The sequence below is a fragment of the Ruegeria sp. CDSA089 genome (genome assembly GCF_059612205.1).
In genome coordinates, this window is the sequence record NZ_JBXWQD010000003.1 from 223,004 (window position 1) to 279,312 (window position 56,309).

The 56,309-nt window shown below is 60.2% G+C and carries 53 protein-coding genes and 1 tRNA gene (2 of these 54 running past the window's edge); 20 read left to right on the forward strand and 34 right to left on the reverse strand.

From position 1 onward, the window contains the following. Together AC2FJ6_RS09985 and AC2FJ6_RS09990 are read left to right on the forward strand one after the other, a co-directional pair. Window positions 1-1,167: the 3' portion of an OmpA family protein gene (locus AC2FJ6_RS09985; protein ID WP_170772711.1), read on the forward strand. The gene continues 732 nt to the left of window position 1, outside the view; the window shows 1,167 of its 1,899 coding nt (coding positions 733-1,899); its start codon lies off the left edge, out of view; the stop codon is at window positions 1,165-1,167. A gap of 1 nt (window position 1,168) precedes the next feature. Continuing rightward, on the forward strand, window positions 1,169-1,489 hold the full coding sequence (locus AC2FJ6_RS09990) for a hypothetical protein (RefSeq protein ID WP_170772712.1): 321 nt from the start codon (window positions 1,169-1,171) through the stop codon (window positions 1,487-1,489). 1 nt (window position 1,490) lies between these two features. Here the strand turns inward: AC2FJ6_RS09990 and AC2FJ6_RS09995 are convergent, their stop codons facing one another. From AC2FJ6_RS09995 to pgsA, 3 genes are read right to left on the reverse strand one after another with little or no spacing between them, the layout of a single operon-like run. After that, complete coding sequence (locus AC2FJ6_RS09995) at window positions 1,491-1,937, reverse strand: molybdenum cofactor biosynthesis protein MoaE (RefSeq protein ID WP_170772713.1); 447 nt, start codon at window positions 1,935-1,937, stop codon at window positions 1,491-1,493. 1 nt (window position 1,938) lies between these two features. Continuing rightward, on the reverse strand, window positions 1,939-2,184 hold the full coding sequence (gene moaD, locus AC2FJ6_RS10000) for a molybdopterin converting factor subunit 1 (RefSeq protein WP_170772714.1): 246 nt from the start codon (window positions 2,182-2,184) through the stop codon (window positions 1,939-1,941). Between the two features lie 3 nt (window positions 2,185-2,187). Further along, a complete protein-coding gene (gene pgsA, locus AC2FJ6_RS10005) occupies window positions 2,188-2,856 on the reverse strand; it encodes a CDP-diacylglycerol--glycerol-3-phosphate 3-phosphatidyltransferase (protein WP_496668913.1) in 669 nt (222 codons plus the stop codon). 171 nt (window positions 2,857-3,027) lie between these two features. Between pgsA and AC2FJ6_RS10010 the strand changes: the two genes are divergently transcribed. Next, window positions 3,028-3,912, forward strand: a complete 885-nt coding sequence (locus AC2FJ6_RS10010) for a DMT family transporter (RefSeq protein ID WP_496668915.1) — start codon at window positions 3,028-3,030, stop codon at window positions 3,910-3,912. Here AC2FJ6_RS10010 and uvrC read toward each other — a convergent pair. From uvrC to AC2FJ6_RS10040, 6 genes are all read right to left on the reverse strand, one after another. Next, on the reverse strand, window positions 3,909-5,783 hold the full coding sequence (uvrC, locus tag AC2FJ6_RS10015; protein WP_170772718.1) for an excinuclease ABC subunit UvrC: 1,875 nt from the start codon (window positions 5,781-5,783) through the stop codon (window positions 3,909-3,911). The genes AC2FJ6_RS10010 and uvrC overlap by 4 nt on opposite strands. A gap of 290 nt (window positions 5,784-6,073) precedes the next feature. Then, window positions 6,074-6,853: an SDR family oxidoreductase gene (locus AC2FJ6_RS10020; RefSeq protein WP_170772720.1), complete on the reverse strand. Its 780-nt coding sequence runs from the start codon at window positions 6,851-6,853 to the stop codon at window positions 6,074-6,076. Window positions 6,854-6,871: 18 nt separating this feature from the next. Further along, entirely contained in the window at window positions 6,872-7,834 is a 963-nt protein-coding gene (locus AC2FJ6_RS10025) for a calcium/sodium antiporter (RefSeq protein WP_170772722.1), read from the reverse strand. 168 nt (window positions 7,835-8,002) lie between these two features. Next, window positions 8,003-8,800, reverse strand: coding sequence for a S49 family peptidase (locus tag AC2FJ6_RS10030; protein ID WP_170772724.1), 798 nt, complete (start codon window positions 8,798-8,800; stop codon window positions 8,003-8,005). 113 nt (window positions 8,801-8,913) lie between these two features. After that, complete coding sequence (locus AC2FJ6_RS10035) at window positions 8,914-9,675, reverse strand: ABC transporter permease (protein WP_170772727.1); 762 nt, start codon at window positions 9,673-9,675, stop codon at window positions 8,914-8,916. Continuing rightward, entirely contained in the window at window positions 9,672-10,601 is a 930-nt protein-coding gene (locus AC2FJ6_RS10040; protein WP_170772729.1) for an ABC transporter ATP-binding protein, read from the reverse strand. The genes AC2FJ6_RS10035 and AC2FJ6_RS10040 overlap by 4 nt, the downstream gene beginning before the upstream one ends. Window positions 10,602-10,749: 148 nt before the next feature. Here AC2FJ6_RS10040 and AC2FJ6_RS10045 point away from each other — a divergent pair, with 148 nt between their 5' ends. Continuing rightward, complete coding sequence (locus AC2FJ6_RS10045; RefSeq protein ID WP_170772731.1) at window positions 10,750-11,859, forward strand: CaiB/BaiF CoA transferase family protein; 1,110 nt, start codon at window positions 10,750-10,752, stop codon at window positions 11,857-11,859. A gap of 62 nt (window positions 11,860-11,921) precedes the next feature. Here the strand turns inward: AC2FJ6_RS10045 and hemE are convergent, their stop codons facing one another. Then, the gene (gene hemE, locus AC2FJ6_RS10050) at window positions 11,922-12,956 is read right to left on the reverse strand and encodes a uroporphyrinogen decarboxylase (protein ID WP_170789633.1); all 1,035 of its coding nucleotides are present in this window, start codon (window positions 12,954-12,956) and stop codon (window positions 11,922-11,924) included. Window positions 12,957-13,062: 106 nt separating this feature from the next. On the opposite strand from hemE, the gene hemC reads away from it, so the two are divergent. Further along, the gene (hemC, locus tag AC2FJ6_RS10055; protein ID WP_170772735.1) at window positions 13,063-14,022 is read left to right on the forward strand and encodes a hydroxymethylbilane synthase; all 960 of its coding nucleotides are present in this window, start codon (window positions 13,063-13,065) and stop codon (window positions 14,020-14,022) included. 216 nt (window positions 14,023-14,238) lie between these two features. On the opposite strand, the gene AC2FJ6_RS10060 is transcribed toward hemC, so the two are convergent. The 7 genes from AC2FJ6_RS10060 to AC2FJ6_RS10090 all read right to left on the reverse strand — a co-directional run bounded on the left by AC2FJ6_RS10060 (window position 14,239) and on the right by AC2FJ6_RS10090 (window position 23,056). Then, a complete protein-coding gene (locus AC2FJ6_RS10060) occupies window positions 14,239-15,519 on the reverse strand; it encodes an aspartate aminotransferase family protein (RefSeq protein WP_170772738.1) in 1,281 nt (426 codons plus the stop codon). Between the two features lies 1 nt (window position 15,520). Then, window positions 15,521-16,624 carry a mandelate racemase/muconate lactonizing enzyme family protein gene (locus tag AC2FJ6_RS10065; protein WP_170772740.1) on the reverse strand — a complete coding sequence of 368 codons (1,104 nt, stop codon included), beginning with the start codon at window positions 16,622-16,624 and terminating at the stop codon, window positions 15,521-15,523. A gap of 109 nt (window positions 16,625-16,733) precedes the next feature. Further along, entirely contained in the window at window positions 16,734-17,849 is a 1,116-nt protein-coding gene (locus AC2FJ6_RS10070) for a mandelate racemase/muconate lactonizing enzyme family protein (RefSeq protein WP_170772742.1), read from the reverse strand. Continuing rightward, window positions 17,846-18,952: a mandelate racemase/muconate lactonizing enzyme family protein gene (locus AC2FJ6_RS10075; RefSeq protein ID WP_170772744.1), complete on the reverse strand. Its 1,107-nt coding sequence runs from the start codon at window positions 18,950-18,952 to the stop codon at window positions 17,846-17,848. Before AC2FJ6_RS10075 ends, AC2FJ6_RS10070 begins: the two co-directional genes overlap by 4 nt. Continuing rightward, entirely contained in the window at window positions 18,949-19,524 is a 576-nt protein-coding gene (locus AC2FJ6_RS10080; RefSeq protein WP_170772745.1) for a dimethylsulfonioproprionate lyase family protein, read from the reverse strand. Before AC2FJ6_RS10080 ends, AC2FJ6_RS10075 begins: the two co-directional genes overlap by 4 nt. Beyond that, window positions 19,521-20,603 carry an alcohol dehydrogenase family protein gene (locus tag AC2FJ6_RS10085; RefSeq protein WP_237217404.1) on the reverse strand — a complete coding sequence of 361 codons (1,083 nt, stop codon included), beginning with the start codon at window positions 20,601-20,603 and terminating at the stop codon, window positions 19,521-19,523. Before AC2FJ6_RS10085 ends, AC2FJ6_RS10080 begins: the two co-directional genes overlap by 4 nt. Further along, entirely contained in the window at window positions 20,600-23,056 is a 2,457-nt protein-coding gene (locus AC2FJ6_RS10090) for an FAD-dependent oxidoreductase (protein WP_496668917.1), read from the reverse strand. The genes AC2FJ6_RS10085 and AC2FJ6_RS10090 overlap by 4 nt, the downstream gene beginning before the upstream one ends. A gap of 68 nt (window positions 23,057-23,124) precedes the next feature. On the opposite strand from AC2FJ6_RS10090, the gene AC2FJ6_RS10095 reads away from it, so the two are divergent. The 4 genes from AC2FJ6_RS10095 (at window position 23,125) to AC2FJ6_RS10110 (ending at window position 26,383) form a co-directional block, all read left to right on the forward strand. Further along, window positions 23,125-24,012 (forward strand): MurR/RpiR family transcriptional regulator, encoded by an 888-nt coding sequence (locus tag AC2FJ6_RS10095; RefSeq protein ID WP_170772749.1) that lies wholly within the window; start codon window positions 23,125-23,127, stop codon window positions 24,010-24,012. Continuing rightward, window positions 24,009-25,100, forward strand: a complete 1,092-nt coding sequence (locus tag AC2FJ6_RS10100) for an aromatic ring-hydroxylating oxygenase subunit alpha (protein ID WP_170772751.1) — start codon at window positions 24,009-24,011, stop codon at window positions 25,098-25,100. Before AC2FJ6_RS10095 ends, AC2FJ6_RS10100 begins: the two co-directional genes overlap by 4 nt. A gap of 78 nt (window positions 25,101-25,178) precedes the next feature. Further along, window positions 25,179-25,562 carry a carboxymuconolactone decarboxylase family protein gene (locus AC2FJ6_RS10105; protein WP_170789624.1) on the forward strand — a complete coding sequence of 128 codons (384 nt, stop codon included), beginning with the start codon at window positions 25,179-25,181 and terminating at the stop codon, window positions 25,560-25,562. Between the two features lie 35 nt (window positions 25,563-25,597). Further along, on the forward strand, window positions 25,598-26,383 hold the full coding sequence (locus AC2FJ6_RS10110; RefSeq protein ID WP_170772755.1) for an alpha/beta hydrolase: 786 nt from the start codon (window positions 25,598-25,600) through the stop codon (window positions 26,381-26,383). A 117-nt stretch (window positions 26,384-26,500) separates the two neighbouring features. Here AC2FJ6_RS10110 and AC2FJ6_RS10115 read toward each other — a convergent pair. Next, window positions 26,501-26,590: transfer RNA gene (locus AC2FJ6_RS10115), tRNA-Ser, on the reverse strand. 347 nt (window positions 26,591-26,937) lie between these two features. Here AC2FJ6_RS10115 and AC2FJ6_RS10120 point away from each other — a divergent pair. Next, complete coding sequence (locus AC2FJ6_RS10120) at window positions 26,938-27,867, forward strand: FecR family protein (RefSeq protein WP_170772759.1); 930 nt, start codon at window positions 26,938-26,940, stop codon at window positions 27,865-27,867. Between the two features lie 34 nt (window positions 27,868-27,901). Beyond that, on the forward strand, window positions 27,902-30,136 hold the full coding sequence (locus tag AC2FJ6_RS10125; protein WP_170772761.1) for an adenylate/guanylate cyclase domain-containing protein: 2,235 nt from the start codon (window positions 27,902-27,904) through the stop codon (window positions 30,134-30,136). A gap of 11 nt (window positions 30,137-30,147) precedes the next feature. Here AC2FJ6_RS10125 and AC2FJ6_RS10130 read toward each other — a convergent pair whose 3' ends face one another. Continuing rightward, entirely contained in the window at window positions 30,148-30,465 is a 318-nt protein-coding gene (locus tag AC2FJ6_RS10130) for a DUF3775 domain-containing protein (protein ID WP_170408475.1), read from the reverse strand. A 342-nt stretch (window positions 30,466-30,807) separates the two neighbouring features. Then, window positions 30,808-31,581 carry a DUF1365 domain-containing protein gene (locus tag AC2FJ6_RS10135; RefSeq protein WP_170772763.1) on the reverse strand — a complete coding sequence of 258 codons (774 nt, stop codon included), beginning with the start codon at window positions 31,579-31,581 and terminating at the stop codon, window positions 30,808-30,810. 146 nt (window positions 31,582-31,727) lie between these two features. Here AC2FJ6_RS10135 and AC2FJ6_RS10140 point away from each other — a divergent pair, with 146 nt between their 5' ends. The 3 genes from AC2FJ6_RS10140 to AC2FJ6_RS10150 are packed head-to-tail and all read left to right on the forward strand — an operon-like array spanning window position 31,728 to window position 33,501. Further along, window positions 31,728-32,384: a sigma-70 family RNA polymerase sigma factor gene (locus AC2FJ6_RS10140; RefSeq protein WP_170773067.1), complete on the forward strand. Its 657-nt coding sequence runs from the start codon at window positions 31,728-31,730 to the stop codon at window positions 32,382-32,384. A 10-nt stretch (window positions 32,385-32,394) separates the two neighbouring features. Continuing rightward, a complete protein-coding gene (locus AC2FJ6_RS10145) occupies window positions 32,395-33,045 on the forward strand; it encodes a ChrR family anti-sigma-E factor (protein ID WP_170772765.1) in 651 nt (216 codons plus the stop codon). 51 nt (window positions 33,046-33,096) lie between these two features. Beyond that, window positions 33,097-33,501 (forward strand): hypothetical protein, encoded by a 405-nt coding sequence (locus AC2FJ6_RS10150; RefSeq protein ID WP_496668919.1) that lies wholly within the window; start codon window positions 33,097-33,099, stop codon window positions 33,499-33,501. 3 nt (window positions 33,502-33,504) lie between these two features. On the opposite strand, the gene AC2FJ6_RS10155 is transcribed toward AC2FJ6_RS10150, so the two are convergent. From AC2FJ6_RS10155 to AC2FJ6_RS10180, 6 genes are all read right to left on the reverse strand, one after another. After that, window positions 33,505-34,734, reverse strand: a complete 1,230-nt coding sequence (locus AC2FJ6_RS10155) for a DNA recombination protein RmuC (RefSeq protein WP_170772767.1) — start codon at window positions 34,732-34,734, stop codon at window positions 33,505-33,507. Window positions 34,735-34,786: 52 nt separating this feature from the next. Further along, on the reverse strand, window positions 34,787-36,646 hold the full coding sequence (gene mutL, locus AC2FJ6_RS10160) for a DNA mismatch repair endonuclease MutL (RefSeq protein WP_170772768.1): 1,860 nt from the start codon (window positions 36,644-36,646) through the stop codon (window positions 34,787-34,789). Window positions 36,647-36,900: 254 nt separating this feature from the next. Continuing rightward, window positions 36,901-37,830 carry a metal ABC transporter permease gene (locus AC2FJ6_RS10165; RefSeq protein WP_170772769.1) on the reverse strand — a complete coding sequence of 310 codons (930 nt, stop codon included), beginning with the start codon at window positions 37,828-37,830 and terminating at the stop codon, window positions 36,901-36,903. Next, a complete protein-coding gene (locus AC2FJ6_RS10170) occupies window positions 37,827-39,032 on the reverse strand; it encodes a metal ABC transporter permease (RefSeq protein WP_170772770.1) in 1,206 nt (401 codons plus the stop codon). The genes AC2FJ6_RS10165 and AC2FJ6_RS10170 overlap by 4 nt, the downstream gene beginning before the upstream one ends. Window positions 39,033-39,035: 3 nt before the next feature. Continuing rightward, on the reverse strand, window positions 39,036-39,839 hold the full coding sequence (locus tag AC2FJ6_RS10175; protein ID WP_170772772.1) for a metal ABC transporter ATP-binding protein: 804 nt from the start codon (window positions 39,837-39,839) through the stop codon (window positions 39,036-39,038). A 3-nt stretch (window positions 39,840-39,842) separates the two neighbouring features. Further along, on the reverse strand, window positions 39,843-40,796 hold the full coding sequence (locus AC2FJ6_RS10180; protein ID WP_170772774.1) for a metal ABC transporter solute-binding protein, Zn/Mn family: 954 nt from the start codon (window positions 40,794-40,796) through the stop codon (window positions 39,843-39,845). A gap of 200 nt (window positions 40,797-40,996) precedes the next feature. On the opposite strand from AC2FJ6_RS10180, the gene deoC reads away from it, so the two are divergent. The 3 genes from deoC (at window position 40,997) to AC2FJ6_RS10195 (ending at window position 45,262) form a co-directional block, all read left to right on the forward strand. After that, the gene (gene deoC, locus AC2FJ6_RS10185) at window positions 40,997-41,986 is read left to right on the forward strand and encodes a deoxyribose-phosphate aldolase (RefSeq protein WP_170772776.1); all 990 of its coding nucleotides are present in this window, start codon (window positions 40,997-40,999) and stop codon (window positions 41,984-41,986) included. A gap of 74 nt (window positions 41,987-42,060) precedes the next feature. Further along, window positions 42,061-44,394 (forward strand): aldehyde dehydrogenase family protein, encoded by a 2,334-nt coding sequence (locus AC2FJ6_RS10190; protein WP_170772778.1) that lies wholly within the window; start codon window positions 42,061-42,063, stop codon window positions 44,392-44,394. A gap of 91 nt (window positions 44,395-44,485) precedes the next feature. Further along, the gene (locus AC2FJ6_RS10195; protein ID WP_496668921.1) at window positions 44,486-45,262 is read left to right on the forward strand and encodes a cyclic nucleotide-binding domain-containing protein; all 777 of its coding nucleotides are present in this window, start codon (window positions 44,486-44,488) and stop codon (window positions 45,260-45,262) included. A gap of 3 nt (window positions 45,263-45,265) precedes the next feature. Here AC2FJ6_RS10195 and AC2FJ6_RS10200 read toward each other — a convergent pair whose 3' ends face one another. The 7 genes from AC2FJ6_RS10200 to AC2FJ6_RS10230 all read right to left on the reverse strand — a co-directional run bounded on the left by AC2FJ6_RS10200 (window position 45,266) and on the right by AC2FJ6_RS10230 (window position 53,726). After that, window positions 45,266-46,570 (reverse strand): M16 family metallopeptidase, encoded by a 1,305-nt coding sequence (locus AC2FJ6_RS10200; RefSeq protein WP_170772782.1) that lies wholly within the window; start codon window positions 46,568-46,570, stop codon window positions 45,266-45,268. Continuing rightward, window positions 46,567-47,907, reverse strand: a complete 1,341-nt coding sequence (locus tag AC2FJ6_RS10205; RefSeq protein ID WP_480876059.1) for a M16 family metallopeptidase — start codon at window positions 47,905-47,907, stop codon at window positions 46,567-46,569. The genes AC2FJ6_RS10200 and AC2FJ6_RS10205 overlap by 4 nt, the downstream gene beginning before the upstream one ends. An 81-nt stretch (window positions 47,908-47,988) precedes the next feature. Continuing rightward, the gene (locus AC2FJ6_RS10210) at window positions 47,989-48,507 is read right to left on the reverse strand and encodes a DUF3035 domain-containing protein (protein WP_170772786.1); all 519 of its coding nucleotides are present in this window, start codon (window positions 48,505-48,507) and stop codon (window positions 47,989-47,991) included. 50 nt (window positions 48,508-48,557) lie between these two features. After that, window positions 48,558-49,028 (reverse strand): signal peptidase II, encoded by a 471-nt coding sequence (lspA, locus tag AC2FJ6_RS10215; RefSeq protein WP_170772787.1) that lies wholly within the window; start codon window positions 49,026-49,028, stop codon window positions 48,558-48,560. Further along, window positions 49,028-50,617 (reverse strand): bifunctional phosphoribosylaminoimidazolecarboxamide formyltransferase/IMP cyclohydrolase, encoded by a 1,590-nt coding sequence (gene purH / locus AC2FJ6_RS10220; protein ID WP_170772788.1) that lies wholly within the window; start codon window positions 50,615-50,617, stop codon window positions 49,028-49,030. The genes lspA and purH overlap by 1 nt, the downstream gene beginning before the upstream one ends. Window positions 50,618-50,639: 22 nt before the next feature. Next, complete coding sequence (locus AC2FJ6_RS10225) at window positions 50,640-52,379, reverse strand: heparinase II/III family protein (protein ID WP_170772789.1); 1,740 nt, start codon at window positions 52,377-52,379, stop codon at window positions 50,640-50,642. 90 nt (window positions 52,380-52,469) lie between these two features. Then, window positions 52,470-53,726, reverse strand: a complete 1,257-nt coding sequence (locus AC2FJ6_RS10230; RefSeq protein WP_170772790.1) for an RsmB/NOP family class I SAM-dependent RNA methyltransferase — start codon at window positions 53,724-53,726, stop codon at window positions 52,470-52,472. A gap of 89 nt (window positions 53,727-53,815) precedes the next feature. On the opposite strand from AC2FJ6_RS10230, the gene AC2FJ6_RS10235 reads away from it, so the two are divergent. After that, entirely contained in the window at window positions 53,816-53,998 is a 183-nt protein-coding gene (locus tag AC2FJ6_RS10235) for a DUF1674 domain-containing protein (protein ID WP_170772791.1), read from the forward strand. 4 nt (window positions 53,999-54,002) lie between these two features. Here the strand turns inward: AC2FJ6_RS10235 and AC2FJ6_RS10240 are convergent, their stop codons facing one another. Next, window positions 54,003-54,857: a LysR substrate-binding domain-containing protein gene (locus AC2FJ6_RS10240; protein ID WP_170772792.1), complete on the reverse strand. Its 855-nt coding sequence runs from the start codon at window positions 54,855-54,857 to the stop codon at window positions 54,003-54,005. A 99-nt stretch (window positions 54,858-54,956) separates the two neighbouring features. Between AC2FJ6_RS10240 and tmpA the strand changes: the two genes are divergently transcribed. Beyond that, entirely contained in the window at window positions 54,957-56,093 is a 1,137-nt protein-coding gene (tmpA, locus tag AC2FJ6_RS10245; RefSeq protein WP_170772793.1) for a 2-trimethylaminoethylphosphonate dioxygenase, read from the forward strand. Further along, window positions 56,090-56,309: the 5' end (the start) of a (R)-1-hydroxy-2-trimethylaminoethylphosphonate oxygenase gene (tmpB, locus tag AC2FJ6_RS10250; RefSeq protein WP_170772794.1), read on the forward strand. It continues 371 nt past the right edge of the window; the window shows 220 of its 591 coding nt (coding positions 1-220); the start codon lies at window positions 56,090-56,092; the stop codon falls past the right edge of the window. Before tmpA ends, tmpB begins: the two co-directional genes overlap by 4 nt.

A 56,309-nucleotide genomic window follows, 5' to 3' on the forward strand; every position in this document is an offset into this window, starting at 1 on the left:
GCCCAGGATGCGGACGCCCGCACCGCCATCATCGCCGCCGCGCAGGAAGCTGGCATGGCCGGACCGTATAGCTGCACGATCGGTTTGGGCGAACCCTCGCCCCGCTGGGCCGAGGCCGCGATCCTCAGCATTCGGGCACTGGCGCAGATTGGGCAGGGGTCCGTCACCATGTCTGACGCCGATATCACGATGGTTGCTGCGATGGGCACCGATACAAGCACCTTTGACCGCGTGGTAGGTGAACTGGAAACCGCGCTTCCCGACGTCTTTGCTCTGCACGCCGTGCTGCCTGAACCGGAGGCCGATGCGCCTGCTGGTCCGTCAGAGTTCTCGGCCACGCGCAGCCCCGAAGGTCTGGTGCAAATTCGCGGACGTCTTGGCGATGAAACCCTGCGCGACATGGTCGACAGTTTCGCCCGCGCAGCCTTTGGCTCGGAACAAGTTTATACCGCCACAAGAATCGCTCCGGACCTGCCCGCCGACTGGCCCGTGCGCGTGCTGGCCGGGCTTGAGGCACTGGCGCAGTTGCACAATGGCGTTCTGACGGTAACGCCGGATGACGTGGCTCTGAGCGGTGTCAGCCACGACCCCGACACCAAAGCACGTGTCACCAGCCTGCTGTCAGACAAGCTGGGCGAGGCACAGGAATTCACACTGTCGATCACCTATCAGGCCCCGCCTGAACCCGAAGACGCCTTGCCCGATCCCGAACAATGCGAGGCGCAGATCGCCGAGGTTCAATCCACCAGCAAGATCGCCTTCGAACCCGGATCAGCCACCGTCGCCGCCGAGTCGCGCGATACGGTCAATCAGATCGCCGAAATCCTGCGGGACTGCGGCCCAATCCGGATGGAGATTCAGGGCCATACCGACAGCCAGGGCCGTGAGGAAATGAACCAGCAGCTCAGCCAGGCGCGGGCGCAATCCATCCTGAACGAGTTGCGCGGCCGCCGGGTGCCGACTTCAAGCTATACCGCCGTGGGGTATGGCGAGACGCTACCCATCGCCGATAACGATTCAGAAGAAGGCCGCGAGGAAAACCGCCGGATCGAGTTTCGCCTGATCCGTCCTGAACCCGTCGCTGCGACGGAAACCGGGCTTGAGGCAATGGAAACGGACGCCGAACCGACAGAAGACGCCGTAGATACCGGCGCGGGGGACCAATAAGTTGAACAGACTGGAATTCATCATCGCCACGGCCATCATCCTGTTCGGCGCGTTCTGTATGGGATGGTTCGCCAATTGGCTGGCCCACCGTCTGTCCCGCGTGCGCCAAAGCGACGTGGCCGATCTGGACCGCATGAGCCAAGAGCTGCACGAGGCCGAGGAAACCCGCGATCAGGCCATAACCTATCTGCAGCAACGCGAGGCCGAGTTGACCAATCAACTGACCCAGACCGAGGCCGAGCTGTCCGCCGCAATGGAAGGCCTACGCGCCGCCCGGCAAGAGGCCGAGGAACTGCGCGGACGCATCAACAACGCGGATTAAGTCACCACCGGCTCAGCGCGTCTTCGTCTTCGTCCTTGGCGGCGACCCAATCGGCGCCTGCGTTGGTGATCTCTTTCTTCCAGAACGGCGCGCGGGATTTGAGGTAGTCCATCAGGTACTCGGCCGCCTCGAACGCATCTTTGCGGTGGGGCGAGGCGGTGGCCACCATCATGATCCGATCCCCCGGAGCCAACCGTCCGTGGCGGTGGATCACCAGCACATCGCCCAGCGACCAGCGCGATTGCGCCTCGGTCGCGATCTTGGTCAGGGCGCGTTCGGTCATGCCGGGGTAGTGTTCGATCTCCATCACGTCCAGATCACCCGTGGCCAGGTCGCGCACAACGCCGGTAAAGGTCACGATGGCCCCGTTGGCAGCATCATCCCCAGCAGCAAAGGCGTTGGCTTCTGCCCCCATGTCAAACGGGGCTTCCTGTACGACGATCCGCATCTCAGCCGCCTGTCATGGGCGGAAAGAACGCAACCTCGCGCACGCCCGACAGCGGGGCGTCAAAGTCCGACAGTTCCTGATCCAGCGCCACGCGCAGGGCCGACAGATCAGCGAAGGCAGCAGCATAGCGGTCTTCGCGCGCGCTGAGTTCAGCGACCAGATCGCTGACCGTCGCGGCCTGCGTTTCGACCTTTTCCTTGGGCAGGCCGATGCGTTCGCGCACCCAGGCGAAATACAGCACGTCCATCGCTTAGCTCTCCTTCAGATGGGGCATGGCTTTACGTAGGTAGTCATAGCCCGTGATCAATGTCAGCGTCGCAGCAATCCACAGCAGCCACAGCCCAATACGGCCCGACCAGAACATGCCTTCCAAATGCCAGCGGAGGTGGTTGTGGTCCTCGACCTCGCCAGTCAGGACCTGATCTATGATCGTGGGGTCCATGCCGAAAGTGGCCATGACGAAATAGTGCTCGAATATCCCCTGCGAGAACAGGATGGCAATCGCCACCATCTGCGCCGTGGTCTTCCACTTGGCCAACTTGGTCACTTTCAAAGTTCCGGATACATCGCCCAGATACTCCCGCAGGCCCGAGACAAAAACCTCGCGGAACAGGATCACGGTAGCGGGCAAAACCAGCCAAGGCGTCCAGTGTTCTGTCGAATAGCCCACAAGGATCATCAGCGCGATCACCACCATCGCTTTGTCGGCAATCGGATCCAGCATCGCGCCAATCTTTGTTTCCTGCTTCCACGCGCGGGCCAAGTAGCCATCGAACCAGTCGGTGATGGCCGCTGACATGAACAGGATCAGGGCAAACCAATCGGCATAGGGCCGCGTGAAATACAAAAACATCACGGCCAGACCGGGCGCTGCCAACAGGCGAAGCACGGTCAGGATATTGGGCAGGTTCCACTTCATGGTTAAAACTTTACATCGCCGGTTCGGGACATGAAAGATGGCCCGTTGAAAATCTGCCTCGATCACAGGCGGTTGCAGTGATTGCGGTCAAAGGGTCGCAACTTCGGTTCCGCGACTTGGCGCGCACAGTGTTTGCGGCCAGATTGGCGACTGGTGCAAACAGAGCGAAACATGACAACCCACATTCAAACCGACCCCCGATCGAACCTGATCGGCAGCGCATGGATGATCGCCGCAATGGCACTTTTCGCGCTTGAGGATGCGCTGATCAAGGCCGCCTCGGCAGCAATTCCGATCTGGCAGGTGCTGGTGCTGTTCGGCGCAGGCGGTGCAGTGATCTATGCGGTGGTGGCCATGTTACGCAGTACACGGCTGTTTCAGCCGGATGTGCTGTCGCGCCCAATGAAAGTGCGCGCGGTTTTCGAAATCCTCGGACGGTTGTTCTATGTGCTGGCCATCGCGTTAACGCCACTATCCTCGGCCACTGTGATCTTACAGGCCACGCCTCTGGTCGTTGTTGCGGGCGCTGCTCTGGTCTTTGGCGAAACCGTCGGCTGGCGCAGGTGGAGCGCCATTCTGATTGGCCTTGTCGGCGTCGTCATCATCATCCGACCAACCGGAGACAGCTTCTCGGCCCTGTCCATCCTTGCGGTGCTGGGAATGTTGGGGTTCGCAGGCCGCGATCTGGCCAGCCGCGCCGCGCCCGCGTCACTGGGGACCGAGGTGCTGGGGTTCTACGGTTTCCTTTGCATCATAATCGCCGGTCTGGCCTATCGGTTCTGGGAAGGCACACCGATGCAGCCCCTGACCGCGCAAGTCAGCCTGCATATGACCGGCGCAATCATCATGGGTGTCATGGCCTATGCCTCGCTGATGAAGGCAATGCGCACGGGCGAGGTCTCATCCGTCACGCCTTTCCGCTATTCGCGACTGCTGTTCGGGATCGGGTTGGGCGTGGTCATGTTTGGTGAGCGGCTGGACCAGACCATGTGGATCGGGTCGGCGCTGATCGTCGCCTCGGGGCTGTATATTCTGGCGCGGGGGCGGCGGGCCTAACCCTTGTCGTGGAAGAAATCATAGACCTTCTGCGCCAACCCGGCTGAGATCCCGTCCACCGCCTTGAGATCCGCCAGATTGGCTCGGCTGACCGCCTTGGCGCTACCGAAATGGGCCAAAAGGGCGCGTTTGCGTGCCGCACCCACGCCGGGGATTTCGTCCAGAGGCGTCGCCCCAACGGCCTTAGCCCGTTTGGCGCGATGGGTACCGATGGCGAAGCGGTGCGCCTCATCCCGCAGGCGTTGAATGAAATACAGCACCGGATCGTTGCGCTTCAGCGCAAAGGCGCGCTGGCCGATGCGGTGGAATTCCTCTTTGCCGTGGTCGCGGTCCACACCCTTGGCGACGCCGACCATCGGGATGTCTTCGACCCCGTGTTCCACCATGATCTCATGCACCACGCTGACCTGCCCTGCTCCACCATCGATCAACAGCAGGTCGGGCCAATGGCCCTTGTCTCGGTCTGGGTCTTCTTTTTGCAAGCGGGTGAAACGGCGGGTCAGAACCTCTTTCATCATGCCAAAATCGTCGCCGGGGGTCAGATCATCGCCCCGGATGTTGAACTTGCGATAGGCGTTTTTCATGAACCCCTCGGGGCCCGCCACGATCATGCCGCCCACCGCGTTGGTGCCCTGAATATGGCTGTTATCGTAGACCTCGATCCGCTCGGGTGGCGTGTCTAGTTCAAACGCCTCGGCCACACCACGTAACAGTTTGGCCTGCGTGGCGCTTTCCGACATGCGCCGTGCCAGTGACTCGCGTGCGTTGCGCAGGGCTCCGGCGACCAGTTCTTGTTTCTCGCCCCGTTGAGGGACAAGAATTTCAACCTTGCGTCCGGCTTTTTCCGACAGCGCGTCCTGCATCAGATCGGCATTCTCGATCGCATCTGACAGGATCAACTGACGGGGCGGTTCCTTGTTGTCGTAGAACTGACCGAGAAACGCCTCCATCACCTCGGCAGGTGACACATCCGCCCCGACCCGAGGGTAAAAGTCCTTGTTGCCCCAGTTCTGGTTGGCCCGGATAAAGAACACCTGCACACAGGCCTGCCCACTATCCATATAGAGGCCGATCACATCCGCCTCGGCCACGCCGCGCGGGTTGATGCCTTGGCTTGTCTGCACCTGCGTCAGCGCGCGAATACGGTCGCGCAGGCTGGCGGCGCGTTCGAACTCCATCGCCTCGGACGCGGCCATCATCTGTTCGGCCAGTTCTTCCTGCACCTTGGTCGACCGGCCCGACAAGAACCGTTCCGCATCCTTGACGCTTTCGCCGTAATGGCTTTCCGAGATCAACCCCACACACGGTCCAGAACAGCGCTTAATCTGATACAGCAGACAGGGCCGCGTCCGGCTGTCGAACATGGAATCCGAGCAGTTACGCAGCAGGAACGCTTTTTGCAGCTGGTTCAGCGTCCGGTTCACCGCTCCGGCGCTGGCGAATGGGCCAAAATAGGCGCCCTTTTCTTTCTTCGCCCCACGATGTTTCTTGATCTGCGGAAACCCATGATCCTTGGCGACCAGAATGTTCGGAAAACTCTTATCGTCGCGCAGCAGCACATTGTACTTGGGCTTGAGCTGCTTGATCAGGTTCTGCTCCAGCAGCAGCGCCTCGGTCTCGGTCCGCGTTGTCAGAAACATCATCGAAGCCGTCGCGGCGATCATCTTCTCGATCCGCCCCGAATGTCCAGGCCGCGTATAGTTCGATACCCGCGCCTTCAGGTTTCGCGCCTTGCCCACGTACAGAACCCGGCTGTCGGCATCCAACATCCGGTACACACCGGGCGAGCTGTCCAGCGTTTTCACATATCGCTGTATACATTCGTATCCAACGCTTTGGGTTTCGGAGTTCGATTCGTTTTGGACGGTCATGTGCCTGAAATATGATTCCCTCACCATGGCTGCAATCTTGCGCGCCTCAGATCAAGAGAAAACAAATCCACGGTTTCTGTGGATAAGTATGAAGATAAGTTTCCGGGTATCGCGATTTTCCCTTAATTCATTAAGGATTCCTTGATTTGCACAAAAATTAGGCAGTAGTTTAACTATTTGTTTTTAAATGATATTTTTTCATACACAGGACAAGTGCATGAAAAACAATACATTTTTGTAACGCGTTGGTAACAGAAATGAGAGCGGTGCAAAACTTATCTGAGAATTACCTATTCAACGCCCAAAACATCCGGTGTTTGCCAACCAAGATGCTGCCCGCCATCCACGCATAAAAGCTGTCCGGTGACGGCGTGGGCATCCAGAAAATAGCCCAGCGCAGCGGTGATATCAGACGGGTTTGCGCCGCGTTCCAACACTGTGTTTCTTCGCTGCGCGCTAAAGTGATCGGCGCTTTGACGATGTCCCTGCATCGTCGGGCCGGGACCAATCGCATTGACGCGGATCGCCGGGGTCAGCGCCTGCGCAGCGGTACGAGTCAGCGCCCAGAGACCCATCTTGGCGATAGTGTAGGACATAAATTCGGGCGTCAGCTTACGCACGCGCATATCCACCATGTTGACGATCAGGCCGGTCGCCACCGGTTCTCCTGCATCGTCTTTTTCAGGTTCCAACCCTTGTTCAGCCATGGCCTGCGTCAGAACGAAGGGCGCGCGAAGGTTGCTGTCCATGTGGCGGTCCCAGCTTGTTCGAGTGGCCGTCTGAATGTTGTCATATTCAAAGATCGAAGCATTGTTGACCAGACAGGTGATCGGTCCACCCAGCGCCTCAGCCGCGCGGGGCAACAAGGTCTGAACCTGCGCCTCATCCAGAAGATCGGCCTGTAGGGCGATCGCGCTGCGGCCCATAGCCTGAGCCTCGGCCACGACATCCAGCGCCGGTTGTTCCGAGGTCGCATAGTGGATGGCCACATCATACCCGCGCTGTGCCAAATACAGGGCCATAGCCCGGCCAAGGCGAATGCCTGCTCCGGTTACGAGGGCACGGGTCATGATTGGGTCTCCGTAAGGTTAGGCCAGCAATGTGACGATGTAGACCACATACAGCAGGGTCAACAACAGGCCCCACCCGCGGGTGATATCTTTCTTGAAAAAGACGAAGGGGATCAGCAGCAGCGAGGCCGCCAGCATCACCCACAAATCGAAGTGCAAGAATTCGGGATCGACCGGGATGCGCCCGACAAGCGTGGCAATCCCCACAATGGCCAGCAGGTTGAACATGTTCGACCCGATGACGTTCCCCAAAGCAACATCCGCCTGACGGCGCAGCGCCGCCATCACGGTCGTCGCCAGTTCGGGCAGAGACGTCCCAACCGCCACCAGCGTCAACCCGATCACTGTTTCGCTGACCCCATAGGTGCGGGCAATGACCGTCGCGTTGTCGACCAGCAGATGCGCGCCCATCGGTAGTCCGATCAGACCCAGCACAAGATAGATCGAGATTTTCCAATAGGGCATATTCGGATCAGCCTCTTCCAGGCCGTCCAGATCATCATCGTCTGCGCAGGCGTCACCACAGGCTTTGCGGTGTGCATGCGCCTCGCGGAACGCGTTCCACAAGACTAAAGCCAGCGCCGTCAACAGGATGGCCCCGCTGAGCAAGTTGAACACGCCGCAAAAGGCCAACCCGATGAACAGCACCGTTGCCATGATCATGAAGACATAGTTCTTGCGGCTATCACATTCGCTGGTGTGCAACGTGGCCAGCAGCGCAGGCAGGCCCAGCACCAACAGGATATTGGCTGTGTTTGACCCGACCACATTGCCAAGCGCGATCCCCGGTGCGTTTTCCTGAATCGCGCTGATCGCAATCAACAATTCAGGCGCCGAAGTGCCAAAGGCCACAATGGTCAGGCTGACGATCAGAGCAGGCACGCCCAAGCGCAGGCTGAGGTTCACGGCCCCACGGACAAGCGCATCACCCGCCAGCAGCAGGATCAGCAGCCCGAGCCCCGAAAGCAGCCATGCCGTCATGTACGGCCTCCTTTTTCGCAGGCGCAGGGGCCTTTGCCGATCCTGAACCGCCCGCAGCGCGGACACCGGGATGATTGCAGCCTCTTCTGACCCGGAAAGCGCAGCTTTCCGAACATCGCCAACACACCCATGGCGATCAGGAAGAGGGTGACAATCTTGATAATCACGTCACAGACCAAAACGCGCGAAGGCCGCGCGCTCCTCAAGCCCGGCAATCGCGTCCTGCGCCAAAGACGCGCCGAACCGCGACCACAGCGGTTTCCGAAGCCCATAGCGGCGGAATTTGACCTTGTCGCCAAACCGCTCCTGCATTTTGGGTTTCAGATGCGCGATGCCGTCGATCAGACCAAGTTCTTGGGCACGGCGCGCCAACCAGACTTCGCCGGTGAACAGGTTCTGTGTTTCGTCCAGCTTGCCATCACGACGGGCTTTGACATGGGCGATGAAATTTTCGTGAATATCGCCTAAAAGACGCTCGAGCCGGGCAACGTCCTCTTTCTTTTCGGGCGAGAACGGGTCGAGCATGGATTTCGACTCTCCGGCCGTATGCACCCGCCGCTCGATCCCCTGTCGTTTCAACAGCACATGTGCACCAAACCCTGCCGAGATCACTCCGATGGATCCCAGCACCGAACTGTCGTCGGCATAAATCTCGTCCGCCGCAGCCGCCAGCCAATAGCCACCCGACGCGGCTACATCTTCAACAAACGCTATGACAGGAACGTTCAATTCCTCAGATAACCGCCGAATCCGCGCCCCGATCAGCGAACTTTGAACGGGCGATCCGCCCGGCGAATTAACCTCAAGCGCGACAGCGGCCGGTTTGCCTTTGCGAAACGCTTTTTCAAGAACCGGAGCAAGCGAGGTGTCGGACATCGACCCGCGGCCGGCCATTCCGATGGCGCCAGACAGGCGAATAACGGCCACACAGGGTTGTTTTTTGACGAAGGGCAGGCGCAGTTTCATGGGAGCCGATGTAGAGTGCGGCCCACCGGTAAACAAGGGACGGTTTGAACCTTGGATGCGGGAGGGTCACATTTCTCGGCGTCGATGGGCAAAAATGCAACGTCGATCATTGGCTAGCTCCGGATGCGCCAACCGGTTTTGAAAATCCACCAAATGATGCCAAGGCAAATACCTGTGAAGGCAAGAATAGCCAGCAGACTGAACACGATCGGCACGTCAGCCAAACCGTAGAACGACCACCTGAACCCCGAGATCAGATAGACCACCGGATTGAACAACGTGATCGTTTGCCAGACCGGCGGCAGCATCGAGATCGAATAGAACGTCCCTCCCAGAAAGATCAGCGGCGTGACCACCAGCTGCGGCACCAGCGACATCTGCTCGAAGTTACTGGCCCAGATGCCGATGATGAACCCCAAGAGCGAGAAACTAAGGCAGGTCAGCACCAAAAAGGCCACCATGGCCAGCGGGTGTTCGATCCGTAAGTCCACAAAGAACGTCGCGGTGATCAAAATCACCACACCCACGAACAACGCTTTGGTTGCAGCCGCTCCCACATATCCGATCACGATCTCGATGAAATTCACCGGGGCCGAGAGCAGCTCATAAATCGTGCCAAGGAATTTGGGGAAGTAGATGCCGAATGACGCGTTTGATATACACAGCATCACCACTGACAGCATGATCAGCCCCGGCACGATGAACGCCCCGTAGGACACGCCCTCGACCTCTTGAATACGACTGCCGATGGCGGTGCCGAAAACCACGAAATACAACGAGGTCGACAGGACCGGTGACAGAAAACTCTGCGCCAGAGTGCGGAAAAACCGGGCCATTTCGAACCGGTAGATGGCGGCGATGGCGGTCCAGTTCATGCTGGATCTCCTGACACAAGATTGACAAAAATCTCTTCCAGGCTCGATTGCCGGGTCTGCACGTCACGTAACACCAACCCCGCCTCGGCCACGTCGTTCAACAAGGTAGTGATCCCGGTACGGTCGGCATTGGTATCATAGGTATAGACCAGCGAGTCCCCATTGCCATTCAGCGTCAGGTTATGCGCGGCCAGACAATCTGGGATGGCCTCAATGGGTGCGGTCAGCATCACCTCGATCTGTTTCTTGCCCATCTGAGCCATCAAGGTTGCCTTGTCCTGCACCAGCAGAAGCTCGCCCTTGTCAATTACACCGACGCGGTCGGCAATGGCCTCGGCCTCTTCAATGTAATGGGTAGTCAGGATGATTGTCACACCCGCTTGCTTCAACTCGGCCACGATCTCCCACATGTCTTTGCGCAGCTCGACATCGACGCCTGCGGTGGGTTCGTCCAGAAACAGCACGCGCGGCTCGTGGGCCAGCGCCTTGGCGATCAGCACCCGGCGTTTCATACCGCCCGATAATTCCTTGATGGCGCTTTTGCGTTTGTCCCACAGCGACAGCTTGCGCAGAATTTCCTCAATCCGGGCATTGTCGGTGCCATAGCCAAACAGCCCGCGCGAAAACCGCACGGTGTTCCAAACCTTTTCAAACGGCTCCAGCGCGATCTCTTGCGGCACAAGGCCAATCATCCGACGCGCGGCGCGGAAATCCGTTTGAATGTCGTGACCGCCAACCGTCACACTGCCCGAGGTTGGCGTGGTGATTCCGCAAATAGTGGAGATCAGTGTCGTCTTACCGGCCCCGTTGGGGCCCAACAGCGCCAGAATCTCGCCCTGCTCGATATCCAGTGACACGCCTTTCAGCGCCTCAAACCCTCCGGCATAGGATTTCCGCAAATCCCGGATCGACAGAATTGGTGTCATACATATTCCCCGTTCTGGCAGGGACAGTATCGCGCTGCGCCGGAACAGAACAGAGCCATTTCACAAGCGAGGTACAACCCTGCCCGGTCAAAATCCGCCTTGCAATTCTGCCCAGCCCCGGAAACCCTGCCCTGAAAGGGAAAACACCATGCTGACCGGAACACGCATCATCGAAATCGAAGGACTCGGCCCCGCCCCTTTCGCCGCAATGCTTCTGGCCGATCTGGGCGCCGACGTCATCACCATCCACCGCAAAGGCGGCGCAGTAACGCCAGGTATGCCCGAACAATCGCTTTTGGATCGGGGCAAGCGATCCATTGCGTTGGACTTAAAGGACCCCAACGACCTGAGCACCGCCAAACGCCTGATTGCCACGGCCGATGCCCTGATCGAAGGCTTCCGCCCCGGCGTGATGGAGAAGCTGGGCCTCGGCCCCGAACCCTGCCACGAGACGAACCCGAAACTGGTCTATGGCCGCATGACCGGCTGGGGCCAGAACAGCCCTCAAGCGCAGACGGCCGGACATGACCTGAACTACATCGCCCTGTCCGGCGCGCTCTGGTATGCATCCTCCCCCGGCGACGCACCGCAAACACCAGCCACCCTTGTGGGCGATATCGGCGGCGGCGCCATGTATCTGGTAGCGGGTCTTCTGGCCGGGCTGTTGAATGCGCAGAAAACCGGGCAAGGCACGGTCGTTGACGCCGCCATCTACGACGGCTCGGCCCATATGATGAACCTGCTCATAAGCTTGCGGCAGACCGGCAACCTGCATGACACGCGGGGGCAAAGCCTGCTGGACGGCCCCCATTGGAGCCGCACATACGCGTGCTCGGACGCAGGATTCGTCACCGTCCAATGCCTGGAGCCCAAATTCTACGCCGAGTTTCTAAACAAACTGAACCTGTCCGGCGACCCACAGTTCCAACAGCAATACAACCGCGAACTCTGGCCAATGCTCACTAATCGCCTGACCGAGATCTTCGCCCAACACCCACGCGATCACTGGGCACACCTGTTCCATGGCTCCGACGCCTGCGTCGCCCCGGTCCTCAGCCCCGAACAAGCGCTCGACCACCCCATGAACCAAAGCCGCCAAACATGGACGGCGCAAGACGGCACACTTCAAGCCACTGCCGCCCCACGGTTCTCAACCCATGACTGGCGCCTCAGACCCAGCCCCAAACGCGGCGAGCACAGTGACGAAATCCGCGCCGAGATCGAAACACAGCCCGAATCCGCCTCTTCATCTGGCTAAAAATATCCCGGGGGATGAATTGGCCGAAGGCCAAGAAGGGGGCTGGCCCCCTTCCTCCTGGCTTACCGCGCGCGCACCGTATCAATCATCAACTGAACATTCTCGGGATCTGCATCCGGCGTGATCCCATGCCCAAGGTTGAAAATATGCGGTCCTTTGGAAAACGCCTCGACGATCTTGCGCGTCTCATCCACCAAAGCCTGCCCACCCGTCACCATATGAGACGAGGCCAGATTGCCCTGCACGCAGCCATCCACTTGCACATTGGCCGCCGCCCAATCTGGCGCGACCGAGTTGTCCAGCGCCACACAATCCACGCCGGTGGCCTTGGCAAACCCAACATAGCCCTCTCCGGCCTCGCGCGGGAAACCGATGACCGGAATACCGGGATGGCGCTCCTTGATGGCCTGTGTGATCACTCGGCAGGGCTCAACCGCATATTTCTGGAATGCCTCGCCCTTCAGTGACCCGGCCCAACTGTCAAATATCTTAACCACCTCGGCCCCGGCCTCGATCTGGGCCGACAGATACTCGATCGTCGCCAGCGTGATCCGCTCGAGCACCGCCTCGAACAATGCCACATTCCCCTCGCGCAGCGCATGGGCCGGGCCTTGGTCCGGCGTGCCGCGCCCGGCGATCATATAGGTGGCCACCGTCCAGGGCGCGCCTGCAAAACCGATCAAAGTCGTCTCGGACGGCAATTCCCGCGACAGGATACGCACGGTTTCATAGACCGGCGACAAAGTCTCATGAATCGCATCCACGGGTTTCAACGCATCAAACTCGGCCTGCTGGGTGATGGTCGACAAGCGCGGCCCCTCACCGGTGACAAACCACAAATCCGCGCCCAGCGCCTGTGGCACTAGAAGAATATCGGCAAACAGAATCGCCGCATCGAACCCATAGCGGCGGATCGGCTGCAACGTGACCTCGGCCGCCAGTTCGGGGTTATAGCACAGCGACAGGAAATCCCCCGCCTGCGCCCGCGTCGCGCGGTATTCGGGCAGGTACCGCCCGGCCTGACGCATCATCCAGATCGGCGGCACATCCTGCACTTCACCTGCCAATGCGCGCAGTATCTTCTTTGTCTCGGCCATCTTTGCCCCCAATCATCCGGTTTGCGCCACGGGTCGGCCCTCAGTGGCAATTTGTCAAGCTCTGCCCCCATTGTCAGGGCAATGTGACGCGATTAAAGCTTGCGCCATGACACTGACCCTGCCCTCCCCCGACTCACCGCTCAAGATCGGAACACGCGGATCGCCGCTGGCGCTGGCGCAAGCCCATGAGACCCGCCAAAGGCTGGGCACCGCATTTGATCTGTCCGAAGAGGCGTTCGAGATCGTGGTGATCAAGACCACTGGCGACAACCGCGCCATGATCGACGCGGACCGCCCGTTGAAAGAGATCGGCAACAAGGGGCTGTTCACCAAGGAAATCGAAGAGGCAATGCTGCGCGGCGATATCGACATCGCGGTGCATTCCACCAAGGACATGCCGGTGGAACAGCCCGCAGGTCTGGTGCTGGACACGTTCCTTCCGCGCGAGGATGTGCGCGACGCCTTCATCTCGCCAAGTTTGAATTCAATTCACGACCTGCCGCAGGGTGCGACCGTCGGCACCTCGTCCCTGCGCCGCCGGGCCCAATTGCTGAACCGCCGCCCCGACCTGAACGTGGTTGAATTCCGAGGCAACGTGCAAACGCGACTGAAAAAACTGGCAGACGGCGTGGCTGATTGCACCTTTCTGGCCATGGCCGGCATCCGCCGCCTGAACATGGAGGACGTCCCCGCCACCGCCATCGCGCCCGAGGACATGCTGCCTGCCATCGCCCAAGGCACGATCGGTATCGAGCGTCGCAGCGACGATTCCCGCACAGCGTGTATGCTTGAGGCGATCCACGACGCCGAAACCGGACAACGTCTGGCGGCTGAGCGCGCGCTACTCGCGGCGTTGGACGGGTCCTGCGAAACGCCCATCGCGGGTCTGGCCGAACTTCAAGGCGGCCAATTGCGCCTGCGCGGCGAGGTGCTGCGCCCCGATGGATCCGAGGCAATTGCCGAGGAGATCTCCGGCGCGGTGGAGGACGGGGCCGAAATGGGCCGCGCCATGGCAAGTACTCTGCTTCAAAGGGCTGGCCCTGGTTTCTTCGACTGGAAAAATTGAGAAAAAATAGCGGTATGTGATCTAGTTCACTGCCAGCGCGCAGAAATCCGCGCATATTGGGATCACACCGATTGAGAGGTCGGGTTGGTCTCGAATAAGTCGAAGTTTTTTGTAAGTCTGTCCATTTTAAGTGGTATTCGAGGGGGCGAGACGCAACCCTGATATCCGATCAGTTAGGGCCGTTGTCAGCGATGACAGCGGCCCGTTTCCGTTCCATTAACCCGCGCGAAGGATCACCTCGACCGCCTTTCGCACCGCATCGCGTGTCAGCTCAAGATCGGCATCTGTCACGGCCAAAGACGGGTAAAGCTTACCCGGTGACTTGAAGACACCACTCGCCCTTAAACTGTTATTGTAGAGCGCGTTGCGCTGGGGGTCATCGTGACGGGCACTGCGATAATCACGGCAGGGGCTATCGGTGAAATAGATGTCGAAAAGGGTTTCATCCCCGCAGATCTGATGTGGAATCCCCGCGTCGGTCAGGGCATCTGTCTGCATTTGCTGCAGGACAGCACCGGTCGCGCGCAGTTGGTCATAGACGCCGTCGCGCCGCAGTACCTCCATCGTCTTCAACCCTGCAACCGAGGCCACCGGGTTGCCCGACAACGTGCCCAACTGCATCAGCCAGCCACCCTCGCCCACCTGATCCTTGTCGAAATGCTTCATGATCTCGGTGCTTGCACCCAGCGCGGCCAGGGGGAAGCCGCCGCCGATGATCTTGCCCATGGTACAGATGTCGGGGGTGACGCCATATCTCTCCTGCGCGCCGCCGTAGGCTAGACGAAAACCGGTGACGATCTCATCAAAGATCAGCAGGACATTGTGTTTGTCACACAGGTCGCGCAGCCCTTGCAGATAGCCCGGTAGAGGCGGGATGATCCGTTGCAGCGGCTCGACCATGATAGCGGCGATGTCATCATGTTCGCCCAGCAACGCCGCGACAGCGTCCAAGTCGTTGAAGGGCGCGATCAGCATCTGCTCGGCCACGCCAGCAGGAATACCCGCGCTGTCGGGCACTGCTTGCGGGAAGTTGACCTGTCGACTGGGGGCGAGGCTCATTTGCGCCTCGGCGCTCATGCCGTGATAGCCGCCTTCGAATTTCAGAATCTTGTCGCGCCCGGTATAGGCGCGAGCCAAGCGGATGGCGTACATGTCAGCCTCGCCGCCCGAGGCGACAAAACGCACCTGTTCGCAGCACGGCACCGCGTCGATGATCGCCTCAGCCAGTTCGATACCTTTGACGTTGTTGGCGAAAAAAGTCATGCCTTTGGGCAGTTGTTCCAGAACCGCCTCCATCACCTCGGGGTGACCGTGACCCAGCAGCATGGGGCCAGAACCGATCAGATAGTCGACATATTCGTTGCCGTCCTCATCCCAGACATGGCTACCTTCGCCGCGGGCGATGATGATGCCCGGGTCGAAATTGCCAAAACCTCCGGCGGGCAGAACGGCATTGGCGCGGGCGATCCATTCGGATTGTGTGTTGATCTTGAGCATCTCAGGCGATCTCCAATATCGGGGAACCAAGGATTTCCAGGTCAGGCGTCACGCCCAATCCGGGGCCTTCGGGCGAGGCGATGCGACCGTCTTTGCGACTGGGGGCATCCGGGCAGAGGCGCGGGCCCACGTATGAGGACAGATCGCAGGTGTTCATCAGCGAGCCATTCGGGGTCGAAGCCGCGAAATGCAACGCGGCGGCGGTGACGATATCGGACCCCCAAGTGCATTCGGCGCAGATCTCGGCCCCCAGATGCACGGTCAGATCGCGTGCGCGGCGCATTGCTGACAGACCGCCGAACTTGGACAGTTTCAACGCCACCGCATCCATGCAGCCCAGTTCATGCGCGCGGAGCAGCGAGGCCAAATCATGCGCGTTTTCGTCGATCTTCATCGGCAGGCCAGTGGCTTGCCGGACGGCGGCGCAATCCTCCAGCGTTTTGCAGGGCTGCTCCAACATCACATCCAGATGCGCCACGGCGCGGCCCGTGCGTGTGGCCTGCAAGCGCGATGCGCCGCAGTTCCAGTCTCCGTAAACGATAGGCCCTGGCCCCACAGCCTCGCGCACTTTGGTCAGGCGTTCGGCATCGGCCTGCCAGTCGGCTTCAACCCCCAGCTTGACCTGAAACTGGCGAATACCGGTCTGATAGGCGGTCTGCGCGATGCGGGCCATCTCATCGGGGTCTATGCAGGTAATCGAGTGATAGAGCGGCATGTCCTTGCGCGTGCGCCCGCCCAGCAGCGCATAGACCGGCTGGCCTGTGGCCTGGCCGAATAGGTCCCATATGGCAAGATCGACGGCGGATTTTGCGTAGCTGTGGCCCTGTAGAAACCCGTCGAGCTTGCGCATCGGGGCATCGGCCCCGAAGGGCGACATTCCGAGGATTTCCGGGGCCATTTCGGTGATCGCCGCTGGGACGCCATCGGCATAGGCGGGCAGATAGTGGGGAATCGGGCAGACCTCGCCCCATCCTTTAAGGCCAGTATCGGTTTCAAGGCAAAGCACATGGGTTTTGACGGTGGCGCAGGTTTTGCCCTCGGCCATGTGGTAGGTTTCGTGGCTGGTGAGGTCGACGGACCAGAGGGTGATGGCGGTGATTTTCATTCAGGCCGTCCTTGGGGTGTTGATGTCGTGCAGTCTGAGGGGCCAGCCCCTCTCTTGGCCTTCGGCCAATTCATACCCCGAGATATTTCTAGCCAGATGAAGGGGCGGATCATCGCGGGGCCTCGTAGGTTGCGATTGGGAGACCGAGGGTATCTTCGTCGGGGTGGACGCCAAGGCCTGGGGTTTCGGGCAGGTGGAGATGTCCGTTATTGTTGCGGGGACCGCGACCGTTGGCGATGTCGACGGTGATCATATCCTGGCAGGCCCAGACGGCATGGCAGTTCTGATCTGGGATGGTAGCGGCCAAATGCAGGGCCTCGGTATCGGCAAGAACGGTGCCTCCGGTGGCCATGACGAACATGTCGATCCCGTGGGCCAGGGCGATATCGCGCATCCGGGCGGCTTTGGTCAGGCCGCCGACGCGGTTGAGTTTGATGCCAAAGACCTCGGCCAGACCGTCGCGGGCGATGCGGGTGGCGTCTTGCAGGGTGACGAGGCTTTCGTCCACTGAGACGGGTGAGGCGTGGCGGGGGGCGATGGCAGCGATGTCGTCGAGCGCTTCGCAGGGCTGTTCGAACATCACCTGCAATGGCTCGCAGGCCTTCATCACGCGCAGCGCCTGTTGGCGAGTCCAGCCGCGGTTCACGTCATAAAGGACAATTTCGCCGGGGCGGCGGAAGCTTTCAACATCTTGGACGCGGGCGATGTCGCGTTCGACGTCTCCACCGATTTTGACCGAATGGGCGATGTAACCACGGTCGCGGTAGCGGGTCATCACCTCGCGCGTTTCTTCAGCAGTTTTGGCGCCGACGGAGGAGGCAATCGGGCGCGGGGTACGGGACCCGCCGCCCATCAGGTCGGCAATTGGCAGGCCCGCAGCCTGCCCGGCAATATCCCAACAGGCCATGTCGATAGGGCTTTTGGCATAGAGATGGCCGGGGAGCGCCGTATCCATGGCGCGTTCCACATCCAACACGCGACGTGGATCGAGGCCCATAATAAAGGGGGCCATGGTTTCAATCCCGGCACGGATGCCTGGGCCGTGGGCGGGGACGTAGGTATGGCCCCAGGGCGTGCCCTCGCCCCAGCCGATCAAGCTAGTATCGGTTTCAATCTTCACCAGCGTTGCGTCCAGCGTTTCGAATTTCAAACGCCCGCCAGACAACCAATAGGGATGCTCAAGCGGCAGGTCGATTTGGTAGACGGTGATGGTTTTGATCTTCATAGAGTGTACTCCGCCACGGGCGCGCCGAGGCTTTTGAAATCCGGGGTGACACCCAAACCTGGCGCATCTGGCGCGTAGAGTTTGCCGTTTCGCGACACAGCCCCGCCGCATCCGGTCGAGCGGGTGTTGTAGTTCATCAGGTCTGTGGTGTTTTGCAGGTATTCCTCGGGCGTAGAGGCGGCAAAATGGGCGACGGTGGCAGTGGTGATTTCGCCGCCCCATGTATCCTCGGCCACCACTGGAATACGGTTTTCAATCAGAAAATCGCGCCCCCGCCGAGCCTTGCTGAGCCCGCCGAGATTGGAAAGCTTCAGGCAGCAGATCTCGGCCCCCCGGTCCGCGACGATGCGCTGCGCCATGTGCATTCCTGTCAGGCATTCATCCAGCTTCATCGGCTGTTCGGCCACGCGGCGGACCTGTTGGCATTCCTCGTACGTTCTGCAGGGTTGTTCGAGGATAAAGTCCAGGTCGCGCGTCGCCCGAGCCACCTGGATCGCGTTATCCACGCGCCAACCCTGATTGGCGTCGGCCATGGCGATCTCACCCGGTTGCAGCAAAGGGACCGTGGCCCTGATGCGGTCGATATCCGTGGCCCAATCTGCGCCCACCTTGATCTGGAACTGACGGTAGCCCTGATCACGATAGGTGTTCATCTCGTCCACGGTTTCATCGACCGGTTTCTGCGGTGCCACCCGATACATCGGGGCACCGTCCGTCAGCTTGCCGCCCAGCAACATCCAGACGGGCTGCACGCAGGCTTGCCCCAGAATATCCCAGCAAGCCGCATCGAACGGCGCCTTGGCATAGCCGTGTCCCTGCACCAGATGGTCCATCAGCTGCTCGATCCGTCCAACCTGCCGGGGGTCCTCGCCCAGCAGCGTTGGGGCGACCAGACCAGCCAAGGCAGGAACACCCTGAGAATGCGCAACCATGTAATTCTCGCCGCAGGGTGTGAACTCGCCACAGCCCTGCAACCCGGCATCGGTGTCGATCACCACAACCGAGGCGATGGCCGTCCCAATCGCGTTGCCCGCACCCCAGACATAGGCCCCGCCGACATAGGGCAGCCCGGTCTGATAGATGCGGATGCGGGTGATTTTCATGCGGCGTCCATCCGGGGCAAGGCGTCCAGCCCTTCGCCGCGCCACAACACGTAGGTCAGGATGGGGCTGTCGGTGGTTGTCATAGCGTGGCTTTGCCAACTGGTGTGCAGACGGGTTTGATTGGGTGTTAGTTCGGCGTCATTGCCAGCGACGTGAAACCTCGCTCGGCCGGCGGCGATGAGATACAGTTCTTCGGCCTGATGGCTGTGCCAATTATAGGCCAACCCTTCACCCCAAAAGGCCACGTAACCGCGCAGCTTTGTCGAGTGGAAATGGCCCGTGGGGCCGAACAGCTCATAATAACCAAAGCGATTCAGGAAGTCTGCTCCGACCTCGTCTTTGGTATAGGTCTGTTTCCAATTGGCGAGATGCGCTGTTACGCAAATCGACTCGGTAAGGGCTTGGGTCGGCCCTGCGTCGGGCTGGATCGACTGCACCAGAGGAACCGCCGGGATCGCGTTTGGCGGCAGGTCAAGCGCGCTCAGGTCGTCTGGCCAATCGCCGAACGCAGCCAGATCAGGATGGGTTTGGTGCAACTGTCGCGCAGCCATCAGCACATCATCCAAAGTCATGGGATCACCACGATATTGCCCGTGTGCTGCTTGGCGATGAAAGCTGCTTGCGCCTCGCGCAACTCCTCCAGAGGATAAGTCGCGGCAAGAGCCGGTTTGATCTCACCCGCCTCGATATATTTCACGAGGTTCTGCATTACCTGCGGGTCGATGACGGTCGAGCCGGTGAAGGTCAGGTCGCGCAAATAGAAGGTGCGCAAGTCGAACTCAACCATCGGGCCCGCGATGGCTCCGGAGCAGGTGTACCTTCCGCCACGCTCGAGGATGTCGATCAGGGACGGCCAGTAGGGGCCGCCGACCACATCTGCGACCACCGTGATCTTTTCACCGTCCAGCACTTTGCGCAGGTTTTCCGGTGCGCGCGGCAAGATCATGTCAGGACCAAGCTCGGCGACGTCGGCATGTTTCGCCTCGGACGCCATTGCGATAACGCGCGCGCCACGCCGTTTGGCCAGTTGCACCAAGGCGCCGCCGACACCGCCCGAGGCTCCGGGCACCAGAACCGTGTCTTTCTCGGTGACATTGGCGCGGGTCAGCATCCCTTCGGCGGTTGAGTAGGAGCAAGAAAACGTCGCCAGTTCCGCATCCGACAAATCAGAGGTAATCGGCACTGCATTCACGGCCAGAGTGGTGGCATATTCGGCAAACCCTCCGTCCCGTTCCGAGCCGTAATAGCCGGTTTTGTCCATGTTTGCCGGGTCATCCGGATCACGCAGCCAGCCGTCGGTGATTACGCGCTGACCGATACGGGCGGGGTCGACACCTGCACCCACGGCCACGATATAGCCACAGATATCCGCCCCCTGGATGCGCGGGAAGGTGATCGGGTTGCCGCCCCAGGTGGGGTCTTCCTCACCCACCTCATCAAACGCGCCGCCGGTTGTCGCGTCAGTGACTGTCTTGGAATACCAACCCGACCGCGTGTTGACGTCCGTGTTGTTCAGACCGCAGGCGGCGACCTTGATCAACACTTCCTGAGCCGCAGGTTCGGGGCGAGGCCAGTCTGGGTGAAGCACCATCTGCTCGAGACCGCCATGGCCCATCGTGACCATAGCTTTCATTCTATCAGGCAAGATCATTGCGCGGCCTCCAGTGCAGCGTCGGTTCGTGGCAGCAGGCTTTGCGGATCATAGGCCGGTTCGCCCAGCACTAGCGCTGCACGGGATTGACCGTGGATCACGACCTGCAATGCGGTGCCGGGCGTGGCGGCCTCGGGCTTGATGTAGGCAAAGGCGAGGATCTTGCCGACGGTATGCCCATAGACCACTGAAGCGGTCGAGCCGACCACGCGACCATCCAGCATCACTGCCTCACCGCCATGGCCGTCGATCTCACCATCCGGTTCGATTTCCAGATAGGCGCAAATCCACGGAAGGTCGGTGTTCAGGGTCATGTCCTTGCCCAGATACTCCTTGTCGGTGCGCGCAAAGCGCAGCACGTCCGCCTCGGCCAATGTGACTTCATTGGTTAGTTCACCCGCGCCTTTGAAGCCTTTCTCCATCCGCATCACGTTCATGGCAAAGCTGCCGTAGTCGGCGATGCCATGCGGCTCACCCGCACCCCAAAGTGCGGTGTAAACGTCGAGGCAAGCGGCGTTGGACATGTGCAACTCCCAGCCCAGTTCCCCGGCATAGGACATGCGGAACGCCCAGACCTTGTGGCCTGCGATTGTGATTTCCTGCGCGGACAACCAGCGGAACCCGACATTGGTCAAATCGGCATCGGTGCAGCGCGCCAGTACGTCCCGCGATCGGGGACCGTTCAGCGACAAGGCTGACCAATCGGACGAGAGGGCGGTAATCTGAACATCCTCATCCGCCCGCTGTTGCGTCAGGTGATCCAGCAAGCGCTGTTCGAAGAACGCGGCGCATACCAGATAGAAGCGATCTTCAGCCATGCGGACAATCGTGGTCTCCAACTCGATCCGGCCCCGGCGGTTCAGCATATGGGTCAGCGTGATCGAGCCCACTTTTTGCGGCATCCGGTTGGCCGTCAGCCGATCCAGCAGGGCGTAGGCATCCGGCCCCGAAACCTCGACCTTAGTAAAGGCGGTGACATCCATGATGCCGACGCGTTCGCGCACCGCTTTGACCTCGGCCGCGACCATGTCGTCGGCGGGCGTGCGGCGGAAGGAATAATGGTCGCGCTGTTCAACCCCATCGCGGGCGAACCAGCGGGGGCGCTCGAACCCATAGACTTCCTCATGCACCGCGCCCTTGGATTTCAGCAATTCATACAGGGGCGATGGCTTGATCGGACGCCCTTCGAGACGGTTGAAATGCGGAAAGGGGATTTCGTGGCGCAGGCAGTAATCTTCCTCGGCCTTAATCACCTGCCAGTCCTTCGTGGCATAGCTGCCGAACCGGCGCGGATCGAACTCGCGCATAGAGATTTCGGCGGCCCCATGCACCATCCAGCGCGCCAACTCACGCGTCAGACCCGGCCCCCAACCAATGCCGATCTGCGTACCGCAGCAGCACCAGTAGTTCTGCACACCCGGCGCAGGCCCGATCAGCGGGTTGCCGTCCGGCGGGTGCGAGATCGCGCCGTGCACGTCACGCTGAATGCCCAGTTCGGCAAAGATCGGCATACGGTTCAGGCTTTCCTCAAGCCACGGCATCACCCGGTCGTAATCCGCGTCGAACAGCCAGTTCTCGTATTCCCACGGGCAATGATCATGCCAGACCGAGTTTGGGTTCTCTTTCTCGTAAATCCCGATCAGCCCGCGCTGTTGCTCCATCCGGATATAACCAGAGACCTTACGGTCGTCGCGGATCACCGGCAGTTCCTTGTCCAGATTCTGGAACTCGGGCACAGGCTCGGTCACGAAGTAATGGTGCGTCATCGAGGTCATTGGCAGTTGCAGCCCCGACCATTCACCCATCTGACGGGCGTAAGTGCCGCCTGCGTTCACCACATGCTCGCAGGTTATGGTGCCCAACTCGGTCTCAACTACCCACCCGCCATTCTCGGCCTGCGTGATATTGGTAGCGCGGCAGTTGCGGAAGATGCGGACGCCTTTTTGACGCGCGCCCGTCGCCATCGCCATTGTCACATTGGTTGGGTCCACATGGCCGTCATCTGGTGTGTGCAGCGCGCCCAACACACCGTCGAGATTGTAGAACGGGTGCAGTTCGGCCACCTTCTCGGGGCCCACCAATTCGATGTTGAAGCCAAGCGAGCGGCCCACGGACAGGGTGTGGCGCAGCCAGTCCATCTCATCCTCGGTATAGGCCAAGCGGAACGAGCCGCAGCCGTGCCATGTGACCGGCTGGCCGGTTTCAGCCTCCAACGCGCCGGAATAGAGACCGATATTGTAGTCCACGCATTTGCCCAGCCCAAAGCTTGAGGTCGAATGCGTGATCTGGCCCGCCGCGTGCCACGTGCTGCCGCTGGTCAGCTCGGCCTTTTCCAGCAGGACGGTGTCATCGCCCCACCCCTCATGCGCCAGATGATAGGCCAGACCGACCCCCATGACGCCGCCTCCAACAATGACCACGCGGGCGTGGGTGGGTAATTTCTTCTCGGACATGACATTTCCTCTTCCCGAGTCGCTTTTCTGCTCGACAGGCTAATTCCACATTTGTACCATCGTCAATCATGAATGACACAAATGTATCATCAATCGTTCTCGACCGCCTCACGGAGGAATGGGAGGCCCTGACGCCCGAGGCGCAAAAGGCCGCACGCTACGTGTTGGAAAACCCCACGGATGTTGGGGTTTCGACCGTGCGCGAGATCGCCGAGGCGGCAAAAGTAAAGCCCAACACTTTTGTCCGCATGGCCCGGCAGGTGGGGTTCGAAGGATACGAAGATTTCCGCGCGCCCTTCCGTGATGCGATTCGCCGGGGCGGCGTCTCGTTCCCCGACCGTGCACGTTGGCTGCAGGATATCGGCAAGTCGGGCGAGTTGGGCGGGCTCTATGCAGACATGATCGGTGCCGCGATCCGCAATATCGAAGAGACCTTTGCCGGAATTGACGCCGCCAACCTAAAGGCGGCGGCCGAGGATATCTGGACCTGTCGCCAGATTTTCACGCTGGGCGTGGGCGTTAATAACGCGAACGCACGGAACTTCACCTATCTAGCGTCAACGGGGATGAAGCAATTCCACGCTATTCCCCGCCCCGGATCAACCCCTGTGGACGATCTAGCCTGGGCTGATGAACAGGACGTGCTGATTGCCATCACATGCCATCCCTACCGGACCGAGGTGATCGACGCCATCAAACTGGCTCGGCAACAGGGAATGACTGTCGTAGGAATCTCGGACAGCCCGGCCAGCCCGGTCATTTTGAACGCGCAGCACGGCTTTGTCGTGGCAGCTGATACACCGCAATTCTTCCCCTCCTCCGTCTCGACCATCGCCTTGCTGGAAACGCTGCTGTCCTTTGTGGTGGCCGTCTCCAGCGACGAAATCGTCGAGAGGGTTGAGCGGTTTCATCAACGCAGACACCAACTTGGCCTCTACGCGGAGGAGCCCGAATGAACGCCCCCCTGACCCATTCACTGGACGCGCGATACTATACCGACCCCGCGATTTTCGCGCAGGAGATGCAGGGGCTGCTGGCCCGAACCTGGCAATTCGCGGGCCACGTGGCGCAGGTGCGCGAACCGGGTGATTACTTTGCGTTCGAGATCGCGGGGCAAAACCTCTTCTGCATTCGGGGTCGCGACGGGGAAATCCGCACATTCTACAATGTGTGCCAACACCGCGCGCACGAGATGGTCAGTGGCGCGGGTAATACCCGCGTGGTCGTCTGCCCCTATCATTCTTGGACCTATGAACTGACGGGCCAATTGCGCGCCGGCCCGAATATCAAATCGGTTCCCGGTTTCGACCGCAGCGCGATCTGCCTTACCTCGGTTCGGACCGAAGTGTTCAACGGCTTCATCTTCGTCAACCTCGACGATGATGCAGCCCCCATGGACGATTGGTATCCCGGCGTGCGCGAGGAAATCGGTGCGTTTGTACCGCATATCGACGATTTGGAACCGCTGGAATGGGTAGAAATTCCGGAAAACTGCAACTGGAAGGTCAGTATCGAGAATTACTCGGAATGCTATCACTGCCCAACCAACCACCCGACCTTTGCCGAAGGTGTGGTCAAGCCCGAGACCTACGACATCCAGCCCGATGCCAGCGGCGGCTATGTCCTGCGCCACACGACCGAGTGCCAGAGCCTCGACAAGATGACCTACCCCATCGACCTGTCAGTGCCCCACGCGGGCGACTACCAGTCGTGGTTCCTGTGGCCCATGTTCTCGTTTCAGTGCTATCCTGGCAACGTGCTGAACACCTATCACTGGCGCGCCCACGACGCCGATCGCTGCACTGTCTGGCGCGGATGGTATACCGAGGGCGGATCGGAAAGCGCCGTCATCCGCCAACTGGCCGTGCAAGACCGCGAGACAACGGTCGAAGAGGATATCCGTCTGGTCGAATCCGTCCACCGCGGCCTGAAGTCCCGCGGATACCGCCCCGGCCCGCTGGTGTTGGACCCCGGTTGCGGCGTGATGTCGGAACATTCAATCGCGCGCTTGCAACACTGGATGCGCGAAGCCATTGACGACTGACCTACCCGAAGGCGAAGAAAATTCGACGAATTTTCTCGGCTCAACACACAACAATTGTCCACGACTCCCGAGGTGAAAATGTCAGACCTGTTCAACGAAAACTTGTTTCTAAAAGGACTGGAACAACGCAAGAGCACTCTTGGCGCAGAATATGTGGAAAAGAACCTCGCGGCTGCTGACGACTTCACCCGCCCGTTCCAAGAAGCGATGACAGCCTGGTGCTGGGGCTTTGGATGGGGCGATGATGTCATCGACGCCAAAACACGGTCGATGATGAACCTGTCGATGATCGGCGCCTTGGGCAAGATGCATGAATGGGAGATTCACTGCAAAGGCGCGATCAACAACGGCGTTACGCCCGAAGAGATCCGCGCCATCATCCATGTGATCGGAATCTACTGTGGCGTACCCCAAGCCCTTGAATGTTTCCGCGTGGCGCGCAAAGTTCTGGGGCATACGTAAATCACGCCCCAAGCCCATGCGGATCCGAGCACGCGATGACCGACGAACCCCTGCCACCCGTCCTTTTGCTGACCGGAACAAATGCCGCTGCCTGGACGATGGCGCCCGTCCGCCAAGTCTTCGAACAAGCGGGTTATAGCTGTCACAGCCTGACCTATCGCCACCACGATCTGCCTCCGGGCCCGGATCGGGACGCCAAGCTGATCGGGCTTAGCATTGCCGACTATGTCGAAGATGCACGACGCGCCATCAATGAGATCGGACAAACCCCGATTGTCGTTGGCCATTCGCTCGGAGGCGTGGTCGCTCAGCTTTTGGCGGCACAAGGTCTGATACGTGCTGGAGTTCTGCTGAACAGCAGTATCGTCAATGGTGTCCTGCCCACCACCGACAGAGAGCGCGATCTTGGAAAACTGTTCATCTCTGCCGGAGCTTTCTGGGATCAAGCCTTGGGTCAGGATTTCGAGCTTTTGGCAACCTACGGGTTGAACACTCTGCCAGAGGCGCTGCAACACGACATCCATCAGCGGCTTGGCACCGAGTCCGGTCGGGTGCTGTTCGAATTCGTGTTCTGGATGTTTGACAGCGCGCAAACGACCCTGATCGACCCGCACAATGTGACATGCCCGCTCTTGTTCGTTTCTGGCACGGAAGACAAGGCCGTGGCGACCAGCACGGCCAAGGCGATGGCGAACCGCTATGACTCAGCCGAGTTCATGCCCGTCGAGAGGGCCTGCCACTATATACAGTTTGACGCTCAATGGAACAAAACGGCGCAAACTGTGGTGGATTGGGTCGGGCAACTTGACGGAACTAAATGACTCTTTTCTCAGTAAGATGTTTTGTGTGCCGCGCACCAACGCGTAACCGGACTCAGGTAATCCGGTTCAACCCCAAATCGCTGACCAAAGGTATTTTTTGGCCCCAATGTAAACAAATGGCGGAGACGAAGGGATTCGAACCCTCGAGACGGTTTCCCGCCTACTCCCTTAGCAGGGGAGCGCCTTCGACCACTCGGCCACGTCTCCGCTGGCCGGTATATCCTTGCCGGACGGCCAGATACAAGGCGATTTTCAAAGGGTTTCGCATTTTTCTTCCCAGCACCATCCGATTGCCGGGAACGACGACGAAAACCCAACCGCTCTGGGGTTGGGGTGGGTGCACAGACGACCCAGGATCCCCCCCCTCACCAACATCAATTTTAGAAAACTTGCCAAACATGTGCTGTTTAAGGCATATTTGATCAGACATAAACTTAATAAATTTAATATTTTGAATATGTAGGGGGCACAAAACCGGGCAGTGAGCAATTTGCTCACCATACGAGCTATGGGGGAATGGAAGCTTGGCCTGGTTAAGAGTGCTATTCGTTTTAATGTGTCTATTGCTGGTGCCTGCACAGGTGCTGGCCAATATTGGAAAGGTGATTGGTGTCAAGCCAGGCGCGGAAATCACCCGAGGTGGAAAATCACAACCGCTGCAAGCCGGAATGGATGTCGTGTCGGGGGATTCGATCTCGACCGACGGGAATGGGCTGGTGCAACTGGTCTTTGTCGATGAAACCAAAATCGCCATCGGGCCGAATGCCAGTATGGTCCTGGACGTGACGATGCTGCGCGGCAATCGCAAGGCAAAATCATTTGCGGTGCAGGCATTGGGCGGCAGTTTCCGCTTCATTTCAGGCAAAAGCAAAAAGCGGGTCTATTCGATCAAGACCCCGACAGCGACGATGGCCGTGCGCGGGACAACGTTTGACATGTGGGTCATTCCGGGCGCTCAGAGCGCCATGTTGGTGCTCGAAGGCACGGTCCGCATGTGCGGAAATGGCGGTTTTTGCCACTCGGCAGGCCGACAGTGCAGTTTGTTTGCAACCAACCAGCGGGGTGGAGTCGGGCGTCCGGTGGATCAGGCACAATATGATCTGGCGTTACAAACCGGATTTCCCTTTATCCAATCTCAACAGGACCTGCTGAGCCCTCTGCAGGTCGGTATTGGTGGGTGCGCGGGCGAAGCGGCCCCCTTGCCCGTGCCCAAATCCGATCCGCCGCAGCCACCACAATTCGTGCAAGAATCAACGCCTCAACCGGTTGTGCTGCCTGAACCCCCGTCTCCCGAGCCACCCGCCCCGGATCCAGAACCGGATCCAGAACCAGAGCCTGAGCCTGAACCCGACGTGAAAGGCAACCGTTCCGGTCAGGCCGACGGTTCCAATCCCGGCGGACAGAGCGGCAACACGGATGGGTTTGACAATCCGGGGAAAGCCAAAGGTAAAGGTAAAGGCCGAGGCAAGGGCAAACGCGCCTGAATAGAAACGACGCCAGATTTAGTCGGAGGCCGACTTGCGTTTGAAATCCAAAGAGAGAACGGGACGGCGACGGGCGTTTCGCCTGGTCGGGCTTGGCCTGATTCTGTTTGGATGCTTCATCCGGATCATGGACCCTTACCCAGTGCGGATGTCGCGGATGATCTATTTCGATTTGCTGCAACGGATGTCGCCCCGCGAATACACACCTGACCTGCCGGTGCGAGTCGTGGATATTGACGAAGAGTCTCTGGCCAATTGGGGCCAATGGCCCTGGCCACGCACATTGCTGGCGCAGATGGTCCAGAACCTGGGTGAGAATGGCGCAGCGGCTATTGCTTTTGACATGCTGTTTGTCGAACCGGACCGATACTCACCCGCCCGGTTGCTCAACGACCCTGCGCTGGACGGCGTTCTGACCGTGGAACGTCATGCACAGAAGGTGGACTATGACGTGCTTTTCGGGCTCGAAGCCGCCCATTGGCCAGTGGTGATGGGCACGGCGGCTCGTATCTCGCAGGAGGGCAGCAATGTTGCCCCCAAGGCCGGGATCATCGAGATCGGAGAAGCACCGACCTCCGGATTGATCTCGGTCCCTCATTGGACCCCGATCGCGCCTCCCTTGGATCGCAGCGCTGCGGGGATTGGCGGGGTAAACGTCTCGCCACTGGGTGGTACCGGGATCATTAGACGCGTCCCAGTTTTGTGGGGCGGCCCGAACGGTCCGATGCCCGGTTTGGGGATCGAAGCGCTGAGGGTCGCGCTGGACGCACCGTTCATTCTGACCGAGGGCTCGGCAGATGAGGAAGGGATCATGCTCGCGGTTGAGCTGGGAGATTTCCGCCTGCCGACCACCGAAAACGGTGAGGTCTGGGTCAGGTATCGACATGACCAGCCGGACCTCTACCTATCGGCCGACAGGGTCATGCAAACCCCAGGTGATCCCGCACTCAGGGCGGAGATCGAAGGACGGATTATCCTTGTCGGTACCTCGGCGGCGGGTCTGTTCGACATGCATCAGACCGCGCTGGGCGAGTCGGTGCCGGGCGTGTCGATCCACGCGCAGTTGCTGGAGCAGATTTTTACAGGTGAAATGCTAAACCGGTCGGATGTGACGGCAGCGCTGGAGCTGGTGTCTTTCGTATTGCTAGGCCTGATCGTGATTGCAGTGATGTCCAGTTTTGGCGCGGTCGCCTCATTCGTTGCTGGCGGGGTGGCAGCGGCCGCGGTTTTGGGCACCAGCTGGCTTGCTTTTCAGAACCAGCTCACCCTGTTTGACGTGACCTTTCCGCTGCTGGGTGGAATGGCCAATTTCGGCTTACTGGCGGGGTACCTATTTGTCACGACCGAGCGGGAAAAGCGGGAAATCCGGCAGGTGTTCTCACACTACGTTGCCCCGGAAATTCTGGATGAGATGGAGGTTTCGGGCCATCGCCTGCAACTGGGTGGCGAGACGCAGGAAATCACCGTCATGTTCTCGGACATCAGAGGGTTTACGCCGCTGTCTGAATCCGTGTCGGCCACTGATCTGGTGGCATTGCTGAATGAGCTGTTCTCACAGGTCGGAGATCAGATCCTGCACGAACGGGGAACCATCGACAAGTTCATTGGCGATGCGGTCATGGCGTTTTGGAACGCGCCGCTACCAGTCGAGGATCATCCCTGCCGCGCCGCCCATTCAGCGCTGTTGATGCGGCAGGCCTTGATCCGGTTCAACGCCTCCGATGTCATGAAGGGTCGCCCACCGATCGCATTGGCGACAGGATGCGCCACCGGTCTGGCTTGTGTGGGCAATATCGGATCGCGCAGCCGGTTCAACTATACGGTCATTGGCGATGTGGTGAATGTGGCCGCTCGGATCGAACAAAGCTGCCGCCACGTGGAATATGACATCCTCGTTTCCAGCTCCGTCTACAAGGCCGCGCGGCAGGATCTGGCGATGCTCGAAGCTGGATTTGTCGATCTGAAGGGCAAGTCCGAGCTTGAGGCTGTTTTTCTTCTGGTTGGTAACACTACGCTGCGCACTTCGCCTGGGTTTATGGAACTCGCGGCGGCGCATGGCGATATGATCGCAGCCATTCGACAGCGGCAATCCTATGTGCAGATCAAGAAGCACTGCAACCTGTGCGCAACGCTGGCGACCGAGGTCGAACCGGGGCTTCGCCCGTTCTATCAAGCTGTTCCGGGTCGGGCGGCTGATTTCCGGTCAGATGTACAATCGGACCAGATCATGTTCAGCCACCACGCACAGGCGAACCTGCCTTCGGCTTAGATCCGACCTGGTTACATCAGGTCGTTTTCCACATCCTCGGCGGAAATGCCCAAAGCGTCCAAACCGTTTTCCAGATGATCCGACAGATGTGGCGTTCCGATCAGGTAATCCGCGCAGGGGGTCGAGGCCTCGGACTTGGCGGTGGCGATGGCTTCGGCCAGATCTTCGGCGAAAAAGCTTTCGCGCCCGATCCACATGACCGCAACCAATTCGGCCTGCTCATCTTCGCCCATCCGGTCGATGAAAGCGCGCAGCTCGCCCTCGGCCCGGTCCAACTCACGTCCCATCATGGCGACCTGAGCGATTTTTCTTGCCGAGATTTCCAACATGTCCCAACTCCTCGTGTTCGCGGTCTCTATAGTACCACAACCACCCTCGCCGGGCTGAGTCTTTGATCTTACGCAAACTGGGGCCAGGAGCCATTAATCTTGCGCCATTGGTTTGACTGATTTTGGTTCTGACAAGGCACATCCTTGCTGGAATAGTGGTTCTATTTCTAAAGGATGTAACGCAGCTCAGAGGCAAAATCAGTCAAATCCTTCGGACGCATGAACAGCTGCAAAGCAGCGGCTTTGATCGCTTGAAATTGACACCGCCAGTCCCTGCGCGCCCAAAAGCACTGCTTTTTTGCCGTTCGCGCGCCAGTGGCGCAAGATTAATGGCTCCTGACCCTAGGGCTCGCGAATGCGCGAAACCGGATGATTGGGCACGGGTGCATGGCGAAACGGACGAAAACGCGCCTTCTTCAACTTAAGCTTCAACGCCTGCCAAAGGATCAGGAAAAACGCGCGCCGCGCGCCGAAGGGACGCCGGACCAAGGACCATAGGATTGTCCGATCCGACAGCGGTGCGCGTGGGCCGCTGAGGGTCGCAATCAACCCGCCTTTCTCGCGGCCATAATCGATCCAGACACCCACCTTGTCAGGCCGATAGTCGAAGCGAAATGTATAAGATCCTTCGATTTTCTGGAACGGTGATACATGCATCAACTTGTCCGCCACGATCCGGTCCGAGGGCTGAATGGGCGCGAAATTCGGGTTGTGGCACAGATAACTGTGCCGCGTGCCAAAGGTATTCGTTACCTCGGCCACGACAGCGTAAAGCTGATCATCCTCATCGAAACAGAACCAGAAGCTGACCGGGTTGAATACGTGACCCAGCACGCGCGGCTGCGTCAGCAGGGTCAGGGTTGCGGGTTGTGACACACCCAACTGTGTGAACTGATCGCGCAGCCAAGCCGCCCCCTGGCCTTTCCCTGGCGCACCGCCGTGATCGCGTTTGCGCCAGTTGACGATGTTCGCGCGGTCCAATGAAAACAAACGTGGCGTCTTAACCTCGGCCTCGGGGTTCAGCAGGATATAGTCGACCGAGTATCGGAAGGCATTTTCAATCGCCCCCTTCCGGCCATGATAAGTGTGGCCTGCGATATGGTCGATCCGGTTCATGCCACTTTTTCCAATCTGCCTGTAAACCGTTCAATCGGCGCTGTTTTCGCCCGTCCTTGGATATTCACATTACGCTGAAAACACTGCAACGGATTAAAATTATCTGTGAGAGTGATCCGACTTGGGACCTTCCACGTAATATGGTTATGTTTACCGAGAGCGATACCGCGCGCTTGGATGAACCGGTGGCCGATGGGCCCGTAGTGAGGCCATTGCGCGTCAAGCGACGCATCAAGGGACGACCGGTGAACCACGCAAACGGCAGTTGTGAGACCAGAACCGAATGGGTGGGCCATGTGGCCCGCATCCGGGACGCGCAGGATCAGGCGGCTTTTGCCGAGCTGTTTCAGCATTTTGCGCCTCGGGTTAAAGCGTTCCTGATCAAGTCGGGGTCGGATGCGGCCATGGCCGAGGAATGCGCTCAAGAGGTGATGGCGACCTTGTGGCACAAGGCGCATCTGTTCGACCCAACTCGGGCGACCGTGGCCACATGGGTGTTCACGATTGCACGGAACAAGCGCATCGATGTGCTGCGCAGGCAACGCCGCCCCGAGCCCGAAGATCTGGGATGGGGTCCCGAGGCCGAGCCGGATCAGCACGACGTCATGGCGCTGCAACAGGAAACCGCGCAGCTGCGCGACGCGTTGACCGCGTTGCCCGAGGCGCAAAGAGAGTTGATTGAAAAGGCCTATTTTGGCGACCTGAGTCATCGCGAGATCGCCTCGCAGACCGGATTGCCGCTGGGCACGATCAAATCACGTATTCGGCTGGCGCTGGACCGCTTGCGCCATGCTATGAACTGAGATGACGATGATGAGCAACAAGATTAAACATCACCTGACTGACGACCTGCTGATGGCCTATGCCGCAGGCACCCTGCCCGAGGCGTTCGACCTGATGGTCGCCACGCATTTGACCCTGTGCGACCATTGCCGCGCGCGGGCTGAAAGCTTTGATGCGGTGGGCGGGTGCGTGTTGCAGGAACAGGACGCCACCGTCAGCATGAACGACGGGTCGCTGGCGGCGACTATGGCGATGATCGCCCAAGGTGCCCCTGTTGCCAAACCGGTGCGTGCGGGCTGTTCAGTCCTACCGACTCCGTTGCAGGATTATGTGGGCGGCGACGTCAATGATATCAAATGGCGACCGATCGGCATGGGCGTGAAACAGGCGATTCTGCCGACCACCCATGAGGCGACTGCGCGTTTGTTGTTCATTCCCGCCGGGGCTGCCGTGCCGGATCACAGCCACAATGGCATGGAATTGACGATGGTGCTGCAGGGCGCATTTTCGGATGAGGTCGACCATTTCGCACGTGGCGACGTGGAAATCGCAGATGAAGACCTGCACCACACGCCGACTGCAGATATTTCTGAGGATTGCATTTGTCTGGCCGTGACCGATGCGCCACTGAAATTCAACAAGCTGATGCCGCGCCTGTTCCAGCCGTTTCTACGGATCTGAAGATAGGTGTGCATCGTGCTCAACTGACCTTGCTGAACGGAGTGTTCTTGCATGATGAAACACCTGATCTTTGTCGCAGTGACCTTGGGGCTGACCTTCCCGGCCTCGGCCCAGAGTGTCGCCGAGGTCAAATTCCAACCCGGCAACTATGGCACGATGGTCAGCGGCACCATCACCGGGAATGAATATTTCGACTATTTGCTCGGCGCGCAGGCCGGGCAGGAGATGTTTGCCGAACTCAATGTCAGCGACACAAATGGCAACGGTGTGATCTATTTCAACATCCTGCCGCCGGGCAGCGAGGGCGAGGCAATTTATATCGGTTCCATCGACGGCAACACGGCGCGTATCAATCTGCCTCAAAACGGAAACTATACGATCCGGGTCTACCTGATGGGCAATGACCGCGATACCGGCAAGACAGTTGGCTATAATCTGGATCTGTCGATCCAGTAGCGCCTACCCCTCGGTCTTACCCAAAGGCACCACGTTGGTGTGATCGTCCGGGGCCAGTTCCTCGAAATCGAAATTGTCCAGCCGCTGCGCCCGGCGGCCAGCCTTTTCGGCGCTTATTTTGATCTCTGAGATATCCTTGGCGGCCTGCCCGAAGTGTCGATCAAGGTTCGAGACGCGGTCGCCCAGACGTTCCACATCCTTGTGTAACATGCCCAGTTCCTTGCGAATGGCACCAGCCTGTTCGCGCATCCTGGCGTCTTTCAGGATCGCACGCATGGTGTTCAGCGTGGCCATGCAGGTGGTAGGTGACACGATCCAGACCCGTTTGCTGAAACTCTCCTGCACCAATTCGGGGAACTTGGCGTGCAGCTCGGCATAGACCGCCTCAGACGGCAGGAACATCAGCGCCCCATCGGCGGTTTCACCATCCAGAATGTATTTCTCGGCAATGTCATTGATATGCTTGCGCACCGTGCTGCGGAACATCTGCAGCGCCGCTTTCAACTCGGCATCATTGGTGGACCCGATCAGCGCCTCATACGCCTCGAGCGGGAATTTGCTGTCAATCACGATGGGGCCCGGCGGGTTCGGCAGGTTTATCAGGCAATCGGCGCGCCGCCCGTTCGACAGCGTGGCCTGCAATTGGAAACTGTCCGAGGGCAGCGCCTTCGACACGATGTCATTCAGCTGAATTTCCCCAAACGCGCCGCGGGTCTGCTTGTTCGACAGGATATCCTGCAAGCTCAACACATCGCCCGACAGTTTGGTGATATTGTCCTGCGCCTTGTCGATGGCGGCGAGGCGCTCCTGCAATTGCGTCAGCGAGGTAGCGGTCTGTTTCGACGAGCCATGCAGCGACTCCTTCATCCGCTCCTGCATTTCGGCCAGCGCACGGGCAGATTTCATCGCGTTATCCGCCAGCCGGTCATTCATCTGCTGCTGGACCGAGGACAGACGGGATTCAACCGTTTGAATCACCTGCACCTGCGCATTGGCCTGCGTATCTGACACATGCTGGAGCCCCCCGCGCAACTGTTCCTGCCCCTGCCCCAACGCTTGCACATGTTGCCCCAAATGCGCCATCTGCCGCGCCAGCGGCTCGGCCATGCGTGCCGACCGCTGCGCCGCCCGCAGTGACAGAAACAGCAGCAGCAGGATCAGCGCCACCACGCCGCCCCCGATCAAGATCACGGGGTCGTTCAGGGCGATTTGGGTGCCAGCAAACTCGATCATGTCGCCTCGGGTGTTCTTGTTTTATTCTTCATATCGCGCGTACGCGGCGGGATCAACTGCGCCCGAACAGACGTTCGATATCAGACAGTTTCAGTTCCACATAAGTCGGCCGACCATGGTTGCATTGACCGGAATGGGGCGTCGCCTCCATCTCGCGCAGCAAGGCGTTCATTTCCTCGGCTCGCATCCGACGGCCCGACCGGACCGAGCCATGACAGGCCACCCGGCTGAGGATCGCCTCGATCCGCGCCTGCACAGTCTGGCTTTCGCCCTGATCAGCCAGCTCATCAAGGATATCCAAGATCATCGCGCGGGCGTCGACTTCGCCCAGAATGGCCGGGGTTTCACGCACGGCGATGGCCCCGCCGCCGAAGGGTTCCAACGTCAGGCCAAGTCGGGTCAGGTCGTCGGCCACGGCCAGCAGCCGCGCGCAGTCGCCGTCGGACAGTTCCACGATCTCAGGGATCAGCAGCGCCTGCGCGGCGACGCCGTTCTCAGCCATCTGGTGTTTGAGCTTCTCATAGACCAAGCGTTCATGCGCCGCGTGTTGATCGACGATCACCATGCCATCGGCGGTTTGGGCGATGATGTAATTTTCGTGCACCTGCCCGCGGGCCGCGCCCAAGGGCAAGTCCTGTGCCGGAGGTTCCTCCGCGGCGACCGGAGCGGGTTCGACAATGCTGCCGCTGTAATCCTGCGACAGTTCCGCAAAGCCCGGCGCCTGGGCCCGGTAGGCCGTGTGCCGCGCCGCTGCTGAGGGTCGATCCATTTGATACACCCGCGCCGGAGCGGGCTGCGCAGGCTGCGCCGCTTCCGGCCGCATCGCGCCCAAAGTCGCGTTTGCCACGGTTGAAGACGCCCGATGCCCCGCCTCGGCCAGCGCGTGGCGCAGGGCCGAGACGATCAGCCCCCGCGCTACGCCGGGATCGCGAAACCGGACCTCGGACTTCGCCGGATGCACGTTCACATCCACCAGCGTCGGGTCACAGTCTATGAACAGCGCCGCCGCCGGGTGGCGGTCACGGCTCAGGAAATCGAAATACGCCGCCCGCAGCGCCCCGGTCAGCATCTTGTCCCGCACCGGACGGCCATTGACGAACAGGTACTGCGCCACCGCAGCACCGCGCGAATAGGTCGGCAAGGCGGCGTATCCGTAAAGCCTGATCCCCTCACGCGTAGCGTCGATCTGCAACGCGTTCTCGGCAAACTCGCGCCCGATCACGCGAGCCAGACGAGCGTGCAGGGCATCGAACAGATCGCCATTCTCTCGGTCGGCGCGGAACGTCACGCGCCCCTCACCCCCGCCCGAGATATCGCGCAGGGTGAAGGTGATCGCGGGCTCTGCCATCGCCAAACGTTTCACGGTGTCGGTGATCGCCTGTGCCTCGGCCCGGTCGGTGCGCATAAATTTCAGCCGGGCGGGCGTAGCAAAGAACAGGTCGCGCAGCTCGACTACCGTGCCCACGCGCAAGGCTGCGGGTTTCACCGCCTCCATCCTGCCGCCCGAGACGTGAACCGACGCGGCCTCGGCCCCCGGCACGCGACTGGTAATGGTTAGTCGACCTACGGCCCCCAGCGAGGGCAGCGCCTCGCCCCGGAACCCAAATGTGTGGATGTTCAGCAGGTCCGAGCCGTCGATTTTCGAGGTCGCGTGCCGCGACAAGGCCAGCGGCAGATCATCTGCCGCAATCCCGCAGCCATCATCTGTGACGCGAATCAGCGTCTTGCCGCCATCGGCAATATCAATGGCAATTCGGGTCGATCCTGCATCAATCGCATTCTCGACCAGCTCTTTCACAGCCGAAGCGGGGCGTTCAACAACCTCACCCGCCGCGATACGGTTGATCGCAGCGTCGTCCAATTGCCGAATTACGGGACGGGAATCGCTGATATTGGGGTTTGCCTGCGCCATACCCCCAGACCTAGCACAGACGCGCACGATTCTACCACTGGTTTGCAGAGGTCAATTTTCTGATTGAGGGGGCGTTCGGACAATCGTCGTGTCACCGAGAAAAGCAACACAGAGGCAACGATTGTCCGAACGGTCCAATGTGAGCGGTGGTCGTTCGCTTGATGCGGCGTTCGTAGCACGAAAAGGCTATTGAGGCTTGCGAACTCTGGCCAGTCAGTGGTGTTGGGCAAAGTTCAGCCGACATAAGCGCGCGTTTACGCCGATCCCGGTGCCCCGGCGCGCGTCCGGCATGGCCCCCAGATTGCCGCCACGGCCAGGATCAGCCCAGCTACTGTTGCGATCATACCCGCCGCACTGACGGCATCCGCCATGCCCAACCACAGGGGGCCATATCCGGCCAGCACATAGCCCAGCACGGCCGAGGTCACTGCAAAGGCGACGGACCAGGCGATTTGCGTTTCCAGCCGATTGGTCATCATCCGTGCGGCTGCGGGTGGGCAGATAAACATGGCGATCACGATGATCGACCCCACCGCATCAAACGCTGCTACGGCAGCGATGGCAGCGGTGATCACCAGCGCAAACCCAAGCGGGCCGGTCCGGATACCGATGGTGCGGGCAAAGCCCTCGTCGAAGGTAGAGACCTTGAGCGGCCGCCAGAACAGCCATGTAAACGCAGACACCGCAGCCAGCGTCAGTGCGATGCGCAAAAGTTCAGGCGGCAGGCCCGCCAGTGCGTCAATATCCAAAAGCGACGACCAACCCACTGCGTCCAGCCAGATCAGGCTTTCCAGATTGCCGTAAAGCGCATGTTCCACGTCCAGATGCACGGTCGAAGTATCGGTCTGCTCCAGCAATAGCACCCCGGCGGCAAACATGGTGGTAAAGACCACACCCATCGCGGCACCGGGTTCGATCTGGCCCAGCCGCCTGATGGCTTCGATCATCACCACGGCGACCACCGCAGCCCCCGCCGCACCCAGCATCATGGGCCAGGTCGAGATCGCTCCGGTCAGGATAAAGGCCACCACAATTCCCGGCAGCACCACATGGCTGATCGCATCGCCAATCAGCGCCTGTTTGCGCAGCACCAGAAAGTTGCCCGGCAACGCGCAGGCAATCGCCGCAAAAGTGCCAATCAGCAAGGGCGTTAGGGACAGGGGGACAAACTCTTCACCGCTCATGCCATCACCCCCTGCGGGCCGCCGATCTGGCGGTCAATCTCAGCGATCTGGTCGCGGGTCAGGACGGTCTCAATATCGCGCAACCCGTCATAGAGCGCGGCTGTCGCCTCATGCGCCTGATCGGCGCGGACGATTTCCCAGCGTTTCTCATCCCGCAGGGCCTTGGCCGCGCGGGCCTTGCCAGCCTCGGTCGCGACCCCATCGGCGCGGGCCAGGCCTGCGCGTTTCAACAGGCGCAGGGTCAGGGGTTCGTAGATCTTCTGCCCCTGCGCCAACGCCAGCAGGCCTTGACGAATATGAACCCGGCGCTGGAACCGCAGATGGCGCAGCACAGCGGCCAGAACGCCACGCACCGGGGCCAGCAACAGCGACAGGGCAAACAGGGCAAAGCTGACCAGCACGATGATCGGACCCGTCGGCAGGTTCGGGGCCGAGGCCGACAGCGCCGCGCCGACATAGCCCGAGACCCCTCCGGCGACCCCGGCCAACAGGACCACGCGGTCGGACCGATCGGTCCAGAACCGTGCCGTGACGGCAGGGATGATCAACAATGCCACGATCAGGATCAGTCCGACGATTTTCAGGCCGACCACGGTGACGGCCATCACTAGCCCCATCATCGCAAGGTCGATGCGATGCACCGGCAGCCCTCGGGCGGCGGCGTATTCGGGATCAAAGGCAACCATGGTCATGGGGCGGCGCAGGATCATCACCAGCACCAGCGTCGCAGCGCCTCCAACAGCGATGATCAGCGCATCCGCCCATAGCATCCCGGCGGTCGAGCCCAACAGGAACCCTTCCAACCCCGCCTGACGACCCACGCCCATAGTCTGGATCACAGTCAGCAGTACGATACCGAAGCCAAAGAACACCGACAGAACCGCGCCGATCGCGGCATCCTCGGCCAACCGCGTGTGGCGGGTCAGCCAGTTCATGCACAGCAGGCCCACCCAAGCCGACAGGGCCGAACCAGCCAGCAGTCCCAGCAGGTTGCGTCCGTCGCCGCCAAAGGCAACCAGCACCATGAAGGCCAGACACACACCGGGCAGCGTTGCATGGCTGATCGCATCGCTGACCAGCGCGCGTTTGCGAAGAAACAGGAACGTGCCCGTCACCCCCGCCGACACGCCCAGCAGCGCAGCCCCAATGGCAACAAGCGAGGCGTTATAGCCCAGCTGAAGGGTCAGAGCGTCCCAAAGCATGGATTATCCCAGCGCGCGCGAAATCTGGTCGATCTGAGCGGTGGCCAGACGGCCCCCATAGGCGGCCTGCAAAGTCTCGGCTGTGAAAGCCTGATTCACAGGACCTTCCGCCACCTTGCTGGTATTGATCAGGAAGACATGGTCGAAATAGTCGGTGACGGTGGCCAGATCGTGATGCACGACGACCACGGTCTTCCCAGCCTCTTTCAGCGCTTTCAGCACTGCAATGATGGCCTTTTCGGTGGCCGCATCGACCCCGGCAAAGGGTTCGTCCAGCAGGTACAGATCAGCATCCTGCGCCAGAGCGCGCGCCAGAAACACCCGCTGTTGCTGACCGCCCGAAAGCTGACCGATCTGACGGTCCGCGAAATCACGCATGCCGACACGGTTCAGGCAATCCATCGCACAAGCCATATGCCGAGCACGAACACGGCCCAACAGACCCAACTGACGCGACAGACCCATCAGGACCACGTCAATCACGCGGGTCGGGAAATCCCAATCCACACTGGCGCGCTGCGGCACATAGGCGATGTGGGCGCGTTGGGACTCAAGCGGTTGACCGTGGACCGTTACCAGCCCCGAAAGCGGCGACACGATCCCCAGCGCGGCCTTCAACAAAGTCGACTTGCCCGCGCCGTTTGGCCCGATAATGGCCGTCATCGCGCCGGGCTGCACCGTCATATCCACCGAGAACACAGCAGGTTTCTGACCGTAGGACACAGTCAGACCGCGAATGGCCAGCGGGCTTCGTTCAATCCCGTTGTCCTGAACGGATACGCCCTGATGTGCTGCAAGCTCCAGCATCGCTCAAAACCCCGCCGACAGTTTGCCGTTCATGCCCAGCGCCGGCGCATCCGCACCAAATGCAGTGGCAATGACGGTGATATTGTGATCCAGCATTCCGATATAGGTGCCCTCATACGTGCCGGGTTCGCCCATCGCGTCCGAATACAACTCACCACCCACGGCCACCTGATGCCCCTTAGCCGCGGCACCTTCGATCAGCGCACGAATGGACCGGTCCGAAACCGAGCTTTCCACGAACACCGCCGTCAATTTCTGATCAACCAGCGTATCGACCAGTTCGCCGATCCGGTTCAGACCAGCCTCGGACTGGGTCGAGATGCCCTGAATGCCCAGCACCGCATAGCCGTATTCCGCACCGAAATAGCCAAATGCGTCGTGGGCCGTCACCAGAATGCGGTTGTCCTTCGGGACGGCGGCCAGCATCCGTTTCCCATAGGCTTCCAACTGGGCAATCTCGGCAAGATGGGCCTGCGCATTGGCGGCGAAAAACTCGGCCGCTTCGGGGCGGGTGTCGGTCAGCGCATTTTGCACTTGAACCACAACGTCGCGCCACAGGGCCGGGCTCATCCACACATGCGGGTCGTATTTGTCGGCGTAATCATCATGGGCGCGCAGCTTGGACGTGTCGATCCCTTCGGCAACGGCCACCACGTTGCGCTTGCGAGACAGGTCGTGGAAGAAATCCTCCATTTGCGCTTCAAGATACAGGCCGTGCCATAGGATAAGATCTGCGCGGGTCATTGCGACGATATCGCTGCGGGTCTGGCGATAAGCGTGCGGGTCTACACCGGGGCCCATCAGGCCCTTGACCTCGACCTGGTCCCCACCGACCTGACGAACGGCATCTGCAATCATACCGGTTGTCGCCACCACTTTAAGCGGCGCTTCGGCCAGCGCCGAGGTAGGCAGAGCAACGGCAAAAGCCAGCGCTGCAAGAAAGCTACGACGAATCATGTCAGACCCCGATCTGATATCCCCATGACCGTTAATATGCGAACCATTCGCAACTTAGTCAATGCTATTGCGAATTATTCGCAAAAAAGGCGACCATATTTGTCCATTTGGTCAAAAAAATGGCTGAAACGCACTCGCTTGCCCTTTTCTTTAGACGCAACCCATGCGATTTTGGCGCAAATCTCCCAAAGGACGCGATGATGGAAACGCAGAGCCCCGTGCGCACCGCGCATCTGCCGCAAGTGACCGAACCCCGCAATCCGGGTATGGATCTGGATTTGGACTGGGTGCGCGCCGTGCAGGCCAACACCTCAGCCATTGAACGCCGTGCCGCCACCCTGCCCGGTCGTCGTTCGGTAAAGAAAGATTATCAGGCCGCTTGGCTGCTGAAGGCAATCACGATGATCGACCTGACCACTTTGTCGGGCGATGACACGGTGGGCCGCGTGCGCCGCTTGTGCGCCAAGGCGCGTCAGCCTGTAGCCCCCGCGCTATTGCAAGCGATGGACATGCCGCCGATCACCACGGGTGCGGTCTGTGTCTATCACGACATGATCGAACCAGCTGTTGCGGCGCTAAAAGGCACTGGCATTCCGGTGGCTGCTGTCTCGACCGGGTTCCCTGCGGGTCTGTCCCCCTTCCATCTGCGCGTGGCCGAGATCGAAGAAAGCGTAAAGGCCGGGGCCGAGGAAATCGACATCGTGATCTCGCGCCGTCACGTGCTGTCAGGCGACTGGCAGGCTCTATATGACGAGATGAAGGCTTTCCGTGCCGCCTGTGGCGACGCCCATGTCAAAGCCATTCTGGCGACCGGAGAATTGGGCAGCCTGCGCAATGTCGCTCGCGCCTCGGTCGTGTGCATGATGGCGGGGGCGGATTTCATCAAGACCTCGACCGGCAAGGAAAGCGTCAACGCCACACTGCCCGTGTCGCTGGTGATGATCCGTGCGATCCGCGATTACTATGACCGCACAGGATACCGCGTCGGCTACAAACCTGCGGGCGGGATTTCCAAGGCCAAGGATGCGCTGGTCTATCTGTCGCTGATCAAGGACGAGTTGGGCGATCGCTGGCTGGAGCCGGACCTGTTCCGGTTCGGCGCCTCGTCACTGCTGGGCGATATCGAGCGGCAGTTGGAACATTATGTCACCGGGGCGTACTCGGCTGGCTACCGTCATTCTATGGGGTGAGGCACGCCCGGAAATCGCTCTGGTAGAGCGATTTCAGTGCCGAACGGGCGAAGCCCCGGGAAAAGGAAAGAACAATGACAGTCAAAGAGATTTTCGAAACCATGGACTACGGCCCTGCCCCCGAAAGCGCCGCCGAGGCGCTGGCTTGGCTGGTCGATCAGGGTGACAAATTCGGCCACTATATCGACGGGGCCTTCACCAAGCCCGGCAAAGGCTTTGACAGCCGCAACCCTGCGACCGGAGAGGTGTTGGCAAAGCTGACCCAAGCCAAACAGGCCGATGTGGACGCCGCCGTGGCGGCCGCCCGCAAAGCACAACCCAAGTGGGAGAAACTGGGCGGCGCGGGACGTGCGCGGTATCTCTATGCCATTGCGCGCCTGCTGCAGAAACATTCGCGTTTGTTTGCGGTGCTGGAAAGCCTCGACAACGGCAAACCGATCCGTGAATCGCGGGACATCGACATCCCCTTAGCCCAGCGGCATTTCTATTACCACGCAGGCATGGCGCAGTTGATGGAGAGCGAGTTGCCTGATGCACAAGCTTTGGGCGTGTGCGGACAGATCATCCCGTGGAACTTCCCGCTGCTGATGCTGGCGTGGAAGATCGCACCTGCGCTGGCGATGGGAAATACGGTGGTTCTGAAACCTGCAGAGTATACCTCGCTGACAGCCCTGCTGTTTGCCGATATCTGCACGCAGGCTGGGTTGCCCAAGGGTGTGGTCAATATCGTCACCGGTGATGGCGCGGTGGGTGAGATGATCGTAAACGCTGACGTGGACAAGATTGCCTTTACCGGCTCGACCGCCGTGGGGCGGCACATCCGCGAGGCAACCGCTGGATCCGGCAAGGAACTGACGTTGGAGCTGGGCGGCAAGTCCGCCTATATCGTGTTCGACGATGCCGATATCGATTCAGCTATCGAGGGGCTGATCGATGCGATCTGGTTCAATCAGGGTCAGGTCTGCTGTGCAGGCTCGCGCCTGTTGGTACAAGAAGGTATTGCCGACAGGTTCCACGCCAAGCTGCGCGCACGGATGGATGGCTTGCGCATCGGCGATCCGCTGGACAAATGCATCGACGTGGGCGCAGTTGTGGACCCGATCCAGTTGCAGACGATCAAAGGCATGGTCGACAGCAACACCGCAGGTGAGGTTTATCAGGCGGCCTGCGCACTGCCCGAAAATGGCTGTTTTTACCCGCCTACACTGATTTCCGGCCTCGAAACCTCGGACCCTCTGATGCAGGAGGAAATCTTCGGCCCGGTTCTGGTCTCGTCGACCTTCCGCACCCCAGCCGAAGCGGTCGAGTTGGCCAACAACACCCGCTATGGGCTGGCCGCGACGGTCTGGACCGAGAATGTGAACCTCGCGCTGGATATCGCGCCCAAGCTGGTTGCGGGCGTGGTCTGGGTGAATGCCACCAACCTGTTCGACGCAGCCGCCGGTTTCGGAGGCGTGCGCGAAAGCGGATTTGGCCGTGAAGGCGGCTGGGAAGGACTGGCCGCCTATACCAAACCCAAAGGCAAGACCAAGCCGCTGGCCAAGGTCGAGGCTGCAATGGGCCAAGGCGCGCCGGTTGATCCTATTGATCGCACCGCCAAAATGTATGTGGGCGGCAAGCAAGCGCGACCGGACGGAGGCTATTCGAAACCCGTCTGGGGTAAACCTGGCCTGCTGGGCCATGTGGGTCTGGCGAACCGCAAAGACGTGCGCAACGCGGTAGAAGCCGCGGCGGGCGCGAAAGGCTGGGCCAAGACCACCGGCCATCTGCGGGCGCAGATCCTGTATTATATCGGCGAAAACCTCTCGGCCCGCGTAGATGAATTCGCCGCACGGATCGACGCCATGACCGGCGGCAAATCCGGTGCGGCCGAGGTCGAAACCTCAATCCAGCGTCTGTTCTCCGCCGCCGCCTGGGCCGACAAATATGACGGTCAGGTTCATGGCGTTCCGATCCGGGGTGTTGCCATTGCGATGAAGGAACCCGTTGGTGTGATTGGCGCGCTGTGCGCGGATGAGGCGCCTTTGCTGGGCCTGATCTCAGCCATGGCCCCGGCGATTGCGATGGGCAACCGGGTGGTGCTGGCGGCCTCCGAGCCCTATCCGCTAGCGGCAACGGATTTCTACCAGATCCTCGAAACCTCGGACGTGCCTGCGGGCGTGGTCAATATCCTGACCGGCAGCCACGCGGAGCTGGCCAAACCCCTGGCCGCGCATCTGAATGTGGATGCGGTCTGGTCATTCTCATCGACCGATCTGTCGGCCGAGATTCAGAAAGCCTCGGCGGGGAATCTCAAGCGGACATGGGTCAACAATGGGGCCGCTACAGACTGGAACGCGGATCAGACGCGCCGCTTCCTGCAAGCCTCGACCGAGGTCAAAAACATCTGGGTGCCCTACGGCGAGTAGGGCGGCAGAACCAAACCCAGTGGTGCATATGCGCGAAAACACGCGCATATCGCCCATTAACATGTGAATTCGTTCATATACAGATAGCCCCATGTCCCTCAGCGTGGACCCATTCCAGATGAGGGTGGGCCCGATCATGCTGAATATCCCGTTTGAAATTCCTGACTACATACAACTGACGACAATGGTCGGTGTCTTCGGCGCCGGGCTTTATATCCTGAACTATTTTCTGCTTCAGATGGGCATCGTGCGCGGCACTGGTGTGACCTATCCGGTGCTGGTGATTGTCGCCGCCAGTTGCGTGCTGATCAGCATGATGCGTGAGTTCAATCTGGCAGGCTCGATCATACAGATGGCCTATATCTCGATCTCGGTTCTGGGCTTGTTACGCGGATACCTTGCACGCCATCTTGTGCGTTTTTCCGATGCCGAACGACAGTTCATCGCGCATCATCTGGAGACGTTGAAACCGCATCAAGCCCGGCGACTGCTGAACACCGCAACCATTCAGGAGTTCCCGGCGGGCAGCAAGCTGATCGAAGAGGGCAAGACCACCGATTTTCTGGGCTTCGTCCTCAGCGGACAAACAACCATCCTGAAGGACGACCAGGTGATCAACCGCTGCGGGGCTGACGAAATACTGGGCGAGTTGACATTTAGCCTGGGATTGCCCGCAACGGCCACGGTAAAGGCCACCGAGCCCACCACCTGCCTAGTATTCGACAATATCCAACTCACGCGCTTGCTGCGCCGGAATCGCCATATCGACGATGCGTTGAAGGCCGCGCATTTCAGACATGCGCGGCAAAAACTGCTGAGCAGCAACAAACACACCCTTCGGGCGCAGAACAGCTCGGTCGCAGCCTAGGCGTTAGCCATCCAGCCCTTCGGGCTTACCAACGATGGTGAAATGCAGCCCCTCCGGGTCCAGCAGTTCCGAGGCAACACGATTCACATCCTCAAGCGTGACCGCGTTCACCTGATCGTTGCGGGTGGCGATATAGTCGATGGGCAAATCCTCCATCTGCATCCCGACCATGATCCCGGCGATCTGGCTATTGCCATCGAACCGCAAAGGATAGGCGCCCGTCAGATAGGTCTTGGCATCGTCCAGCTCTTTCTGGGTGAAGCCTTCATTGGCCGCACGCGCCCATTCATCCCGGATGACGGACACCGCGTCCGCGATCCGGTCATTCGAAGATGAGACCGAACCCAGATAGACCGAGGCCAGATCCTTGGGGACCAAGAAGGTCGACACCCCATAGGTCAACCCGCGTTTTTCGCGCACTTCCTGCATCAGACGGCTTTCGAACCCACCGCCGCCCAGCATGTGATTGAGGATGAAGGCTGCAAAGAAATCGGGATCGTCACGATCGATACCCGCATGACCAAACAGAGCCACAGATTGCGGCGTGTCAAACTCGACAACGCTGACCCCGCCGGGGATGTTGACTTGCGCCGGTCCGGGGATCGGTTTGCCTGTTTCGGGCAGATCGGCCAGCAGGTGATCCAGCAACCTGCCGAGTTCTTCGGGCGTGATATCGCCCACAGCCCCTACATAGAGCCGATCTTTGGCAAAGACGTTCTCATAGGCATCAACCACGTCGTCTCGGGTCAGGGCGGTCACGCTTTCGATCGTTCCCTTGCCCTCGGTTCCATAGGGGTGATCCCCATAAGCCATTCGCGCAAAATTGCGTCCGGCGATATCGTTCGGGCTGGTCTGATCCGACCGCAAGCCGGACAGAACCTGCGCCCGCACACGATCCACCGCGTCCTGATCGAAACGCGGCTCGTGCAGGGTCACACGCAGCAGGTCGATCACTTCGTCCCGGTTTTCAGTCAGGAACTGCGCCGAGACCGAGACGGTATCGTCACTGGCGTTATAGCCAAACGATGCTGCCAGCGATTCAAGCTCACGCGCATAGGTTCGGGAATCCATGTCGCCCGCGCCTTCCTCGATCAGGCCGCTCATCAGATAAACGGCCCCCCGCTTGTCAGGGTCGTCCAGTGAAGTTCCACCACGGAACCGCAATTCCAATGCGGTGAACGGGATCGAGTGATCCTCAACCAGCCACGCGGTGATACCACCAGGCGATGTCACCTCCTGAATTTCGATCTCGGCCCAAGCGGGCAATGCGATCACGAATGCAATCAGGGTCGCGAAAATCCGTTTCATTGCGTCACCTCATCGTCGCGCATCAGCCAGCCCGTTACCGAGGTTTCCGGTTGCAGAACCTCGCGGGCGGCAGCGATGATTTCTTCTCCGGTTACGGCCTGCAGGACATCCGGCCAGGCCTGCACGTCCTCGACCGTCAATCCGCTGGTCAGGGCCCGGCCATAGCGATTGCCGATCCCGTCCACATTGTCGCGCGCATAGGTTTGCGAAGCGCGAAGCTGCATCTTGATCCGGTCCAGATCCTCTTGGTTAACACCGTCGGCAATGAACCCGGCCACGGCTGCATCCATGGCTTCTTCGGCCTCTTGCAGGGAAACGCCCTGCGCCGGAACGATAAATAGATCAAAGGTCGTGTCATCCAACGACACGCCGCGATAGAACGCCCCGGTGTAAACGGCTTTCTGTTGCTCGAATTGCAGTTTTTCGGTCAGGTATGACGTGTTCCCACCACCCAGCAATTCGGCCAACATGAACAGGGCTGCGGCCTTTTCCTGTTCGCCCGCGTTGCGTTCAGGCGCCAGATAGCTGCGCTGCACGTAGGGCTGCGATACGCGTGCGTCCTTGAAGGTCAGCCTCCGCGCGGCCGTCTGCGGCGGCTCTTGCGAACGGATGCGCTCGGGCAGGTCCGGGTTGGCGGGGATCACGCCATAGTATTTTTCGGCCAGCGCCTTGACCTCATCGGGCTCGACATCGCCTGTCACAACCAGAATGGCGTTATTGGGCGCGTAGTGCGTCTGGTAGAAGGACAGAGCGTCCTCCATGTCCAGCGTCTCCATCTCGTGCCGCCAGCCGATGATCGGAACCCCGTAGCGGTGGTTGAGGTATTGCGACGCGTTCATCTGTTCGCCGAACAGGGCGCGGGGGTTATTGTCGGTGCGCTGGTTGCGTTCCTCAAGGATCACATCACGCTCGGTCACGATATCATCCTCGGACAGGCGGATATTGCGCATCCGGTCCGCCTCCATTCGCATCATCAGTTCCAGCCGGTCGGCGGCGACGCGTTGGAAATAGGCGGTGTAGTCATACGAAGTGAATGCGTTGTCATTGCCGCCATTGGCCGCCACCGTGGCCGAGAACTCACCCGGTGCCAGCGTATCGGTTCCTTTGAAAAGCAAGTGTTCCAGAAAATGCGCCACACCGGACGATCCGACGGGTTCATCCGCCGAACCTGCGCGATACCAGACCATATGCTGCACGACAGGGGCGCGGTGATCCTCGACCACGACGACATCCATGCCGTTTTCCAGCGTGAAGGTTGTGACCGCCTCCTGGCCATCTTCGGCAAAGACCGGGGTGGCAGCAATCAGGGCAGCCGACAGGGCAAGGGCCCGAACCATGGGGCATCCTCCGTTTGTTGTCTGAGTTTCAAACTACGGTGGCGCGGCGCAGGTTCAAGTGTGATGACGAAAAGTTAAGGATTATTCACCTGGCGGCGGAGCCGACGGAGTTTCGACCCCAGCCTGCCGTGCCTGTTCATTTACCTGCGACGAATCCAGCGCCCATCGTTTGTAAACCTGCGAATAGCGGTCCACGTTAAACAGACGCAGTCGGGTAAAACGGCTTTGCTTGCGGCGGAACTCAGCGTCTTCGGCATCGACCACCTGACGAGCATTCTCGGTCACGCCATACCGGCTCGAGGCCGTCACCAATGCGCCATCCGCCGCGGGAATCGCCGTGTTAGGATTCAGTGCGTCCGGGTTGCCGCCCAGTGCCGCAATCGCATCCCCCTTGGGGGTCGGGTCGGTTAGATTCCCTGCGCCCGGTGTCGGCGCGGGCAGGAATTGATAATCTTCGGGCTGTGTCAGCGGCTTGACCGGCAGGACCGAGAATTCATCCGGTCCCGGACCCGGCGCCTGAAGGTGGCGCAGACCGATATCGGAACATCCCGCCACCGTGAAGGCAAGCGTCACTGCAATAATGGAACGCGGCAACCGCATCGTAGTCTCCAGCCTGTTTGAGGCGCTTTTATCGCATTTCCACCGGCGCGTCACGAGGGCTTTTTGCCGTCGAATAGGATCAACCCGATGGCACCGGCGAAAATAAACACATCGGCCAGATTGAAGACAAACGGGTTGTTGATACCGCAACAGGACATGTTCAGGAAATCCAGAACATAGCCGTAAAGCACCCGGTCCAGCACATTACCCAGCGCGCCGCCAATCAAAAGCCCGCCCGAAAGCAGCATGATTTTCGACGGCGCAGACCGCATCAGCCAGACCAGCACAGCAGCCGAGATCGCAATGGACACGCCGATCAGAACCCAACGTGCCGCCTCGGTATTGCCCTGAAACAAGCCGAAGTTGATGCCGCGATTCTCGCCATATTTGAACACAAGCAAGGGCGGGAGGACGTCGATATCTCCCTCGGCCACGCGCATAACGTGGACGACCAGAACTTTGCTGATCTGGTCAATCGCAAACGCCGCCAGTGCAGCCCAAATGAGCAAGCGATAGCGCATCAGTGGCGGAAGTGCCGCATGCCGGTGAAGACCATGGCCAGACCGGCCTCGTCCGCCGCTGCGATCACTTCATCATCACGCATTGAACCACCGGGCTGGATCACACAGGTGGCACCGGCCTCAGCGGCCTCCATCAGACCGTCGGGGAAGGGGAAGAACGCGTCCGATGCTACGGCCGAGCCGATGGTCAACGGTTGAGCCAAGCCCAACACATCGGCCATACGTTCGGCTTTCTTGGCTGCGATCAGCGCCGAGTCCACGCGGCTCATCTGTCCAGCACCCACGCCTACGGTCGCGCCATCTTTGACGTAGACGATGGCGTTGGATTTGACGTGTTTCGCCACTTTCCACGCGAACAGCAAGTCGCGCATTTGATCTTCGGTCGGAGCCTTTTTGGTGACGACCTTCAGGTCATCCATGCCGATAAAACCATTGTCCTTGTCCTGCACCAGCAAGCCACCGGCGACCTGTCGGACGGTTTTACCACCGGCCATCACATCAGGCAGGCCGTCGGTGGTCAGAAGACGCAGGTTTTTCTTGGTGGCAAAAATCGCCTTGGCCTCATCCGAGGCGCCGGGGGCGATCACGACCTCGGTGAAGATGCCAGTGATTTCCTGCGCAGTTTCGGCATCCAACGGTTGGTTCAGCGCCACGATCCCGCCAAACGCCGAGGTGCGATCGCAGTCGAACGCCGCCTTATAGGCCTCGATCAGCGTGGCACCTGTCGCTACACCGCAGGGGTTGGCGTGTTTGATGATGGCACAGGCAGCACCCTGCGCCGGATCGAACTCAGCCACCAACTCAAACGCGGCGTCGGTGTCGTTGATGTTGTTGTAGCTCAGTTCCTTGCCCTGATGCTGCACGGCGGTGGCGACACCTGGACGATTTGTGCCATCAGTATAGAACGCTGCCTGCTGGTGGCTGTTCTCACCATAGCGCAGGGTCTGTTTCAACTCTCCTGCAAAAGCGCGACGCTTTGGAGCCTCTAGCTGCAGCGCGTCAGCCATCCAATTCGACACAGCCGTGTCGTAGGCCGCGGTGCGAGCATACGCCTTTTGGGCAAGCCATTGTCGGAAACCATACGACGTCTTTCCGTAATTCTCCTCCAACTGGTCCAGCAGTGAGGAGTAGTCTTCGACATCCACCACTACGTTTACAAAGGCGTGGTTCTTGGACGCCGCCCGGATCATCGCCGGGCCACCGATGTCGATATTCTCGATGCATTCGTCATAGCCTGCACCTTTGGCGACTGTGGCCTCGAACGGGTAGAGGTTCACCACCAGAAGGTCGATCGCGCCGATGCCATGTTCGGTCATTGCGGCGACGTGAGCGTCGTTGTCACGCAGCGCCAACAGGCCACCATGCACCATCGGGTGCAGGGTCTTGACCCGGCCGTCCATCATTTCGGGAAAACCGGTAATCTCGCTGACATCCTTCACATCCAGCCCCGCCTCGCGCAGCGCCTTTGCAGTACCACCTGTGGACAACAGCTCGACCCCGCGCTCGGCCAGCGCCTTGCCCAAGTCGATCAATCCGGTCTTGTCGGATACGGAAAGCAGCGCGCGGCGCACGGGGTGAAGGTCGGTCATGGGTCCAATGGTCCTTTTGGCGTCAGTCGAAATCGGGCTCGTCCCGGTGCACATCGCGCACGGCATAGGCTGTATCCTGCGCCTTGCTCAACGTCCACCGGATGCGCGTCGCATACTCCATTGCGCGGCCAGATAGAACGATCTGTTTTGTCGCGCGCGGCTTTAGCCGCCCTTTTTCCAGGTAAACGCTTGGCTCGACACCCAATTTTCCAACGCCATCATGGCGAAACACCCAGATTTCACCGCTTTTGAGCGCCATCGACACCGCCGCACCGCCCAAATCCAGCGCCGCATCCACGTCAGGATGCAGGTGAAAGCGGATATCAAAGCCCAGACCTTTCAACCCCGAGGCATCCATCGCCCGGTCAAACTGCCGCTTGGCCTTGTCACTTGTGGCCAGCAGAATATCTTCGCCGGTCAGTTCACGGCCATCAAAGCGCAGTTCGAAGGTACGGGCATGCGTCAGACCGAAAACCTTGGCATAGCCGTCATGCCCAGCCATGAAGCGCGCGCCCTCGAACGCCTCTTCAAACTCATTGGGTACCTCGCGCGGGGCATCCATCAGCGCCTCTTTCTCAGTCCCCGGAACCGGGTCCGCCAGCCGCGCGCTGGAATAGCCGTCCAGACACAGGGTCGAATGCGATGGGGTTGCCCGCCCTGCCCGACGCCACTCGACCCCGAATGTCTCACCCGATCCGCAATTTACGATCAATGGCCGCCGCCCCGAGGTCAGCTCGAAAGCCAGCGTCGACGCGTGGGCGTTGTAAGAATTGGCCCCCTTCGGCGGCGTTGCGGCGTCGATGATCACGCTGGTCCGGGCCGCGTAAAGACGCCCGAACCCCATCGACAACCCCTTGGCGCGTTGCGGTTTTACCCCGCTTTGGGCAAGGGCCTGATCCAGCCGCCCTTCAACTCCGCGCCCACCGCCGTGAAACCGGGCCAAACCGCCATCCGTGTGGCGCAAGTTGCGCAGCGCCGGGGCGATGCGCTTGATCGCATTGGCCTGCGCGCCGGGCGTTCCCCGCCCCAGATCGCTGAGCGCAGCCGACGTCCACGCCAACAAAGTGAAAACTTCTAGAAGTTCTTCGGGATTGCGCGTGGGAATGCCGCCTTGCGGGTCGATTTGGCTGTCGCATTCGCGGGCCAAAGCACGCAGGGCCGGGTCGGCCAATTGTTCGAGCCCTTGCAACGCCAAACCGGCCTGCACCAAACCGGCCAGCGCCTCGAATCGGGGCAAACCGGGGGTGGCAGCTTTCCACCGCTTGGACAGAAACCATGTCTGCTGCGCCAGCGAACGAAAGAAGACCTGAGTTTGCTTTTCATCCATTCCGCGCAGCAAAAAGGACGAGTGATTGATCCAGCGCATCAACCGCCGCCCGGTCAGATCGGGCACCCAGCCCGGCCCCTGCCCGCGGCCATGCGCCTCGATCCAGCCCCAGACCCATCGCTGGGCCTTGTCGCGTGCGCGCATATCACCAACGGCGGCCAGATCGTCCAGCCAGGCAAAGCCGTGGCGTTCGTGGTCAAAACCGGCGCTCGGGGCAGTCACGTCCCAAAGGCCGGTATCCTGCGCCTCGACCAGAAACCCGGCAAACAGCAGGTTTCCCGCCACCAACTGCCGCCCACGTGCGAATGAACCAACCGTGCGCGGCTCGGGCTCCTTCACGAATCCCGCTGCCGCCTTGCGACGCTGGCTCAGCCGCGCATAAAGACGGTTCTGGAACCGGGTCCACCGGCTTGTCATGGAATCCGAGTTAGACATTGCGCTCGTTACTCTGCCCCTTGCGCTCTGTTGGCGCCTGAGACCCAACGATAGACCGCGCCGCACGTCAAGTCACCGAAAAGCGTTGGATTATTCCGATTTGTTCAGACAGGCGATGTAGAAGCCATCCATACCACCGCAATCAGACCAATAATCGGGCCGCAGCCGCAACCCGCCCTCTTCAGTGATCCAGCCCTTTTCAACGCCGGTCACGGCCAGAGCCTGCCGGTTTACCTGCATGTCGGGGAACATATCCAACGCCTCTTCGATCTGCACTTCGCCCTCATCTGGCAGCAGGGAACAGGTGCAATAGATCAGCCGCCCGCCAGGTTTCAGCAAGCTCCACGCATGAGCCAGCATCTGCGCCTGCAATTCGATCAGCCCGCCAAATTCCGAGCCATCCTTGGCAAAGGGCAGGTCCGGGTGGCGGCGAATAGTGCCCGTGGCCGAACAAGGCGCGTCCAGCAAGATGGCGTCGTATTGGCCTTGATGGTCCAACGCGTCGCCTGCGATGACCTGCGCCGTCAGCCCCGTGCGAGCAAGGTTCTCGCGAACCCGTTCCAGCCGCGATTCCGAGATGTCCAACGCCGTGACCTGTGCTCCGGCGGCCGCCAGTTGCAGCGTCTTGCCCCCCGGTGCGGCACAGAGGTCGAGTATCTTCTCTCCGGCCTTCGGGGCCAGCACCTGCACCGGCAGCGCCGCCGCCGCGTCCTGCACCCACCAATCGCCCGCATCGAATCCCGGCAGGGCCGAGACCTGCCCCGCATCCTGCACTCGGCGCGAGCCCGTAGGCAGCGCCTCGCCGGGACCATTGGCACCGGGTTTGACGGTAATATCCAGCGGCGCACCTGCGAAATGGGCTTGTTCAATACCCGTGATCGCATCCGCGCCCCAGGCCATAGTCAGCGGGTCGCGCAGCCATTCGGGCAGGCGCGGCACGCGCATCTTGGGCCAAGCATCCGGCCCTTCAGCGGCCACTTTGCGCAGCACCGCGTTGACCAGCCCCTTGAGGCGACCATGCTTGCGGGACCGGCCGACGATCTCGACCATCGAGTTCACTACACCATGCGCGGCCTCTCCGTGGCACAACTCAACCGCGCCAAGACGCAGGGCGTTGTGGACGGTCAGCGCGGGCGTGCGGTTCAAGTGGTTGTCCAGTAGACGGTCGGCGCGTTCCAACCCGCGCAGGGTTTCCAGCGTCAGGCGTTGTGCCCGCGCGCGGTCTTCGCGATCCAGCCGATCCAATGCGCCAGCCGCCAGGCATTCGGACAAAAGCCGCCCTTCGCCCAAAATCTGATCCAGCAGATAGATCGCGCTGCGCCGCGCTGCCGTTGCGTTGTCGGACATGGAACCGCCTTTGATGTGACCCTCGCCCGCATTGCCAAACGCGGACGGGGGCGTATATCAAGCCATGGAACGGAAAGGAACCCGATCTCATGAGCGACGACCGCAAAGACCTGCCGCCTGCCGCCCAACGCGCTTTGGCCGAGGCCGAGGACCGTCGCCGCAAGGCCGAGGCCCAAGCGAAAGAGTTGCCCAAGGAACTGGGTGGTCGCGACGGCCCAGACCCCGCCCGCTATGGTGATTGGGAAAAGAAGGGCATCGCAATCGACTTCTGATCACTCAGCCCCGCAGCGCGGTCAGGAAATCGGCAATCAACGCGCGCTGTTTTTTGGATTTCGCCCGATCCTCGGGCCATGTCAGCCAATAGCCGTCTTTTGTTTTCAACTCGGGAAGATCCAGACGCCGTAAGCGCCCGGCCTGTAAATCGGCCTGCGCCAGAGGTTCAGACCCCAGCGCCACACCCATCCCTTGCCGCGCCGCCGACAGGGCGTGTTCCATCGAATCGAAACTGATCACCGAAGGCGGCAGATCGTCATGACCCGTCTTGCGCGCCCAGTCGCGCCAGGCGGGCCGCTCCCCACGCAGCTCGATCAGGGGCGCTCCCCACTCCACGCCCGGGGCGGCCAAGGGCACCAGAACCTCGGGCGCGATCCGTTCAGCCTCGCGCCCCGACCACGTGCCGCGCCCATAGCGGATTTGCAGCCAAGTCCGCTCTTCATCCAGCGATGACCGTCGCGCGACCGAATCCGTCATTACCCGCACTTTCGGGCGCATCCGCTGGAACCGGGATATCGCCGGAACCACAAGCGCATGGATGTTCGACGACAGCCCCGCAACGCGCAACTCACGCGGAGATTTGCCAAACAGATCCTCGGTATTTCGTTCCAGCGCCTGTAAGCTGTCCTGCACCAGCGGCAAATAGCTTTCGCCTTCGACCGTCAACGACACGCCACGTGCTTCGCGCACAAACAGGGTCCGGCCCAGCCAGGATTCCAGGTTTCCAATCCGCTGACTGACGGCCGCTTGTGTCAAGCCGAACTCACGCGCGGCAGCGGAAAACCCGCCCAGCCGACCGGCGGCCTCGAACACCCGTAGCCAGTCCAGAGGCGGCAATCCGATCTTCTTCTTAGCCATAAGATTTTCCAGCCCTCAGTCGCAATAAGGTTTAATTGTGGTAATGCCACGAGGCGCGTATCACCTCAAGCATAGCTCGCGCCGAACAGGAGAAGCCCCATGCTGCGCACTGCCACTCACACGGCCCAGATCGTGACTGTCGAATTTGCCGATGGCACCCAATCCCGATTTCACTCCATCTGGCTGCGCGACAACGCTTTGGACCCCGACACCCGCGCGCCGGGCAATGGTCAGCGCCTGATTACCATCGGTGACATTCCCGTCGATACCACGATAAGCGCCGCTGAGATGGAAGAGGGCGATCTTCGCGTCACCTTTCAGCCCGAAGACAAGACGGTCACCTTTCCCGCCGACTGGCTTGCCGCACACAGCTATGACCGCACCCAAAGTGCCGAGTTTGGACGCCTCGCCCCCGGCATCACCACGTGGGCGCAGAGCATCGAAGCCCCCGCCGGAGATTGGACGCAGGTTCATTCCAATCCCACTGCCAAGCGCAACTGGCTGGCCGCTGTCGCCGAATATGGCTTCGCCAAGCTGACAAACGGCCCGACCGAGCCGGAATCGCTACTGCAAGTGGCCGACCTGTTCGGCTATGTGCGCGAGACCAATTATGGCCCTTATTTCGAGGTTCGGACTGAGGTGAACCCCACCAACCTTGCCTTTACCGGGCTCGGTTTGCAGGCGCATACCGACAACCCTTATCGCGACCCGGTGCCAACGCTGCAAATTCTCTACTGCCTTGAAAACAGCGCCGAAGGTGGCGAGTCAATCGTGGTCGATGGCTTCCGCGCAGCCGAAAAACTGCGTGATCAAAACCCCGAGGGCTTTGCCCTGCTGACCGGATACCCGGCGCGGTTTGAATACAAGGGCGAAGACGGGGTTTGCCTGCGGTCCCGCCGCCCGATGATCGAACTGTCGCCCGATGGCGAGTTGATTGGCATCCGATTCAACAATCGGTCGTCTGCGCCGTTTGTTGACATCCCCTTTGACCAGATGGAGGCCTACTATGCCGCCTACCGTCAGTTGGGAGCCATCATCGACGACCCGGCCATGGGCGTGTCGTTCAAGCTGGAACCGGGTGAAAGCTTTATCGTCGACAACACCCGCGTGCTGCATGCGCGGCTGGGCTATTCCGGGGCCGGGTCGCGGTGGCTGCAAGGCTGCTACGCCGACAAGGACGGGCTGCTGTCCACGCTGGCGGCAATGGATGCCCCTCAGCCGGAGGCGGCGGAATGAAACCCGATTTCTCGACCCTGAACCGCGACAATATCGTGGCCTTCATCGGCGACATCTTCGACCGCCGCGGCGGTGAGGAATATCTGGGCGAACCCGTCACCATGGCCGAACATATGCTGCAAGGGGCCACGATTGCTGAACAGAACGGCATGCCCGAGGAAATCATCGTCGGCGCCCTGCTGCACGATATCGGCCACTTTACGTCCGAGTTCGGCA

Coding starts and splice junctions, on each gene's coding strand:
- AC2FJ6_RS10095 (WP_170772749.1), top strand. CDS start 23,125: ATGAATGACACAAATGTATCATCAATCGTTCTCGACCGCCTCACGGAG.
- AC2FJ6_RS10030 (WP_170772724.1), bottom strand. CDS start 8,800: ATGAAACTGCGCCTGCCCTTCGTCAAAAAACAACCCTGTGTGGCCGTT.
- AC2FJ6_RS10020 (WP_170772720.1), bottom strand. CDS start 6,853: ATGACCCGTGCCCTCGTAACCGGAGCAGGCATTCGCCTTGGCCGGGCT.
- AC2FJ6_RS10155 (WP_170772767.1), bottom strand. CDS start 34,734: ATGATCGAGTTTGCTGGCACCCAAATCGCCCTGAACGACCCCGTGATC.
- AC2FJ6_RS09995 (WP_170772713.1), bottom strand. CDS start 1,937: ATGCGGATCGTCGTACAGGAAGCCCCGTTTGACATGGGGGCAGAAGCC.
- AC2FJ6_RS10175 (WP_170772772.1), bottom strand. CDS start 39,839: ATGCTGGAGCTTGCAGCACATCAGGGCGTATCCGTTCAGGACAACGGG.
- AC2FJ6_RS10145 (WP_170772765.1), top strand. CDS start 32,395: ATGAGCAACAAGATTAAACATCACCTGACTGACGACCTGCTGATGGCC.
- AC2FJ6_RS10180 (WP_170772774.1), bottom strand. CDS start 40,796: ATGATTCGTCGTAGCTTTCTTGCAGCGCTGGCTTTTGCCGTTGCTCTG.
- AC2FJ6_RS10080 (WP_170772745.1), bottom strand. CDS start 19,524: ATGACTTTGGATGATGTGCTGATGGCTGCGCGACAGTTGCACCAAACC.
- moaD (WP_170772714.1), bottom strand. CDS start 2,184: ATGGACGTGCTGTATTTCGCCTGGGTGCGCGAACGCATCGGCCTGCCC.
- AC2FJ6_RS10140 (WP_170773067.1), top strand. CDS start 31,728: ATGTTTACCGAGAGCGATACCGCGCGCTTGGATGAACCGGTGGCCGAT.
- AC2FJ6_RS10195 (WP_496668921.1), top strand. CDS start 44,486: ATGTCCCTCAGCGTGGACCCATTCCAGATGAGGGTGGGCCCGATCATG.
- uvrC (WP_170772718.1), bottom strand. CDS start 5,783: ATGACCGTCCAAAACGAATCGAACTCCGAAACCCAAAGCGTTGGATAC.
- mutL (WP_170772768.1), bottom strand. CDS start 36,646: ATGGCGCAGGCAAACCCCAATATCAGCGATTCCCGTCCCGTAATTCGG.
- AC2FJ6_RS10230 (WP_170772790.1), bottom strand. CDS start 53,726: ATGTCCGACAACGCAACGGCAGCGCGGCGCAGCGCGATCTATCTGCTG.
- AC2FJ6_RS10120 (WP_170772759.1), top strand. CDS start 26,938: ATGTGTCTATTGCTGGTGCCTGCACAGGTGCTGGCCAATATTGGAAAG.
- lspA (WP_170772787.1), bottom strand. CDS start 49,028: ATGCGCTATCGCTTGCTCATTTGGGCTGCACTGGCGGCGTTTGCGATT.
- purH (WP_170772788.1), bottom strand. CDS start 50,617: ATGACCGACCTTCACCCCGTGCGCCGCGCGCTGCTTTCCGTATCCGAC.
- AC2FJ6_RS10135 (WP_170772763.1), bottom strand. CDS start 31,581: ATGAACCGGATCGACCATATCGCAGGCCACACTTATCATGGCCGGAAG.
- AC2FJ6_RS10065 (WP_170772740.1), bottom strand. CDS start 16,624: ATGAAAATCACCGCCATCACCCTCTGGTCCGTCGACCTCACCAGCCAC.
- AC2FJ6_RS10035 (WP_170772727.1), bottom strand. CDS start 9,675: ATGAACTGGACCGCCATCGCCGCCATCTACCGGTTCGAAATGGCCCGG.
- AC2FJ6_RS10040 (WP_170772729.1), bottom strand. CDS start 10,601: ATGACACCAATTCTGTCGATCCGGGATTTGCGGAAATCCTATGCCGGA.
- AC2FJ6_RS10235 (WP_170772791.1), top strand. CDS start 53,816: ATGAGCGACGACCGCAAAGACCTGCCGCCTGCCGCCCAACGCGCTTTG.
- deoC (WP_170772776.1), top strand. CDS start 40,997: ATGGAAACGCAGAGCCCCGTGCGCACCGCGCATCTGCCGCAAGTGACC.
- AC2FJ6_RS10060 (WP_170772738.1), bottom strand. CDS start 15,519: ATGCTCAAGATCAACACACAATCCGAATGGATCGCCCGCGCCAATGCC.
- AC2FJ6_RS10100 (WP_170772751.1), top strand. CDS start 24,009: ATGAACGCCCCCCTGACCCATTCACTGGACGCGCGATACTATACCGAC.
- AC2FJ6_RS10045 (WP_170772731.1), top strand. CDS start 10,750: ATGCTGACCGGAACACGCATCATCGAAATCGAAGGACTCGGCCCCGCC.
- AC2FJ6_RS10225 (WP_170772789.1), bottom strand. CDS start 52,379: ATGTCTAACTCGGATTCCATGACAAGCCGGTGGACCCGGTTCCAGAAC.
- AC2FJ6_RS10210 (WP_170772786.1), bottom strand. CDS start 48,507: ATGCGGTTGCCGCGTTCCATTATTGCAGTGACGCTTGCCTTCACGGTG.
- AC2FJ6_RS10090 (WP_496668917.1), bottom strand. CDS start 23,056: ATGTCCGAGAAGAAATTACCCACCCACGCCCGCGTGGTCATTGTTGGA.
- AC2FJ6_RS10070 (WP_170772742.1), bottom strand. CDS start 17,849: ATGAAGATCAAAACCATCACCGTCTACCAAATCGACCTGCCGCTTGAG.
- AC2FJ6_RS10105 (WP_170789624.1), top strand. CDS start 25,179: ATGTCAGACCTGTTCAACGAAAACTTGTTTCTAAAAGGACTGGAACAA.
- AC2FJ6_RS10110 (WP_170772755.1), top strand. CDS start 25,598: ATGACCGACGAACCCCTGCCACCCGTCCTTTTGCTGACCGGAACAAAT.
- AC2FJ6_RS10130 (WP_170408475.1), bottom strand. CDS start 30,465: ATGTTGGAAATCTCGGCAAGAAAAATCGCTCAGGTCGCCATGATGGGA.
- pgsA (WP_496668913.1), bottom strand. CDS start 2,856: ATGAAGTGGAACCTGCCCAATATCCTGACCGTGCTTCGCCTGTTGGCA.
- AC2FJ6_RS10200 (WP_170772782.1), bottom strand. CDS start 46,570: ATGAAACGGATTTTCGCGACCCTGATTGCATTCGTGATCGCATTGCCC.
- AC2FJ6_RS10150 (WP_496668919.1), top strand. CDS start 33,097: ATGATGAAACACCTGATCTTTGTCGCAGTGACCTTGGGGCTGACCTTC.
- AC2FJ6_RS10170 (WP_170772770.1), bottom strand. CDS start 39,032: ATGCTTTGGGACGCTCTGACCCTTCAGCTGGGCTATAACGCCTCGCTT.
- AC2FJ6_RS10240 (WP_170772792.1), bottom strand. CDS start 54,857: ATGGCTAAGAAGAAGATCGGATTGCCGCCTCTGGACTGGCTACGGGTG.
- tmpA (WP_170772793.1), top strand. CDS start 54,957: ATGCTGCGCACTGCCACTCACACGGCCCAGATCGTGACTGTCGAATTT.
- AC2FJ6_RS10025 (WP_170772722.1), bottom strand. CDS start 7,834: ATGACGGCATGGCTGCTTTCGGGGCTCGGGCTGCTGATCCTGCTGCTG.
- AC2FJ6_RS10165 (WP_170772769.1), bottom strand. CDS start 37,830: ATGAGCGGTGAAGAGTTTGTCCCCCTGTCCCTAACGCCCTTGCTGATT.
- hemC (WP_170772735.1), top strand. CDS start 13,063: ATGACACTGACCCTGCCCTCCCCCGACTCACCGCTCAAGATCGGAACA.
- hemE (WP_170789633.1), bottom strand. CDS start 12,956: ATGGCCGAGACAAAGAAGATACTGCGCGCATTGGCAGGTGAAGTGCAG.
- AC2FJ6_RS10075 (WP_170772744.1), bottom strand. CDS start 18,952: ATGAAAATCACCCGCATCCGCATCTATCAGACCGGGCTGCCCTATGTC.
- AC2FJ6_RS10010 (WP_496668915.1), top strand. CDS start 3,028: ATGACAACCCACATTCAAACCGACCCCCGATCGAACCTGATCGGCAGC.
- AC2FJ6_RS10085 (WP_237217404.1), bottom strand. CDS start 20,603: ATGATCTTGCCTGATAGAATGAAAGCTATGGTCACGATGGGCCATGGC.
- AC2FJ6_RS10190 (WP_170772778.1), top strand. CDS start 42,061: ATGACAGTCAAAGAGATTTTCGAAACCATGGACTACGGCCCTGCCCCC.
- AC2FJ6_RS10205 (WP_480876059.1), bottom strand. CDS start 47,907: ATGGTTCGGGCCCTTGCCCTGTCGGCTGCCCTGATTGCTGCCACCCCG.